This is a genomic window from Bartonella sp. F02 (genome assembly GCF_026929975.1).
Classification (GTDB): domain Bacteria; phylum Pseudomonadota; class Alphaproteobacteria; order Rhizobiales; family Rhizobiaceae; genus Bartonella.
Genome location: NZ_JANHOK010000001.1, coordinates 288,356 through 336,235, shown reverse-complemented (window position 1 = coordinate 336,235; position 47,880 = coordinate 288,356). Strand labels below are relative to the sequence as shown.

Below are 47,880 nucleotides of genomic sequence, written 5' to 3'. Positions count from 1 at the left end.
ATATCGGCATCATAAGAACGCGCATCTAATGCTTCAGCAATTTCTGAAGCCATCCTGATCGTTCGTATAATTAAAGGAACTGCAAGAGCAGTAATTTTTGTATCAAGCCCCCGTGCTTGCTGTGCTTCACGCACCTCATTAAACTTTTCACGAACCACAGGAATAAATCTAATCGTCATTGATAAAACTATACTCAATTGTGATGGATTTATACCAAAACGCCTAAAAGGACGCGCTCCCGCTTCTATTGAATGCACCATTTCTGAAATTTTTGTTGTTAGAGAAACAAGAGAGGCTAAAAGAATAAGGATAATAAGACGCAATACAACCCAAAGACCTGTCCAATAACCATCGAAAACAGCTTGAAAAACAAATATCAAAGCTAAAAATGGTCCCATCATCTTAAGCTGTTGCATCACATTTCTAAAAGGAATTTTAGCAATTGCGTACAACAAAGATACGCATAATAAAAATAAAAAAAGAACACATCCTGATGAAACCATAAAAATAATGGTGCCACAAACAGCGAGGAATAGTAGTTTGATACTGGGTTTTAATCGATGAATAAAAGTATCTTGGGGAACATATAAGCCAATCATGACATTTTTCTTATATATTCCTTAATTGCAACTTCAGGCACATCATCAATTACTATTTCCCCCTCATCGAAAACAAGTACCCTATCAAACTTTTTTAAAAAATCCAAATCATGCGATACGACAATCGCTGTTTGGGGTAATTCTTCAATAACTTGTGTGATACGACGTTTATTACGCAAATCGAGTAGTGTCGTTGGTTCATCAAAAATAATATAGTCTGGTTCCATTGCCACTACACCAGAAATAGCAATTAACTGTTTCTGTCCACCGCTTAATAGATGAACTGCATGATTTTTGAAATCTTGAAGATCATAACGCTGTAAAATTTCATCTACGCGTTTTTTAATTTCTTCTTTACTGAGTTTTAAATTTTTAAGACCAAAAGATAAATCTTCTTCCACCAGTGGTAACACAATTTGATTATCAGGATTTTGAAAAACAAACCCTACTTTTCGTTTTACTGCTCTTGCATCACGCTTTGTATCAAGCCCATCAACACTCACCTCTCCTTTTGAAGGAATCTGTAACCCATTGATAAGACGAACGAATGTACTTTTGCCAGAGCCATTAGCGCCAATAATAGCAATCCGTTTCTCAGCAAGCTGTATCGTAATATTTTTTAAAACACATAAATCACCAAAAACTTGTGTCACACTATCAAATTTTATTATCCCCACAACACTCCCAATCATTGTCAATAATTATTTCTTAGCCACACTATCGCTTAAATTTATAACCTACGCGCAAAAGAAAACACCATATAGGAATGATAATAATAGCTAAACTCATATCAGGCATCTGTATAGGAATATACGATTCAAGATAAGCTGTTCTTATTCCTATCACATTAAAAAGTTGAGTCATTAACCCATTTTTCTCAAAACCACTTACAAACATAATACAAAATAATAATGCAAAAAAACAAAGACACATGTAGTTAGCATAAGGATATAAATAAAATGTATAAATAAACGAATCTTTTTTATTTTGATGCGCTTTTCTAAATTTCAAATGCACAATAACAATAATCGTCCAAGTAATAAATGCTGTCGCAGTTGTAATAGCCATAATACGCATAAAACTATTTCCTGGAACGAGAACATTCATAACAATAATCATTGCCGTACAAGCTGAGGAAAAAAGAATAGCAATATAAGGGACACGAGCAGTGTTCAATTTACTAAAAATCTGCGGAGCATTCTTTTGTAAAGCTAAATTATACAGCATCCGACCATTGGAATACATACCACTATTATAGACTGAAATTGCAGCCATAATCACAATAAAATTCAAAATATGTCCAGCTGCAGGAATACCTATGCTCTCAAAAATGGTAACAAACGGACTGCCATTTTTTCCTATCATGTTCCATGGACTCAGCATCATAATAATGCTCATAGAACCAATATAAAAAACAACAGTTCGCCACATAACTTTACGAATAGCTGTCGGTATGGTTTGTTGCGGATTTGATGTTTCACCAGCTGCAATACTAATCAGCTCTGTTCCTCCAAAAGAAAACATCAAAACAGCAGTCGCCAGAATAACACCCATAGCACCATAAGGAAAAAAACCACCATGAGCCCAAAGATTGTGAATCCCTACTTGGTTATCATTGATTCCAGTTAAAATGAGAACAATACCAAAAACAATCATACCAATCACAGCAATCACTTTTATTAAAGATAAAACAAACTCCACTTCTCCAAAAAAACGAACATCAATCAGGTTAATCAATGTAATCAATAAAAGAATCGCAACAGATAATTTCCAATGATCAATCAAAATCCAATGATCAAAATAAAACCCAATAACTGTAAGCTCCGTCATACTAACAAGAATATAGAGAAACCAATAATTCCAACCTGTCACAAAACCTGCAAAATGCCCCCAATATTTATAAGCAAAAAAACTAAAAGCGCCAGAATTTGGTTCCTCTACGGACATTTCACCAAGCATTCGCATAATAAAATAAATAATCAAACCGCCAATAAAATAAGCTAAAATAGCTGAAGGACCAGCTAATTGAATAGCTTCCGTTGATCCATAAAAAAGACCTGTCCCAATCACACCCCCCAAAGCAATCATTTGAACATGACGATTTTGAAGGCTACGTTTTAATTCATTGTGCTTTTTATCAGACATTGCAGTTCATTACTTTTCTATACCCAAGCTAAATTTTTAAAAACAAATTAAGACATTTCTGCTTTTTTCAACAAAGCATAAAGAACGCTAATTATTTTTTTGATTGTGCAACAACTTACTTTTTTGTGCGTTGCATAAATATCAAAAAAAACGCATAGGAAAAAACATGCTTCGCCCCTTATTTAAATTAATGACATTTATTTTTATTACCTTAACACTTATATCATCAGTCATTGATGGCGCACACTCTGTCGCTGCATCACATCTTGTCATAACATCTTTAAATAAAATAGTAGCGCAGCTCTTTCAAACAGATATCTATAGTTTTCATCAAGCTTTATACAATCTTATGCCTTCTCTTCTTGCTTCCATTTGCATCGCTTTAACTTATTTACCGGCATGGCTTTTCTTTGGTGCTTTGGCCATAGTATTTTATATTTTAAGTTATGAAAAACCAAAACCTTTTCATAACTTTCATACACAGAGAAGAATAACACACACAACGCGCTGAGACTGTTTTAAAACGCATTGTATTGGTGTATAAACAAGATCTTCAAAAAAATTTATCTTAATTAAAAATAACTAAAAAACCTTTTCATGATCCAGCATCAATTAAAACGCCTTTATTCAAAAAAACACTGCATCACCCTGCAGCCATACATTCCCTTGAGACAATTCCAACAGACTAACAAACTCAACTCCACCAAATTTCTATTTCTATCTCTATAAAACTCGATACGAAAATAATAGAATATGTTAAGTAACAAAACTGTGTGAAACGATATCCTAAGAGAATAAGATTATAATTTTATACAAATATTAGCTTCTCTATTTCCCGTATTAGTCAAATGAACGAGAAACAGTCTCAGAACAACTGTGTTCTTCTAGATCTGAAAATCGCTTCATGAGAACATCAAATTTTTTAGATATAGCATCCAGACTCTTCCACTGATCTGTCACCACACAGGAAAGCTCTTCGACAAGCTTTTCTTGATGCGCTATCTTGATCTCTAATTCCATCAGCCTATTTTCATCCGACATATCTTATCACTCCATCTTAAATAAATAATCAATTTCTCTTACCAAGCTCACCTTCTCTTCTTTCTGCATATAGATGACAAGATATTCTCTTCCTCAAACAAAGCCAGTGATGACTTGGACTCACCTTTCTACTGCAGAAAACGGCATTATTTTTTTCATTTCAAAAATAACTTGTCAAATAAATTCATCTTATCCATCTCATAAATTGTATACATTTTTATCCAAATAAAATCATATTAATATCATTACGTTATTAATTAAAACGTATTTCATGCCTAAATAATCAAAACAGAGCGAATTGAAATTGATGCAAGATTTTTTTCACTTTTACGCAACATACAGCTCAAAAAATGGTGTTTCCCTGCTAATTTTTACAATCTTCTAGTCTTTATAACTCAGAAAATTACTGTCATTGGTAAATTGAATTATTAAGAAAATTGCAGACTTGCTTTTATACATACTTTTAGTTATTACCCTCGAAACTAGTCTTGATCTAATTAGGGTAGAGTTTGTGCCGCATTAGCTCAGTTGGTAGAGCACATCATTCGTAATGATGGGGTCGCTGGTTCGAAACCGGCATGCGGCACCAATTTACTTTAAAAAATCGTAATAAATTGATGACTAATTTTGAAGATTTTTTAGTCTACCTACCAATTCACTCTTGTTAAAACAAAAGCAGATTAATTTTTAATGATTTGCGGAACATACGCATAACGTAAAAAGATAAAACCAATTTATCTTCTAAAGAGAAAATAATCTTGCATAAGCATATTCATTAAAAAATGTTTAAAAACATCGAAACTATAACAAGTGAACATATCTAAACAAAAAAATTGAATTTTTCTCGTATTCAACACAATAGATATTTTTCAAAAAGACTTACAATATGCTGCACTCTTTGATCAACTTTTAAAAAAATCTGCACCAACTAAACTTTCACGTGTGATTTCTTTAACTGTACGCACACCAGTTAATGTCATAGCGACTTGCATTTCTTTAGCAAACAAATCAAGGAGATGACTAACACCTTTTTCTCCTCTCGCCGCAAGCGCATAAACAAAAGCACGCCCAATCATAACAGCATCTGCACCTTGTGCTATCATTCGTACAACATCAAGACCAGAACGAATTCCAGAATCAACTAGCAGAGTTAAATCGCCTTTTACAGCATCAGCAATAACAGGTAAGGCTCGAGCCGTTGATAAGACTCCATCAAGCTGACGTCCGCCATGATTAGAAACAACAATACCATCTGCACCAAATTGAACGGCTTCACGTGCGTCTCTTGGATCCAGAATACCTTTTAGAATCATTTTTCCCTTCCAAAAATCTCGAATCCATTGAAGATCATTCCAACCGATTGATGGATCAAAATTTGCTCCAAGCCACCCAATATAATCTTCTAGTGCAACCTTCTTCTGAAGATAAGCAGAAACATTTCCTAGATCATGTGGATGTCCCATGATACCAACATCCCAAGCCCACCGCGGATGAACAAAAGCTTGTAAAATTCGACGCAATCCAGCATAAGGACCAGACATTCCAGAATGAGCATCACGATAACGCGCACCCGGAACCGGCATATCAACCGTAAAAACCAATGTACGAACACCAGCCGACCAAGATCGTTCCAACGCATCGCGCATAAAACCACGATCTTTGAGAACATAAAGTTGAAACCAAAAAGCACTACCAACCGCAGCCTGTATTTCCGCAATAGGACATACTGAAACTGAAGACAACGTAAAAGGAATACCTTTTGCAACTGCTGCACGCGCTGCTTGCACCTCACCACGACGCGCATACATACCCGTTAAACCAACAGGCGCAAGGATAACCGGCATCTTAAGAGTCTGATCAAATAATTTTGTTGAAAGATCAACTTCCCCAACTTGTTTAAGAATTCGTTGACATAGTGCAAGAGCATGAAGATCTGTACAATTACGCTTCATCGTTTCCTCAGCATAAGCTCCGCCATCAATATAATGAAATAAAAAAGGAGGTAATCGACGTTTTGCTGCTTTACGGTAGTCAAATGTTGAAGAAATAATCATAACAATACTTTTACTCCATAAAATAAAAAGCGAAAATACGCAAAAGTTCTTATTAAATATTCTAAAAAAGAACTATAAATGATAGTTTTAAATGCTATAACAACAACTCTATTACTTAATAATAAAAATAACGCTCTGATTTATATTTTCCAGACTAAGTATTTGATAATATTTTTAGTAATCAACATCGAAATTCATAGATTATCAATATCTAAAACCCATTATGTAATATATTTTAACATTTATATTCTTCTAAACAACACTAAATTAAAAAATGACATTCTCTATAAACTATAATTAATTATACAAAATATATAAAATACAAATAAATAATACACAATTAGTTGTTATCTATAAACCGAAATATTTTTGAAAAATATTAAAAAAACACTAATACACCTCAATAAATACGTTAGCTAAATTTACCAAGCATTTCATATCAATATCTCATCAATGATCTCATCATTGATTAACTTAAACACCAGAAAAATTGTATTCGTACAGAATATTTTAATCATTTAAAATACTAGAATACATTAATAATGAAATTTTTGTTTTACCGATTCATTTTTTGCTATTTATATCAATTGACTATTATAAAAAGTACCTAATTGGAATTGTTAATTATATATCAGTCAAAATAAAACACATTAAAGATTTAAATTGTAGCACAAAAATAAACATTTTAAATTTTATCAAGAAACTTTATTTTTAACTATAATTGAAAATATGTTTATTTTTGTACTTCGCATTCATCTTTTTACTCAATTTCATATGAAATTAATCACTCATATCTATAAGCATTAAATTTCTCATTTAAAAATGAGATACCTCTTATACAGATTATACAGACTGTATCAAAACTCTAACCCCAGCCCTATTTAAAATGCTTGGATAATTTTAATTTCTGCGCTTGATAATGCGACCCAACATTATGCCCATAAAGAGTCAACGGACGATCAAGCATATATTCATAAACCAAACGACCAACAATTTGACCATGTTCTAAAATAAATGGAACTTCATGACTGCGCACTTCCAAAACAGCTCGCGCTCCTTTTCCACCAGCTTCTGCATGCCCAAATCCTGGATCAAAAAAACCTGCGTAATGAACTCTAAACTCACCGACTAAAGGATCAAAAGGAGTCATCTCAGCAGCACATAATGGAGGAACATGGACAGACTCTCGCGAAACTAAAATATGAAACTCACCAGGATCAAGAACGAGTTCTCTTTTACCATGAGCATAAATTGGTTCCCAAAAATCTAAAATATTAGCAGCAGCACGTTTATCGATATCAATAACACCCGTATGACGTTTCCCACGGTATCCTACAAGTTCATTTTCATCACCGGCCAAATCAATAGAAATCCCGATACCGCCATCACCAATATTGGGAAAGTCATCCGATATAAGTGTTTCAGCTCTATGCAAAGCACGTAGCTCAAGTTCACTTAAATAACTTTTTCCTTTACGAAACCGAAGTTGAGATAAACGTGAACCTGTGCGAACTAAAATCGGAAATGTCCGTGGGCTAATTTCAAGATAAAGTGGACCATGATACCCTGTATAAATTTTATCAAATTCCTGAGCTTCATCTGTTATGACACGCGTAAAAACATCTAATCTTCCTGTAGAGCTTTTTGGATTAGCAACAGCAGATAAAACCTTTGGTAAAGCGAGACTTTCTAAAAGAGGGACAATATAAACACATCCCGTTTCTAAAACAGCTCCTTCACGCAAATCAATTTCGTGTAATTTTAACCGTTCTAATTTATCACAAACTTTTGTATGAGGTCCTGGCATAAAAGAAGCGCGTATACGATACGCTGTATCTCCTAAGCGAACATCAAGACTCGCAGGTTGTATTTGATCCGCATCAAATACACGAGTGGCTTTTAGAACATTATTATCAATTAAAGCCTTTATATCGCTATCTGCCAATATCCCTCTTGTGCGTATCATAACTCTTGCCTTTTATTTTGTCTTATCTTGTACATTCTACATCATTCATTGATGTAACTTTTAAAAAGATAAAAAACTTAATCCTCTTTATAACCAGTTACTGTTTAAAAACAAAAAATAAATAAAATAATAAACGAATACTTAGAAAAGCATTCTTTCATAAAAACAGTGCCTATCAAATTTACGCGCAAAATTTTATTCTTCTTCAAAATACTATTTTCAATATTCTTATCATTTTTTAATGTCGAACAAACATTGTTATCATTCCGCAAAATTTCTATACAGTTAAAATAAATCCTGCTAACATTTAGCGATGATTATACGCCATCTTAATGAAACTATTATTAACCAAATTGCCGCTGGAGAAGTGATTGAACGACCCGCTAATGTCGTCAAAGAACTGGTGGAAAATGCCATTGATGCAGGGGCAACACGCATTGAAATTGTAACTGCAAATGGTGGCAAAAACTTCATAAAAGTCAGTGATAATGGATGTGGCATCCCAGAAGATCAGTTAACTTTGGCAATCTCTCGTCATTGCACATCTAAAATTATCGACGACGTGCAGAATATTTGCTTTCTTGGATTTCGAGGAGAAGCATTACCTTCTATTGGCTCTGTTGCTAAATTGAAACTCACTTCACGAACACAAAATGCCGATAGCGCTGCCGAAATTACTGTGACAGCAGGAAAAATTTCAGGCCCCAAACCGGCCGCAGCCAATCCAGGAACGATTGTTGAAGTTTCTGATCTTTTTTTTGTAACTCCAGCACGACTTAAGTTTATGAAAACAGATCGTGCTGAAACAAGTGCTATTACAGAAATGGTCAAGCGAATTGCTATCGCATTTCCACATATTCGTTTTTCTCTTTCCGGCACTGATAGAATGCCCATAGAATTTCCGGCAACAGAAAATAATACCCAGGGTCAATTACAACGTATTACACAAATTATGGGAAAAGAATTTGCTTCTAACAGCATTGTACTTAATGCAAAACGTGAAGCAGTCCATTTAACGGGATTTACTGGTGTCCCTTCTTTTAATCGCAGCAATAGCCTTCATCAATTCGCTTATGTCAATGGACGTCCCGTGCGTGACAAACTTTTATGGGGAGCAATCCGTGGAGCTTATGCTGATGTCATTGCTCGCGACCGTCATGCTGTATCCATTCTTTTTATTGAGTTACCACCTGCCGATGTTGATGTAAATGTTCATCCAACCAAAGCTGATGTACGATTCCGTGATCCTGGATTAATTCGTGGTTTAATCATCGGAGCAATTCATGAAGCATTGCATCAAGCAGGGATTCGCCCTACTTCAACACGTTCTGAAGCAATGCTCTCTGCATTTAAAACACAATCGTTTGAAACCTTAAAGAATACTCACGGATCTTTTTCTTACAGGGCACCGTCATATCACCCTTCATCTGCTACGCTTTACAAACCGCTAGATACAAGCAATTCTTCTGGTTTTAAAGAAGATATCACGCCTATTATGGAGCACTTAAACCAACCGAGTGCTAATGCATGCACTGAAAACACAATATCCACACCCAAAGAATTAGATTATCCACTCGGAGCAGCAAAAGCACAAATTCACAAAAATTATATTGTCGCTCAAACTCAAGATAGTTTGATTATTGTCGATCAGCATGCTGCCCATGAAAGACTCGTCTATGAAGCACTTAAAAATGCGCTTTATTCTAAACCACTCCCTTCACAATTATTACTTATTCCTGAAATTGTAGAACTCTCTGAAGAAGACGCAACATGTCTTCTAAGTCACAAAGATACTTTACAAAAATTTGGCTTAAACATTGAACCATTTGGACCAGGCGCAATCGTCGTACGCGAAACACCTACCATGTTAGGAGAAGTTGATGCTAAAGCCCTCATCAAAGCTCTTGCCGATGAAGCAGCTGAATATGACACAACAAACAATTTAAAAGCAATGCTTGATTATATTGCTGCAACAATGGCTTGTCATAGTTCAATACGTTCAGGACGTCTTTTACGGCCTGAAGAAATGAATGCACTTTTACGACAAATAGAAGAAACACCTCATTCAGGAACGTGCAATCACGGTCGCCCTACTTATATTGAACTTAAACTCGCAGATATAGAGCGTCTTTTTGGTAGAAAATAAAGATTCATTGATCATTTTAACTGGAAAGAAATATTTTTAAACTTTATAAAGTGTTTTTATAGCATTTTATCTGTATATTTTTTCATAAAAACAGAAAGGTTCCATACAAAATGTTTTCTGATAACGAACGCGAAGCCGTAGTTCACTATACGAGTAATGGATATAAAATTGTAAAATATGGAACCTATACCCTTTGTGCTGTCAGTGGACAAAAAATTCCCATAGATGAATTAAAATATTGGAATCATCACCGTCAAGAAGCATATGCCAATTGCGAATTTTCTTATCATCGTGAGCTTGAATGTAATCCACACCTCAGCCAATTATTAAAAACGAAAAAAGAGAAATAACCCAGAATCTACACAAGATAAATTTTATCTTTTTATTGAATCCATTATAAAGAATGCTTTCGTTTCTTAAAGCGCTCAATAACCTCTTCAAGAAGGGTGCGACAAAAATCTTTTTGAGCAAAGTTAACTTCAACATCAAAAATAATGAGATTTTTTAATTTTTTTTGCAAATCATCGGCCTGCATCCGTATATAATCCTTAGCGGTTGTAGCAAGCCACAAATTCTGCATTTTAGCTCTTTTTGCAAGATTCTGTATATCCGTATTCGTGAAAACATAATGGTCAGGATAAGAGCAAGTTTGCACAACATTACCTGACATTTCTTTAATAGATTGAAAAAATTTATCTGGATTCCCAATCCCTGCAAATGCTAAAAACGATTTTCCAGAAACATCATCAGATACCAATGATTGGAGACGAGCATAATGTAAAGATTTTCCACTATGTGCAATAAAATCAACGACACCATTTTTTTGATCTGAATCACCAATTAATAAAATACTATCCGTCAAAGAGAATTGCGTTTTTAATGGTGCACGCAAAGGGCCTGCTGGAAAAATAGCATTGTTCCCCAAACCACGCATTGCATCAACAACAAGCAATGCGTAATCTGCATAAAGACGACGACTTTGAAATCCATCATCCATTAAAATAAGATCACATCCTTGCTCTTTAAGATAGTGCGCCGCTGCATAACGATCAGGCGATATAACAACATGAGCATGGCGCGCAAGTAAAAGAGCTTCATCTCCAACATCATGCGCATTATCACGTTTTTCATCAACAAGATGCTCTCTTTTAATCATTCCACCATAACCGCGAGATACAATCCCTGGCATAAAACCAAGCTCTTTAGCGACTTTAGCAAAAGCAATAACAACAGGTGTTTTACCCGCCCCACCTAATGTAAAATTTCCAATACATAACACGGGTAAATCAATAACAAGAGGTTGTTTGAGCATCTGACGATGAGCAAAATAGCCATAAAGCCAAGAAATTGGAGCAAATAAAAAACGAAAAATGCTTCTTTTTTTCCACCAAAAATGAGGAGCTCTAATATACATACCGACTCTGACACTGACTTAAATTGGTCTGTATTACCAATGGTTGCAAAAACGGCTCAAGTTCTTTTAACGTACGCTCCAATGCTCCTGTCATCCCATTTGCTACTGCATAAGCCCTTTCAACCATTTTTTGACGTAATTCTTCATTAGTCAAAAACTTATATACTTGATCAGCAAGCTGCTGAGAATTTGTAACAACACGAGCTGCATCACGAGATAAAAATTGCTCAAACATATCTTGAAAATTTGAGACATGAGGTCCTGTTAAAATAGCCGTACCCAACACAGCCAACTCCAATGGATTATGTCCACCATATTCACACAAGGATTTACCAATAAAAGCAACCTGAGCTAAGCGGAGAAAAAGCCCCATTTCTCCAATCGTATCACCAAACAAAATATCCGTATTCGCATTTGGAATAGTATTGCTACTTCTGCGAACAAAATGCAAACTTCCATCACTATATTCCTTGAGAATATCTTCTGATCGCTCAGGATGACGAGGAACAATAATTGTCAATAAATTTGGCAAATATTTTTTAAGAATCTTATGAACTTCAAAAGCTATCTTCTCTTCTCCTTCATGCGTTGAAACAGCAGCCCAAACCGGGCGATTTTTTACTGCATTACGATAACGTGTAAACAATGCTTGATCTACAACTGGAAAAACATCCGCTTTGAGATTCCCAGAAAGCGCAACAGACTTAACCCCAAGTGCACGATAATGAGCTATATCTCTTTCATTCTGACCAATAACCATATCAATATGCTTAAAGATATGCTTGGCAAATGTGAACTGTTTTTGCCAAGCTTTAAAAGAGCGCTCAGACATATGGGCATTCACTATAATCTGTGGAATACGCCTTTTTGCAAGTTCTTGAATCCGGAAAGGCCAAATCTCAGATTCACAAACAACAACTAAATCAGGCTTCCAATGCTGAATAAAACGACGCATTGTTAATTCTAAATCTAATGGAGCATATTGGTGTATGAGGCGATTGCCAAAATATTGTTTTGCAAGAGTGGAAGATGTCATTGTCCCAGTTGTTAATAAGACATTGATTTTTAAAGATAAAATGTAATTAATCAATGAGAAAAGGGCAAATGTCTCTCCAATACTCGCAGCATGAAACCAAATAAGTGGACTTTGAGGACGCAGTTTACAACTTTTACCTAAGCGTTCTTTTTGGCGTTTTCGTTCTTCCTTCCTGCAAACAGAACACAAAAGAAAGTAAAAAGACACTAGGGGTTGTAAGCAAAAACTAATCATCCGATAAATGAAAAAAGCCACACGTACTTTTAATTCCATAATTTCAAATCGCCTCATGCAGTTATTTTAAATGGCTATCAATTCTATCTATTAAACCTTCATTATATTTATTAAAAGTATGTATTTGTTCTCACAAAACACTATTGCCATCTTGATAAAGAAAACACTCTTCGTTCACAAAAAATAAATGAAACGTTCAAAAAAAAGAGAGCTGTCATTTTATCTCATGTTGTTTAGAGAATTTCCTCTCATAAAAATGCAGGTGTGTAAGACCATAACAGAGTCACCAGACAATTTAGCCAATCAAATAACCTTTTTGCGAGCTTCAAATGCTTTGCTACGCGAAACATCCACAATAATGACAACTGTCTTGCAATATTGATGTCTTGCAATATTGCAAAGAATTTTTAAGATCTAAAAACTCTAATATTATCTTTATTCACATGATAAATACTATTTATTTCTTACTGAACACCTATAAATTTAAAAACTTAACTTCTGTGCTCATTATATCTTTATTTCTGTATCAGAAAAATGAAAAAACATATAAATCACAACGCATGAAGACACAGCGATTTCTTTAATTCAACCGCTTTAAAATACATATTTTTCTTTTTTTGAATAAGTTTGATACACTTTAATCTTAAATTTTATCACAGCTTTATAAAGACAACCATAAAACAGTAATTAAAGCGCTAAACTTTAGATATATCACTCGCTTCAGCGTCAAGAAGCCGATATAAATGCACAATATAATACCGCTGTAACGCATTATCGACACTACTTTGCGCTTTCGCCCGCCATGCAGCTTGAGCGGATTGATAATCTGGAAAGATACCTACCACATCCAAGTCATTAATATTCTTGAACTGATTACTCTCAAGACTTTTTAATTCCCCTCCAAATACAAGATGCAATAATTGCTTCTTCTCACTAACTTCTGTCATCTTTGCCTCCATATCATTAAAAAAATTTAGCACATTGCTATTTGATTAAACTAACTTGGCTTGACGAACAATATTTATCATATTTTGACAACTTTTATTTTCACCAGCAATTAAAAATCCCCATTGGTAAGGTTCGGCTCCATAAGAAACAAATGAGGTATCAAGTGACACAATACATCCTCCACATTCTTGCAAAATCAGATCCGCTGCAGCAATATCCCAATCATGGCAATTTGGCCGAACCAATACAATGTCAATTTCATTTTGAGCAACAAGAGCAATACGATACGCTAAAGAAGGAATATAACGACAAAAAACAACCTGATCACGAAAATCAGGCGGAAGTTTTTGAGCCATCGATTGATCAAGTGAAACTTTATATTTTCGATTCATTTTAGGAATCAAAAGAGGCATTTTTATACCGTTTAATGTTGCTCCCTCACCAGAGATAGCTGTATAGACCATACCTTTAGCAGGACACTGTAAAATACCCACAACAGGACGCCCATTTTCAATGATAGCAACTGAGATACACCAATCAATACTGCCAGAAAGAAAACCACGAGTTCCATCAATAGGGTCAACAACAAAAGAGTATTCATAAGCACGCCGCTCTCGATCATCTTTTGTCTCTTCCGAAATCCAGCCATAATTGGGCCGTTCTCTTAAAAGTTTTTCTTTTAAAAAATGATCAACAGCTATATCTGCCTCACTGACAGGTGAATTACCCTCTTTAATCCAAACCTTCGGTTTCCTTCCAAAATACTTCATTGCTAAATCTCCAGCTTCACGACAAGCATCAAGCAAAAGATTTAAGTCAGAGCGATAATACGCATTATTTTCCTGCAAGTGTCATTCCTTCAATTAACAATGTTGGTGCAGCTATACTATAACGCCGATCAATATCATTAGCAGGAGTTAAATGCGCTAACATATGAAGTAAATCAGAACCCAATGTCACTTCACTCACTGGATAAGTAATTGTTCCATTTTCAATCCAAAAACCAGAAGCACCACGACTATACTGACCCGTTACAAAATCAACACCGTGCCCAAATAATTCTGTTACATAAAAACCGTTTTGTATATCTTTTATCATATCCTGAGGCGCTATTAAACCCGGCTCAATAGCAAAATTAGTGCTCGTTGGCTGAACCAACGATGCCGAACGTGTACCACGACCATTTGTTTTAAGCCCTAATTCACGTGCTGAAGATGAAGAAAGAAGCCAATTTTTTAAAACACCATTTTCAATAATATTTAATGATTGGCCTTCTACTCCTTCTCCATCAAAAGGACGAGAAGCACTTCCTCTTAGCCTCAAAGGATCATCCGTCACATTAACGTTAGGTTTCATTATTGTGGTACCCATTAAATTTTGTAAAAGACTCGTTTTACGAGCAACCGATGCTCCATTCACCATACCTGCAATATGCCCAGCGATTCCACGAGCCACGCGCGGATCAAAAACAACATCAACAATGCCAGTTTCAGCACGAATTGCTCCTAATCGTCGAACAGCACCTAACCCTGCATTTTTCCCTATAATTTCAGCTGCTTCCAAATCAGAAAAATGTAAAGCAGCTGTATAATCATAATCCCGTTCCATCGCGATACCTTCACCAGCAAGCGCACTACATGAACGTGAAAAAAAACTCGAACGATAAGATCCACAAAAACCATCGCTGGTTACAAGAACAAGACCACTAGTACCATAAGCTGTTGCTGCACCACCAGAGTTGCTCACTCCCTTTACATCAAGAGCTGCTGCTTCCATTTTTAAAGCGTCTTGTGTTAAAAAATGACTTTGCGGAACAAAATCATCAAAAAGATCAAGATCTTTAGGATGCATGGCTAAATACTCTTTATCTGCCAAACCTTCAAATAAACTATCCGGAGAAACTTTAGCCATTGCAACAGCACGTTCTGCTAATTCCTGAGGATACATATTTAAATTAGCAGAAACACTCGCTACTTTATTTCCAACAAAAACTCTCAATGTAAAATCATTATTTTCTGCAGATTCTGTCGATTCAACTTTACCAAGACGAACAGAAACACTAACTGAATGAGAGCGAATAATAACAGCATCGGCAGCATCTGCTCCAGAACGTTTTGCTGCCTCCACCAACGAAGCAGCTTTATCAATCTGGTCTTTGTCAGTCATCACAGACTCCTTAAAATATTGAATTCACACTGATAAAAAAGCAAGAAAAGTTATAAACAACACCTCACGACCATAACTCAAAATTATGAGCTATTCATACATTGTTTTTGTATTACCAATCGATCCTTATTGTCTTTTAATTGTTTATACAAAATAACACACATCACTCAATTTCTGTAGAATTAAGAAAAAGAGTTTATATCTCATCAACAAAAAGACGCAACCAAAGATATTATCTTAAATGTCATACGAATTTTATCCTACAATAATTTGAAAAAATAAGTTTCTGTTCATCAAAAACAAAACCTATTTTCTTGATTAGCAAAAATCTCGCAAATTCAACAGCCCACAAAAGATGAGCTCATTTAATCAAATAATTTAAAAACATTATAATTCCGCAAAATATCATAAAACAAAAATGTATAAAAAATAATGTTCAAGTTTAAAATTATGTCTGCAGTGTATAAATACGGATTACTGTATCACCATAAAAGCGTTTATCATCTAAATAAAATATATCAGGTAAATCAATAACCGCCTCTTTTTTTTCCTCAAGAATAAAAAGTGACGTCGTTTTTGCCCACCCTCCTTTGACAGCTTCAACAAAAGCTTGTTCACCTAAACAATGACCATAAGGAGGATCTGCATAAATGACATCAAAGGGAAGCATCGTCCCAATAGTACCGAGTTTCGTTGCATCACGGCGTAAAATACGCCCAACACCTTGCAATCCAAAAGACTCTATATTTTTTTGAATTAAACTGCGTCCTTCAATCGAATTTTCCACAAAAACAGCTGCTTTCGCACCACGCGAGAGCGCTTCAATACCTAGGGCACCAGTCCCAGCAAAAAGATCGAGAATACGTTTATCTGTCCAAAAATTTTCTTCTCGATGAGAAAGAATATTAAAAAGACTTTCACGCGTACGGTCGCTCGTTGGACGAATAGCTTTGCCGATAGGTTCTGACAAAATACGTCCTGCAAATTTACCGCCGACGATCCGCACGTGACTCTCCCAATAACTTCGATGTTTTTGCACGACCACTATACAGTTTGGATTTCTTTACACGATGATCTGAAAATTTATCTTTTCTTTTGCTTTTTAAAAAACGCTCATCACTGTCATTTTTGATATTTTTCCCTTTTTTTTGAGAAAATTGATCTCTTTTGCCCAAAAAATATGTTTCACCAGCGTATGTTTTACTGTGTTGTTTATCAAAACCAATATCTTTCTCTTTATTTAAGAAATTTTTTGGTCGTTTTTTCTTAATCTTATCAGATGACGTTCTCTCGTGAAAACCATCTCGACGATCATGATATTTATTTCCATCATCACCAAACTTCCCACGCGCAGCCTGCGGACGCGCGCCGGATGCCATCCAAACATTAGAACGACGTGAACGTACAGCAGAAGATGCTTTTTTCTCATCTTCATTGGGATTTTTACGCATAAGCTTTTCATCAGATTTCGCACTTAATCGCGACTGACTCTTCTCAGAAAAACTGTTTTTCTTTTTACTTATGTTGTTTTTCTCACTCGAAAAAATCCAACCTTCATTTTCTAAAGATAATTTTTTGCTTCTTTGTTTTTCAGGCACAACAACAGAATTTGAAAAAGGCTTAAGAATAGGAGAATCAAAATCGGCATTAGCCTGCTCAATTAAGCGCTCACCCAACTGGTCACGCAATGTTCGACCTCTCAATTCACGCACTGCTCCCACAGCTAAATCAGAAAGTTGAAAGGGACCATAAGAAATACGAATTAAACGATTAACAGATAATCCTAAAGCTCCAAAAACATTCTTGACTTCACGATTTTTTCCCTCGCGTAACGAGACAGAAAGCCATATATTTGATCCTTGCTCACGTTCAATTGAAGCATCAATTGAACCGTAAAAAATACCATCAATCGCAATACCGTTTTTCAAATTATCAAGCGCATTTTGTTTAACTTTTCCATGTGCACGAACCCGATATTTACGAACCCACCCTGTTAAAGGCAACTCTAATACGCGTGCCAAACCGCCATCATTTGTTAATAATAAAAGTCCTTCTGTATTAATATCAAGTCTACCGACTGAAAGAACACGAGGCATCCCTGTCGGCAAATTATCAAATACCGTCGGTCTTCCTTCAGGATCACGGTTTGTGGTAACAAATCCTGCCGGTTTGTGATAAAGCCATAATCGTGTTCGCTCTGCTGGAGGCAAAGGATTTCCATCAACTGTAATGATATCAGAGCGTGTTACATTAAAAGCAGGCGTTGTCACAACCTTACCATTGACAACAATACGGCCTGCTATAATCATCATTTCCGCATCGCGACGCGACGCTATTCCTGCACGCGCTAACCTTTTAGCAATCCGCTCGCTCTCATTATTTTCATTCATCTTCTCTTCACCTCGGCCTTCTCCAGACCATCCAGAAAATTCATTACGCACATCATATTACCTATTGTTAAAAGAGAACAGCGCAATCATTCATCATTTTATATTTTCTAACAGAAAGAACATATTTTTTAAAAAACTTTATTTTTTTTAACAAATGATAAATTTTCTTTTATCAAAAAATCAATCATAATAAATTTGTTCATTTCACAACAAACCTCTAAAGAGTTTTTTTAGTATCTATTCCTAAAATGATAATATAAACATGACATTTACTCCCATGGAAATTGCTCTTTTAGAAGCGCAAAAATCTGCAAAACAAGATGAAGTCCCTGTAGGCGCCGTTATTATGCGTGGAAAAACAATCATCGCACGCGCTGGTAATCTCATAAAACACGCGCATGATCCAACAGGACACGCAGAGATACGCGCTCTTCGTATCGCTTGTCAAATATTGCAAAGTGAACGACTTCCCGAATGCGATCTTTATGTAACACTTGAACCGTGTGCTATGTGTGCTGCAGCTATTTCATTCGCACGAATACGACGTCTTTACTATGCAACTAGTGATCCAAAAGGTGGCGCTATCGAACACGGACCACATCTTTATAAACAACCAACTTGTCATCATAGCCCTGAAGTTTATTCTGGTTTTAAAGAAAGAGAAGCAGCACAATTACTGAAAGATTTTTTTATCCAAAAGCGATACCAAAAGTAAATCTTTTTCTCAGCTACTCTATAATAAACTCAAATAGCGCAAAAAATATTAACTATGATTTACCTTTCTTCTGCTGACTTTTTCAGTAGCAGCGTAAAGATTGTTTACGCTGCTCTTTAATGTGCCAAAAATAGTTTTAATTCTATTTTTATTACTCTGGTTTTTTATCAAAATTAACCTGTACCATTATATCAAAAAAGATTGAAAACAAGCTAACTCCTAGAAACATAAAACGTTCACTGCATATCGCTTGTTCAAATGATTTTCATTTAAAATTGCTTAAATTTTTCCAAGTGTCTTTAACTCTCGCAAAGCGGCTGCATCACGCGCAGACACATCAGGATAAGCAGGATCACTTCCAACATCTTGTGTATAACGCCAAGATCGAGCACATTTTTCTCCTACAGCCTTCTCTGAACACACGCCAACACCTTCAACATCACTTAATACAAATGCATCTGAAGGTGACTTATCATTGACAATCGTTAAAGCACTAGAGATACAAATTTCCGCCATATCAACACCTTCTAATGCCTCTAGGAGTAGTGGATCAGAAATAAAAACTTTAGGCGCTGCTTCCAAAGATGATCCAATACGTTTATCTGCTCTCTCAAGCTCTAAAGCTCCCGTTACAACTTTACGAACTTGCCGAATTCTTTTCCAACGCTCCGCCAACGATTCATTTTTCCATTCTGCTAACGCAGGACGAAACTGCTCTAAATGAACAGAATCATTTTTTGGATAACGCTCTAACCACGCTTCTTCCATTGTAAAAGGTAACATTGGAGCAAGCCATGTGACCATTCGATCAAAAATTTCACGAATAATTTGTAAAGATGCTTTCCGCTTTTTCGATGAAGGTGCATCACAATAAAGAGAATCTTTGCGAATATCAAAATAAAATGCCGACAACTCAGTGATTGAAAAATCCAATAATGCACGCATAACTTTCTTAAAATCGAACTCATTATAAGATTGATTAATCAACTGATCGAGCTCATAAAGCCGATGTAATATAAATTTTTCAAGATCTGGAAGTTCGCAATAAGGTATTTTTTCTTCTTCATCATAGACTAAAATGCCCAGCATCCAACGAATTGCATTTCGTAACTTACGATATGAATCTACATTTGTTTGCAGAATCTTTTTCCCTAAACGCTGATCTTCCCAATAATCAGTCATAACAACCCAAAGGCGAAAAATATCAGCGCCAAATGTTTGAATAACATCTTGTGGTGCAACAGTATTCCCTAAAGATTTAGACATTTTTTTGCCATTTTCATCCAAAGTAAAACCGTGCGTAACCACTGCCTTATAAGGTGAACAAGCACGCGTACCACAACTTTCTAGAAGAGAAGATTGAAACCAACCGCGATGCTGATCAGAGCCTTCAAAATAAACATCAGCAGGCCATTGTAAATCAGCACGATCTTCTAACACAAAACTATGACTTGCTCCAGAATCAAACCAAACATCAAGAATATCACGAACCTGATACCAAGATTCATGGGCACGATTGCCTAAAAAACGCTCACGAGCTCCTTCTGCAAACCAAGTATCTGCTCCTTCTTCTTCAAAAGCTTGCAAAATACGCTTATTCACTTGATCGTCTTTAAGAATTTCACCATCCTCATTTGCAAAGATACAAATCGGAACACCCCAAGCACGTTGACGAGACAGAACCCAATCAGGACGATTTTCTATCATAGAAGACAACCGATTTTGACCAGAAGAAGGAACGAAACGAGTTTCCATAATCGCTTTCAAAGCTCGACTGCGCAAAGTTGAGTTATCACCCAAATCTTTATCCATTGAAACAAACCATTGAGGTGTATTACGAAAAATAATAGGCTTTTTAGAACGCCAACTATGAGGATATGAGTGTTTTAAACGGCCACGCGCAAACAATCGGTTTGCCATAATCAAAGCCTTGATAACCTCTTTATTGGCATCACCCATTTTACCATTATCATGAATAACGCGAATGGCTCCCTCTTTACGATCCGGTCCAAAACCAGGAACATCTTTTGTATAAAAACCAGCATCATCAACAGGAAAAGGTATCGCTGTATCAATCCCTGCCTGTTCTAATGCAGATTTATTATTATTCCAAATTTCAAAATCCTCGCGCCCATGACTAGGAGCAGTATGAACAAAACCAGTACCAGCACTATCCGTTACATGTGAACCATCAAGCATTGCAATTTTATAGTTGTACCCTCCAGCTAAACCTTGCAATGGATGAGAAAGAACAATATTTTTAAGTTCATCTGCAGGAACAGCACGTAATCGCTTTAAAACAAGTTTTGCTTTTTTTGCACAACTCTCTGCCAAAACATCTGCAAAAAGCAATTTTTCTCCAACTTGAGGACCAAAATCATTTTCCGCACTTGTAACTTCATAAACACCATAAGAAATTTGCGAAGAATAACTGACTGCACGATTTGCAGGAAGCGTCCATGGTGTTGTCGTCCAAATCACAACAAAAGCATCACGCAAATCTTCAGCATCCGACTCCAAAACAGAAAACTTAACCCAGACAACATCTGATTCATGTTCATGATATTCAATCTCTGCTTCAGCTAAAGCAGTGCGCTCAACAACAGACCACATTACAGGTTTTGAACCACGATATACTTGATCAGACATCGCAAATTTTATTAATTCGCTTGCAATGCGTGCTTCCGCATGAAAAGCCATTGTCGTATAAGGATTTTTAAAATCTCCAATAATACCAAGGCGTTTAAATTCTTCACTCTGAACATTGATCCAATGTTGAGCGAAATCACGACATTCTTGACGAAACTCGTTAATAGGAATCTCATCCTTATTTTTTCCTTGAGAACGATATTTCTCTTCAATTTTCCACTCAATTGGAAGTCCATGACAATCCCACCCAGGAACATAATTCGCATTAAAGCCGCGCATTTGAAATGAACGAACGATAACATCTTTTAAAACTTTATTTAATGCATGCCCGATATGAATATTTCCATTCGCATAAGGAGGGCCATCATGAAGAACGTAAAGTGGACGATCTTTTGCTTGTTGACGTAATTGAGCATAAAGATCCATACTCTCCCAACGGTTCATCAATTCAAGCTCTTTTTGAGGTAGACCCGCACGCATAGGAAAACTGGTTTGAGGTAAATAAAGAGTTTCTGAGTAATCTATTGTTTTGTTTTTCACAGTCATTGTGAAATCGTCCTATCTACTTTTATAATTTAATCCTCACACCATTACCCTGTCCCTTTATTTCAATCAAGATAGAAGAGAAATCAATCATTAGTTTAAACTGCAATTAAGAAGATATATTACTCACATATATATCTTAAAACACGACCATGAAACTATTCAGAACAATAAACATCTAAAAAAAAGAAGCTCCGCCTTTTTTATTGACAGAGCATTCTAAAAAATCTTCACTATTAAAGTATATTAAAATTTATAAGCGACACCAACGCGGAAATCGTTCGTTTTATAACTTAGTTGAACTTTATCATCTATAAATTTCTTTTTACCAAAATCGGAGTAGCGATATTCTGCACGCAACATAATATTATCATTTACCGCAAAATCTAAACCGCCTCCTAGAGTATAACCAACGAGCGTTTTTGTTTCATCAGAAATATCAACACCCTCTTCTGTTCTCAAAGGATCAACTGAAACGGTATCTTGAAGTTGCGTATAAGCAACACCACCAGCAACATAAGGCATAAAACGATCAGCTGTAAAACCAAACCGGATTCTCGTAGCACCAGACCATTTTTCCTTTAAAGTATGTTTAACGGCACCCAATACATTTTCACCCCCTCTACCGATATCTCTGGACATCATACTGAATCGTATTGCGTTACACCCATCGGGTCCATTATTATCAACAGCGCACCCATCCAAAGCCAAATCAGGATAAGGTCTTTCCGAACTGCCTCCTGCAGGAGCAGGATGTGCTCCAACTGATCCATTCCTTGCAGCATCTGAACGTCCGACAGCTCTTCCTGCACCAGCTTCAGCAACACGTTCAGCAATGATGGTTTTGGTATCTTTACGACCAGACCAATTGACATCTGCATCAACACTTACAATAAAACTATCGCCAAGATCGATATTGGAACCTGCATAAAGCCCACCAACAAAACCAGAAGGCTTAGGGAATAATTCTTTATCTAATGGAAACCACGGCGTCCCACTAGGAATACTGAAGTCTGTTTTACTCGAAAATCCCCCAGCTTGACCTCCTATATAAAAACCAGACCAAGAAAAATTAGGAATATTAACGACTGGCGAAATACCTGATGCCGGTTGGTAATGGGTCATAACATCTGCAGCCTGAGCAACCGGAGCTGTAATCAAAGCGAAAACAGAAACCGTCATTAAATATTTTATATTCATAAATTTTATCTCCAAATATCCAATACGCAATACGAATATATATAAAACGTTTTTTAAGAATCCTAAATGTGGTTTTTTATAAAACATAATGCATTAAATATCTGTAGCAAAAAAAACACAGTTTTAAAAAAAATCGATATTTTGCCAAAAATAAACCTTTTAGGTACCTTAATATGGCAATTAGCTGCTTAAAAATTTAGAATAAAATCTTAAATAAAATTCAATAAAATAAAATATGTTATAATATATTATTAATATTTGTGTTTTAATAAATGCTAAATGAAATAAAAAAGCTCCGCCAAAGACGGAGCCAATTACAAATATTTAAGTGTAAATCAAAATTTATAAGCGACACCAACGCGGAAATCGTTTGTTGTATAACTTAGTTGAACTTTATCATTCATAAATTTCTTTTTGCCAAAATCGGAGTAGCGATATTCTGCACGCAGTATAACATTATCATTTACCGCAAAATCTAAACCACCTCCTAAGGTATAACCAACAAGCGTTTTTGTTTCATCAGAAATATCAACACTCTCTTTTGTTCCTAAAGGATCAACTGAAATGGTATCTTGAAGTTGCGTATAAGCAACACCACCAGCAATGTAAGGCATAATGCGATCAGCTGTAAAACCAAACCGGACTCTCGTAGCACCAGACCATTTTTGCTTTAAAGTGTGTTTAACAGAACCAATGGCATCCATGCTTGATTTTCCAAAATCGTTCAACATCAAACGAACTCGCATTGTATCACATTCCCCTGAAGAATTATCAACTGCACATCCTTCCAAAGTCACTGCGGGATAAGTATGCTCTCCATTTGCAGAACGAGACTCATCTGAACCTCGAGATCCCTGCGTCCTACCTCTAACTCCAACTGGAGAAACCGGAGGGATAGGCTGACCACCGACTATTGTTTTTGTATCCTTACTTCCAGACAAAATTACACCCGTATCAATCCCTATGATAAAACTATCACCAAAATCAATGTTGGAACCCGCATACAAACCCCCAATCAAACCTGAAAGCTTAGGAAATTTATCTTTCTTCAAGGGAAACCACACAGTCTCTTTAGGAGCACTAAAATCAACTTTACTCAAAAAACCACCTAGTTGAGCTCCCATATAAAAACCCGACCAAGAAACCGTAGAAACACTCATAACTTGTGGCATAACTGATGCCGGCTTGTGATGGGTTGTGACATCTGCAGCCTGAGCAACCGAAACCGAAATCAAAGCAAAAACAGATGCCGTTATTAAACATTTAATATTCATAAATTCATCTCCAAATATCCAAAACGAGATATCAATACAACTAAAATGCAACTTATTAAAAGTCTTAAACGTGGCCTTTATAAGGTATGAAACATGAAATAATTGTAGTAAAAACGATAAAAATCAATATTTTGCTAAAAATAGGCCTTGTGAATACCTTAATGTTGCAATATCTCGTTTTACATTTAGGTATAACACTTCAATTAAAATTCAATAAAGAACTCATATTGCACAATATGAATATATTAATAATAACCCAAATAAAATAAAAGCTCCAACAATAACATGGAGCTAATTATGAGAAAGAATGTAACTTAAAATTTGTAAGCGATACCCACGCGAAAATCATTTGTTTTATAATTAATTTCCAGTGTATCTTTTACGAATTTCTTTTTACCAAAATCTGAATAACGATATTCTGTACGCAAAATAACATTATCTGTCATTGCAAAATCAAGACCAGCACCAAGGGTATAACCAACCATTATTTTAGTTTCATCAAACAAATTAGTAGGATTTTCTTTCGTGTTTTTCTTTTCTAATGAAATAATATCTTGAAGCTGTGTATATGCAATTCCTCCAGTAATATAAGGCATAAGACGATCAGCAGAAAAACCAATACGCGCTCGTGTAGCACCAGACCATTTTTGTTTCAAAGTATGGTTAACAACATCTTCTCCATTAAGTTGTCTCTCACCAAAAATCGTCGACGAAGTATCATATTGCCTTAAATTGCCATTTCCTCTTTCTGTATTTTGCCCTACAGTTGGAACTAAAATACCCATACGTTCTTCATTAACAGCTAATGGAGAAATAACTTGCCCTCCAATGAGCGTTTTCATATCTTTTTTATCAACCCAAATTACACCCGTATCAACACCTACAATCAAACTATCGCTGATCTCAACATTAGAACCCGCATAAACACCTCCCATAAAACCTGAAATCTTAGGGAGCATATCGTTATTAACAGCTTTCCACGTAGAGGCTTCAAGAATGCTTAAAGCCGTTTTACTTGAAAAACCACTAACCTGACCACCAAAGTAAAAACCAGACCAAGAAAAAGTAGAGGGATTCATCATTGGCAGAACAATAGATTCTGGTTGATAATGACTGACAACATCTGCCGCTTGCACTGCTGAAGCTGATATCAAAGCAAAAACAGAAACCGTTATTAAACATTTCATATTCATAAATTATTCTCCAAATACCTGAAACGTATTATTTAACGCCCTAATATATAATACAAAATGTTTTTTATAAGATGCTCCTGTTTAAATATTTTAATAAAAAATATTATAAAAAATACAAATTTATAAAAAATATAGCTATAACAGTAACTTAATTTAGAATAAAGTGACTAATTATAAACTGTATAAATGTGCAAATTAAATTTATTCAAGACACATTTTAAATTTATTAATGAGAAATAAACATCTAAATAAAAAAGCCCTATCTTGATAGAGCTTTTTAAACAATTTGATCTGATAATAAATTAAAATTTATAAGCCACACCAATATTGACTCCATTAGTCTTGTAATGAAGCTTAACTTTATCTTCTACAAATTTCTTTTTACCAAAATCGGAATAGCGATATTCCACGCGTAAAATAACACTATCTGTCACTGCAAAATCAACACCGGCACCAAGAGTATAACCAACCATTATGTTCTTCATACTCGGCAGATTATTAAATTGACTCCGTACCTGCGCATAAGAAATACCACCAGCAATATAAGACATAATACGATCAGTCGCGATATAACCAAGACGAACTCGTGTCGCCCCAAACCAATTTGCTTTCAAAAAAACACGATTAATGGACTGATTATCCGATGAATCTTCAGTTTCTGGGGGAGAACTAGTTTCTGGGGGAGAACTAATTTCTGGGGGATAAACAGTTTCTGGGGGATAAACAGTTTCTGGGAAATAACCAGCTTCTGGGAAATAACCAGTTTCTGGGGGATAAGCAGTTTCTGGGGGATAAGCAGTTTCTGGGAAATAACCAGCTTCTGGGGGATAAGCAGCTTCTGGGGGATAAGCAGTTTCTGGGAAATAACCAGCTTCTGGGGAATAACCAGCTTTTGCAGAATTTTCAGATTTTTTATTTACTTCACTATATCCTACAACAATCTTATTTTTTTTAATATTTTGAGAATTTTGTTTTATATCTTTTCCATTGGAAAAAGCTATGTCTGTCTCAATACCGAGAATCAAATTGTTCCTCAATGGAATATTTAAACCTGTATAAAGACCTCCTCCAAAACTAGAAAAACGAGGAGATAACTCCTTACTCATATTATTCCATTTTTGACCAAGATCACCATTATTATATTGACTTAGAGTAGTCTTACTTGAAATATGACCAATTTGACCCCCAAGATAAAACCCTCCCCAAGAATGAGAAGAAAAAACACTAACTGGTGCTTTTTGTTTAGACATTGTGATGCTTTCTGCTTGTGTCTCAGAGACTGCAATTAATGCAAAAACAGAAACCATCACACAACATTTCATATTCATAAAGTACTCCACAGCTAATTAAATGTATATTTGTACACATCTGTGCGTAAAAATATGTAACAAATATGATATAGTTATAAAAAACTAACAACAATAGAAGTTTTAAACCATCAAATATAGTTAATTAAAAAATTAAAACTTATAAGCTATACCAATACGCAAATCACTAATTTTATTATCAAGTATATAGTGGTTCTTTGCAAATTTCTTTTGACCAAAATCGGAATAACGATATTCTGCACGCAATATAACATTGTCTATTATTGCATAATCAAAACCACCCCCAATGGTAAAACCAACCATTGTTTTGACTTCATTCGACAAATCACCAAAAGCAGCTATTTTACCTGTATTCTGTTTTTCTATTGATATTGATGTAATAGCTTGAAACTGTGTATAGCTAATACCACCAGCGATATATGGCATAACACGACCATACGAGAAACCAATACGTGCTCGCGTAGCTCCCATCCACTTTTCTTTTAAAATAACGTGACCAATATTCTCATCACCAATACGAGGCGCTAAACTGTCTTCATATGTAACGCCATACTTTTCAAAAATATCATTAAGGTAATTTAACTCATTTGTAGTTGTAATCTCATATCCGCTACGTTGTATAGTTTTCGAGTTTGATACAATTATATCCGTTTCAATACCCAAAACAAAACCATTATTGAAAGCAAGATTAGAACCTGCATATAATCCTCCCATAAAACCTACCGGTTCAGATAAAAAATCCCCACTAAATTGAACACTGCTTTTCTTCTTATATTGTGTATTTATATCCATTTGACTCAAAAAATCTTTCATAATCTGACCACTCAAATAAAAACCAACCCAAGAAAAAACAGTAACTGGTGTCTTTTGTTTTAACACTATGGCGCTTGCTGCTTGAGTCGCAGAGATTGAAGCTAATGCAAAAACAGAAACCATCACACAACATTTCATATTCATATAATTTGCCTCATAGCTAACATGTGAATACAAAATATTGTGACATATATGCCTGAAAAGATACACAACCAAAACAAATCAACCACAGACAAAAAAAAACCTGTCAAAAGACAGGATTTTTAATAACTCAACACTTTGTAAAAAATTAAAATTTATAAGCAACACCAATACGGAAATCGTTTGTTTTGTAAGAAAGTTCATACTTGTTTTTTGCAAATTTCTTCTTACCAAAATCGGAATAACGATATTCTACGCGCATAATCATATTTGTATCCGCTACAAAATCAATACCTCCACCAAGAGTATAACCAACCATTGTTTTGGTTGTCTCAACCACGCTCTCAGGAAGAATTTTATTTTTCATCGATATTGAAACAACATCATTTAACTGCGTATAAGCAATACCACCAGCAACATAAGGCATCAAATTATTAGCGGAAAAACCAAGACGCACCCGTGTTGCACCTGACCATTTATGTTTTAAAAGGTGATTCCGAAAAGCAATTTCATTTTTCGGGATATCACCGTATTCATCTGTTTTTATAATAATTGATTTTTGATCTTTTTTTCCAGACCAAGCTATATCTGTATCAATACCCAAAACCAGATTATTACTAAAATCAATATTAAAGCCTCCGTATAACCCTATCATACCACCCGATGGTTTAAGCAAAGAATCTTTGTCAATGGAGGCCCATGTAGTTCCTGCAAGAACGCTAGAAGAAGGTTTACTTAAAAAATCACCCAATTGACCACCAAGATAAAAACCTGTCCAAGAAAAAGCAGAAGGTGCAACAATTAATGGAGAAGTTTTTATTGGTTGATGAGACATTACAATATCAGCCGCTTGTGCCGATGACATTGAGACTAAAGTCAACAAAGAAGATGCCATTAAAGCTTTCATAAACATAAATTTGCTCCATAGATTCACAACTATTCAACACACTTATCTGTATCGCTCTTTAGTGTTAAATAGTTAAATATATGTGATCAAAATCGCATAATTAATTATAAAAAGAAGAACTTCGCTAAAACGAAGTTCTCTAACAACTTAATTTTTTGTAATACCTTAAAACTTGTAAGCTACACCAACGCGAAAATTATTGGTTTTGTAATTAATATTGTATTTATCATTTGCAAATTTCTTCTTACCAAAATCAGCATAACGATATTCTGCACGCAAAATAACACTATCTGTCATTGCAAAATCAACACCGGCACCAAGAGTATAGCCAACCAGTGTTTTAGTTTCATCTGATAACTTACCAGAAGCAATAACCTGATTGGTATCTTTTTTGCTTGCTTTCACAGGAGCCACATCCTGAAATCTTGCATAAGCAACACCACCAGCAACATAAGGCATAATACGATCAGCAGCAAAACCAAAACGCACCCGTGTTGCACCAGACCACTCTTCTTTAAAGCCAGTATCAATAGCTACTACATCTCCGTCAGCAAGTGCATCTTGCGCTAATTTAACACCAGAATTAGTCAATAATTGAGTAATTCCACCTTTATTTTCATTAGTAATTACAATTTTATTGCTGGGTTTTATTTTGCTTTGGCCAGACCAAACCATATCCGTATCAACACCTAAAATAAAGTTATTGCCTAGATCAACATTGGATCCTGCATATAAACCACCGACAAAACCTGATAATTTAGGTAATGCATCTTGACTCAAAGGAATAGTTCTATCACTTAAAATAATATCCATTGCTGTTTTACTTGAAAAACTACCAATCTGTCCTCCAAGATAAAAACCTGTCCAAGAAAAAGTAGGGGCAACAACAACAGGCGGTGCAATTTCTGTTGGTTGACGTGGAATCATGATATCTGCAGCTTGTGCTACTGATGCTGTAGCCAAAGCAAAAACAGAAGCCGTCATAAAAGTTTTTATATTCATAAATTTTTCTCCATAGCTAGTATCGAAACATACACGCTCATATAGTTCTCTTCTTTCAAACATCTGTAGTAAAAAGAACACAGTCATAAAAAAAATAGAAGCTTCGTCAAAAACGAAGCCTTTTAATGATTTTCTATTTTGTAAAAAATTAGAATTTGTAAGCTACACCAATGCGAAAATTATTCGTTTTATATTCAATATTACGTCTATCTTTTGCAAATTTCTTTTTACCAAAATCCGAATAACGATATTCTGCACGCAAAAGAACATTGTCAGTCATTGCGAAATCAAGCCCAGCACCAAGGGTATAACCAATCATTGTCTTAGTTTCGTCTGATAATTTCCCAGAAACAACAACTTTTCCTGGATCACTTTCTTTCAGTGTAACCGGCACAATATCTTGAAAACGCGCATAAGCAATACCTCCAGCAACATAAGGCATAATTCGATCAGTAGCAAAACCAAAACGGACTCGTGTTGCACCTGACCATTTCTCTTTAAAACTAGACTCGAGAACTAATATATCATTAGCTGCAATATCATTAGAATTAATTTGTATGTTTGCGTTCTTCAATATTTGCTCAAAATGGTTAATATTATCCACAGTAACTTTAGTCTTCTGGACTATTGTTGTATTCTTTTTTCCAGCCCAAACGACATCTGTATCAACGCCTAAAACAACAGTGTTGCCAAGACCAACATTGTATCCCGCATATAAACCACCGACAAAACCCGACAATTTAGGTAAATCGTTTTTTCTAATCTGATTTATTTTGCCGTTATGAGAAATACTCATTCCAGTTTTACTTGAAAAACCACCCGTCTGAGCACCAAAATAAAATCCTGTCCAAGAAAAAGTAGGAGCAACAACAACAGGTGGTACAAGTTCTGTTGATTGACGAGAAATCATGATATCTGCAGCTTGCGCTACTGATGCTGTAGCCAAAGCAAAAACAGAAGCCGTCATAAAAGTTTTTATATTCATAAATTTTTCTCCATAGCTAGTATCGAAACATACACGCTCATATAGTTCTCTTCCTTCAAACATCTGTAGTAAAAAGAACACAGTGACAAAAATAAAGGCTCCGTCTTTGACGAAGCCTTCTAATGATTTTCTATTTTGTAAAAAATTAGAATTTGTAAGCTACACCAAAACGAAAATTATTCGTTTTATATTCAATGTCACGCATATCTTTTGCAAATTTCTTTTTACCAAAATCCGAATAACGATATTCTGCACGCAAAAGAACATTGTTAGTCATTGCAAAATCAACACCGGCACCAAGGGTATAACCAACCATTGTTTTGGTTTCATCTGACAATTGTCCAGAAATGATTACGTTCGCTTTATTTTTATCTCTTAATGTTACTGGCACCACATCTTGCAACTGTGCATAAGCAACACCACCAACGACATAAGGCATAATGCGATCAGCAGCAAAACCAAGACGAACCCGTGTCGCACCAGACCATTTTTCTTTTAACTTAGTGTCAAGAATGACTAGATCACCTTCCTCAACAGCGTTGTCAGCAATCTTTATATTAGCATTCTGAAATATTTTCTGGAAATGTTCTTTATTATCTTTAGTGACATCAAATTTCTGGCTTATTTTTGTATCCTTTTGATTTGACCAAACTATATCTGTATCAATACCTAGAACAAAATTATTGCCAAGATCAATATTCGAACCCGCATATACACCACCGACAAAACCTGATAATTTAGGTAATGCATCTTTATTCAATTGTTTATCTATTCCATTATGAAGAATGTTTATTCCAGACTTACTTGAAAAACTACCTATCTGACCTCCAAGATAAAAACCCGTCCAAGAAAAAGAAGGTGCCACAACAACCGATGGTGCAATCTCCGATGTCGGATGTGACATTATAATATCCGCAGCCTGTGTTCCTGATACTGAAATCAAAGAAAAAATAGAAACTGTTATTAAACTTTTCACATTCATAAGATTTTTCTCTCCATAACTAATGTCTGAATACACACGCCCATATAGTTCTCTCTCTTCAAACATCTGTAGTAAAAAAAACACAGTTACAAAAATAAAGGCTTCGTCTTTGACGAAGCCTTCTAATAATTTTATATTTCATAAAAAATTAGAATTTGTAAGCTACACCAAAACGAAAATTATTCGTTTTATATTCAATATTACGTGTATCTCTTCCAAATTTCTTTTTACCAAAATCGGAATAACGGTATTCCGCACGTAAAATAACACTATCTGTCATTGCAAAATCAACACCGGCACCAAAGGTATAACCAACCATTGTTTTAGTTTCATCTAATACATTCCCAGAAACAATTACAGTATTTTTAGCTTTTTCTCTTAATGTTATCGGAACCACGTCTTGAAACTGCGCATAAGCAATACCCCCTGCAATATAAGGCATCATCCGATCAACAGCAAAACCAAGACGAACTCTCGTTGCACCAGACCATTTTTCTTTAAACAAAGTATTGATAATAACTGCATCCCCCTTTTGAACAGTATTGTCATCAATCTTTATGTTAGCACCACTCAATATTTTTTCGACATCCCCTTTATTCGCATCAGTAACATCGAATTTCTGACTCACTTTTATATCTTTTTTATCAGACCAAATCATATCTGTATCAATACCTAGAACAAAATTATTGCCAAGATCAATATTGGATCCCGCATACACACCACCGACAAAACCTGATAATTTAGGTAAGTCACTTTTCTTAATCTGATTTATTTTTCCATTCTGAATAATACTCATATCTGTTTTGCTTGAAAAACTACCAATCTGACCCCCAAGATAAAAACCTGTCCAAGAAAAAGAAGGTGCAACAACAACAGGTGGCGCAATTTCTGTTGATTGACGAGTAATCATAATATCCGCAGCGTGTGTTCCTGATACTGAAATCAAAGAAAAAATAGAAACTGTTATTAAATTTTTCATATTCATAAGATGTTCTCTCCATAACTAATGTCTGAATACACACGCTTCATATAGTTCTCTTCCTTCAAACATCTGTAGTAAAAAGATCACGGTTACAAAAAAATAAGGGCTTCGTCAAAGACTAAGCCCTCTAATAATTTTATACTTTGTAAAAAATTAGAATTTGTAAGCTACACCAACACGGAAGTCATTGGTTTTGTAAGTAAGCTGTGTACTATCTTTTACAAATTCTTTTTTACCAAAATCGGAATAACGGTATTCTGCACGTAAGATAACACTATCTGTCATTGCGTAGTCAACACCACCACCAATGGTGAAACCAACCATTGTCTTAGATACTTTTTTGTTATCACTTGATTTTTTAGCTACACTATTAGCAGAATCTTCAAAAGGACTTTTTACTTGCGCATAAGCAACACCACCAGCGACATAAGGCATCACGCGATCAAAAGCGTAACCAACACGTGCCCGTGTAGCACCAGACCATTTTGTTTTCCAAACTTGTCCACTGTTGTTTCCATTTGCAGCTCTTTCTGAAACATCCGCATCTTGACTAGGAGTACTAGAATTTACTGTTTTATCTTTGCTCTTTGCGTTAGCAAACACAACATCCGTGTCAACACCAACAACAAAATTTTGGCCTAAACCAACATTGTAGCCCGCATAAAGACCGAACATAGCGCTAGACATTTTAGGAAAGAGTTCTTTAGCTGTTTTTTCCCATTCAGAACCTGCCACAGATTTGGTTTTCAAAGTATTGTCAGTTTTAAAACCACCAACTTGACCACCAAGATAAAAACCTGTCCAAGAGAATTCAGGCGCAATTACAACATCCGAAACAACTTCTCTAGGAACCATAACATCCGCTGCTTGTGATGCAGAGACTGAAACTAAGGCGACAACAGAAGCCGTCATTAAACTTTTTATTTTCATCAATTTGCTCCATAACTAATGTTTTAATGTACAAACCGTACATGCGTTCAGTGTTATACATCTATTTAAAAAAAAATCTGTAGTAAAAATACAACACCAGCAATAAAAGTTTTAACCTATTAAATGTAAAGTTCCCAAAAGCGATTTCAAGCTCATTTAAAATTTATCAATTATCTTACCTATGAACTCATTATTTTGTCATTAAAATATTTAAATGAAATAATATTCATGAAAAGTGAAAGCACAACATATTACAATTCAAATGATATTATTCTATTATTACACATATTATACACTCGAAAATAATAACTTTGCACGTTTACGCACAAAATTCTATAAAACAGCGGTTTTAAGAACTATTTCAATTCTCTATACTATTTCTAAATGATCCATGCTCACTGTCTAGTCAACTATTCAAATACGATCGATATCATTCATTGAGTATAAACTATAATATCAATTCTAATATTTGTATCTGCATAAACTGCTTATTTATTTAACTGACTCAAAACATTGATTAGTCTAAATTGGAAAAAGCTATATAACTATATAAGAAGAAACTTAAAAATAACAAAAACTGTTATTTAACGCTTCATGTCAACAGAATTTTAAAACATCCCTCATCTGATTTTAATACGAAAGCTTTTTAATTAAAATAAAGTATATTGGATTTATTGTAAAAATATGGCACTAAAAGTGACATTTATCTGACCGACAAATTAGCTATTTTCTTGAAAGAAAACTTTCTAATTGCTCGTTTCAATCGACCAACAATTCATAGATCTGATTGTTATGAAATGTAATAATATTAATGCATTTCTAATCCACACTTTTGTTAACTTTTATATAAAAATATGGATACCCTTATCACAATTTGAGTATCCATATTTATGCAAACAATAAAACTGCTCTCATATATAATCAAAGCAATCGCTCTCACACACTCATTAAAGACCATCTTCCTTTTCAATTTGCTAAATTATCAAGAACGCATCGCAACACTTAAACTTTAATGAAAAAAATTAAATAATTATTCTGACACTCTCGTATCATTAAAAACTCAGAGGACCTCGAAAAAGACGAGGCCTTCCCTCTTGTCCACGACCCCATACAGTAGGCTTCGCATCTTTCCACCACCAAGACCAGAGCCACGACCAAGACGAGGATGAAAACAAATCTATCGGGTTGTAAAAATTCATAAACCAAGAAACAGGCTGTATTTCGTGAGACTCTCTGTCTGCATTTTGATCAATACAAAAAAGCTTCCCTAAGCAAACATCATCCTCTCCTTTTCTATTAAAAAGAGCATCTATAGCAAAACTTAAGGGAGAATTTTCAGTTATAACACCTTCTTCCATTTCTTTAATGACCACAACACCTGCCCCTTGAGCTGCAGAAACTGAAAGAAAAGTGAACATAGAAATTACAAAAAAAGTTTTTGTACACATAAATTTATCTCCAAATATCCAAAATGTATTTTATACTTATAGGCCACTTCCCCTTTATTTGCAAGCATTAATGGTAAAATTATATCATTACTACCAAAAAAATCTGTCTTTATATACACAAAATGTATTTATCTTTGGAACCCATGGTTCTCAGCAAATATTCATCGTCACATAATAGTCACAAAAAAAGACCCACGAAAAATGGATCTTCTTAACAACCTTATCTTTGAACGCATCAATTTTATGAAAAAAATACCAGTACAGAATTTATTTGGGGCATTATACTGTCAATTTTATGCCCTCATTTATAAAATAGTGTTTTGTTTCTAACTTTAGAATAAAATCCTGAATACCCACATTTTCATTCAAATCTGGGTATCCACAACTTAAAATTCAAAATGTATTTATTGAATCAGAAAAACAACTTAAATATATTAAAAAATTGGCTTTTTCTTTTACAATGCGAGATGATCCGAAACACGTTCATCATTTATTTGACACACTGTTAAATTAACATGATGACTTTGAAATTATTTGATTATTTAAAAACTCATTGGACCTCGTGATAATCTTGGCCTTGAAGATCTACTTCCACCACCACCCCATAAAGTTGGTCTTTTTCTCCCAGGGAAAGCTACTGTCTCTATCTTTGGAGAATTGACACTTGCACTTTTATCAGGACAAGAAAACTCTTTTTGACAAACATGACCTTCATCGCGCCTATTCAAACGAGAATCTACAGAAGACACATTTTGTGTAACTTCTTTAATCGGTACAAAAGCAGCACCTTGAGCTGCAGAAACTGAAAGAAGAGTAACAACATAAACTGTAAAGATATTTTTTATATTCATAGACTTAACCTCCATTGTTATATCCAAAACGTGTTTTATGGGATATATTGCACTTCGGTCCTCTTTCAAGTCCACATCTATGATAAAATCATACAATTATTGCCAAAATAAAAATGGCATCAATAACAGATAACAGGGATTTTACGAGTTAAGCTTACAATGCATCAAACTTTATAAAGTATATCATTACGAGTTTTAGAATATATATCTTTCAAAAGGGAAATAATCTGTAGACCGTACAAATATCTGCATAACTTATAAAAAATATTACTAAACAGAAAAATCTTCACGCTACCATCAAATTATCAACCCTAACTAAATAATACTCCCTTAAAACAGCATATGACTGATAACATGCACAGAAAGTACGACATAATCTTTAAAATAAGAGAAAAACAAAACTATACATAAATGCTTATCTATTCACTCTATTAAAGGTAAATTATCTCATAACCATATCGACAAACACAATTTCACTAAGACGACAACACACTTAATTTTCAATGAAGCCGTCCATTATCTACAGTGCTGTTAGAGATCAAATTATAAAACTTGTTTTATAATTTTGTTTTTGGGATTTAAAATATGTAAATCGATTGTCATTATCCAATACACTAATAAAAGCGCTTATCACACAGATATCGCGCTTTAAAAGTCGTTGTTGTCAATTAAAAATCGAGAAAACAGAAAAATTGATGACACCAAAAAATTCATTCTATGCTGTCAACAATTTCTCCTATTGCCAATTAACAACACATTTTCTAACTCAACTATGTGCAAAAATATCAACTTCTGGCCATCCTAAAAGATCAAGTCTTGCTCTCATAGGTAAAAATTGAAAACATGCCTTTGCAACATTTTCTCGTTCTTCACGCTTCAAACGTTCTTCAAATACACTTTTTAAACGATGCAAATATAAAACATCAGATGCAGCATATTCAATTTGTGCACGGGATAAAATATCTGCTGCCCAATCTGACGATTGTTGCTGCTTAGAAATATTAATATTGAGCAATTCACTACAAATTTCTTTTAATCCGTGACGATCTGTATATGTACGCGTCAATTTCGATGCAATTTTCGTACAAAAAACAACATCTGGCATAACACCAAAAGTATGCGCTAAAACAGCAAGGTCAAAACGCCCAAAATGGAAGATTTTAGTAATTGCTTTATCTGCAAGCAATTTAACCAAATTAGGAGCGCTATTTTGACCTTTAGCAATCTGTATAACGTCAGCAGTTCCATCTCCAGAAGAAAGCTGCACAACACATAAACGATCACGATAAGGTTGCAACCCTAACGTTTCAGTATCAACTGCAATAGCATCAACGCAATAATTATCCAAATTCGGTAAATCACCTTGGTGAACACGAATTTCTGCCATCTAGCCTCCTATTTGCTAAGGTTGTGAGGATGCGCGCCCAAGACCGCTGCCCTTTATGAAATGATTTTAGATTATATTTTTCATTAGGCGAATGAATACGATCATCAGCTAATGCAAATCCAACTAAAACAGTTTCCATACCAAGAATTGACTGAAAATCGCCAACAACAGGAATAGAACCACCCATTGCAATCAATAAAGCAGAAGTATTCCATTCCTCTGATAAAGCATCCTTTGCAGCTTCAACAAAAGGCGAATCATAAGGAGTTTGAATAGCTGGAGAAGCACCATGTTCTTTAAATTCAACTGAACAATCAGCAGGAATAAAACTACGCACATAATCGCGAAAAGATTGTCGTATCTTTTCTGGATTTTGTTGATGCACGAGACGAAAAGAAACCTTTGCACTTGCCTGAGAAGCAATAACTGTCTTGAATCCTTCACCTTGATAACCACCACTAATCCCATTAATTTCTGCTGTAGGACGAGCCCATATTTGTTCTAAAATACTCCGTCCTTTTTCACCTGCAGAAATAGAAAGACCAACAGGATTAAGAAATGTCTCAGCATTACAATTAAGTTCATTCCATGATTGCAAAATCTGCGGTGGTGTTTCTTCCACACCATCATAAAATCCGTGAAGAGTTACCCGCCCATCTTTATCATGAAGACCCGATAAAACTTCGGTTAAAATATGAATCGGATTAGCTGCTGCTCCTCCAAAAAGACCAGAATGCAAATCACAATGCGCAGCTTTAATCGTTATTTCTTCCCCCAACATCCCTCGGAGACCAACAGCGATCGACGGTGTATTCGCATCCCACATAGCTGTATCACAAATCAATGCACAATCCGCTTTAAGTTCATCAATATTTTCTTGCAAAAAAGGAACCAGTGAAGAAGAGCCACTTTCTTCTTCTCCTTCACATAAAATAGTAACTCTAACTGGAAGACCCCCTGTTTCTTTCTTAAATGCCCGACATGCTTCAATAAAAGTCATGAGCTGACCTTTATCATCTGAAGCCCCACGAGCACAAATAACAGTTTCACCATCTTTCTCTTTTAAAGAAGGATCAAACGGTTCATTTTCCCATAAATGTAGTGGATCGACGGGTTGAACATCATAATGCCCATAAAAGAGAACATGCAAACAATCATCTGAAGGACCTGGATGATGTCCAACAACCATTGGATGACCGAGCGTATCACGACGTGAAGCATCAAAGCCAATACTTTTTAAATCCTCTACCAGCCAATCAGCTGTTTGACGGCATGCATCCTTATAAGCTGGATCTGTAGAAATTGATTGAAAACGTAAAAAAGAAAAAAGACGATCAAGACTTTCTTCTACATTCTCATCAATATGAGTAAGCACTTTATCCAGCATATAAACCTCTCAATTTTAATACCATAGCAAACATGACTTTAAGCTCCTTATAAAATTTTGCAAGATACCTTATTCATTTTTGGCACTGTGGACAGTAAAAGCTTGAACGTCCAGACTGCAAAATACGCACAATAGGAACACCACACTGCAAACATTTCTTGCCTTCTCGTCCATAAACAGAAAAATAATGTTGAAAATAACCAAGAGAGCCATCCGTATGTACATAATCTCGTAAAGAAGATCCTCCCGCGCTAATGGCTTCCGTAATTACTTCCCGTATATTTTTTGCTAAACAATGAGCAAGTTCGCATGCATGTATATTTTTAAAAGCCAAGGTAAAAGCACTCCGTTCCGGAGATAAATGACTACGCCAAAGGACTTCACAAACATAAATATTCCCAAGTCCCGCGACAATAGATTGGTTTAATAAAGCTGTTTTAAGAGATGTTTTTTTATTCACAAAAGCCTTTTGTAAATAAGCCCCAGAAAGCCTATTATCTGTAGGCTCTAGTCCTAATTTTCTTAATAATATATGCTCATCAAGCTTCATCGTATCAGCTAAAAGCATAAAACCAAAACGGCGAACATCATTATAAATAAGGCGATAAACTTTACCGTTCTGCGCTTGAACATCCATTAAAAAATGATCGTGAGCAACCAATTTTTTCGTAGAAAAATGTTTTTCTCGTAAAAGATTATTCTCGACGCGCCACGATCCAGACATTCCCAAATGACTCAAAAGTGTTTCATTCTGCGAAAGATAAAATAATAAATATTTTGCACGCCGACCAATCTCCATGATCGTCCGCCCTATAAGTCGTTCAGAAAAAGCATGAGGAAAAGGAAACCGCAAATCCTTACGATTAAGTGTCACAGATACGATCTTTGCACCCGTTAATACTGGCTTCAGTCCACGACGAACAGTTTCTACTTCAGGAAGTTCAGGCATTCAATTTTCTAATCATTATGCATTACTCAATAAAATGCCATTTAAAAATTGCTTATTAAACACACTCAACAAAAACTCTTGTTTCAATGAACTCAATACATTTATACTCGCCTTTTCACCTGTCTCAATTGCCCAGTCAATCGAATCACACATTTAGCTAAAATTATACAGCTTTACACAGCATAAAACATTTTAGATAAACTTATCTTCTAAGATAAAATACGTAACTAATACCTTCTATAGCAAAAAATTACCGATTTTTATATCGCTCTTCTAACATTGCAACAATGGCATTAAGCTTTTTTGGTGAAGGTTTGTCATACACCTCAACAGATCGAGTGTTTTGTGCCATATTTATCCGACGTGGCGCACGCGTTGGAACAGGAATTCTGTCAATTTGTGCAACAACATAGGATGCCGTATTGACTGTTTTCATACGCTCTTCTCTTATCGAAAGTGATGCATTTTGTGCTTTTGCCTCTTTTGTTTTTCTTCCCTTTAAATCTGAATTCATGAAATTTGATGCAGAATTTCTTTGAACAGAAGCAACAATAAATTCAGATTCTTGTGTCACATCTATACGACTAGGTGCACGCGTTGGAATAGGAATCTTATCAAGTTTTGCAAAATTCATAATAGCATTTGTCTCACGTATCTGCGCGACTTGTACCAATGGTTCTTTATGTATTTCCTCTGATGTTGTTACGCTAGATCCTAAAGATAAATCTGCAAAATCTGGCGCATGACCAGCACGTTCTTGAGCAAAAGCATACGCAACATCATAAGGACGGTCATTTACAGGAACTTGGAGAGATCCATCACGTGAACGCTTTTCATAAAAAGCATTGCCTCCTGCAATACGAACATAATGCATATTCCTATAAGGAAAAGATAAACCTGCTGTGTGAAAAAACATAGCGTTTTTACTTTTCTTATCTCGTGCTCCACGTAAAACAGCATCAGCAGCTTCTTTAACACGAGCAACAGATGCGCGCTCAGTCATAGGACGTGTTAAAACACCAGGAGCGAATTGATTACGCTGACCAACAACACCACAAATCGTCTTTGGATAAGCACTTGAGTTAACACGATTCATAACAACTGTACCTACCGCAATCATTCCTTCACGACTTGAACGATTTGATTCAAAATACATTGCGCGCATAAGACATTGGCGCTCTGTTAATGGATAAGTTACCGTTTTTGCTTTTTGCTTATTATTCGTCTTTTGAGAATTTAAATGATTTGAAGCGCAGCCCATAATAACCAACGGAATGACGCAAAAATTAACAAAAACTATCCACTTATTTTTTTTCATTTTATGCAATACGTTCCTATGTTCTTAAAGTATTAAAAATTAAAATAAACTCCTAAGACACTTCCATAAAAAAACAGAACTCACCATTATCACTTTATAAATTTTTAATACTTATAATAATCAAAGGATATTTATGCAGAAAAAACAATAAAAAAGTCTTAATAAAAACCCAGATAAAAATTAATTTCTCTTATCATTATGACTTTTGAAATATCAGTGCTAGAAATCAATATTTATTGCTATAATCAACTCTCAAAGAGCACAATGGAAACATCATAAACTGCCATATATACGCGCATATAAAACCCTGAAAAAGCAGAAAACTCTACCAAATTAAATGAAAGATGTTCTCAATCACCAATTAAGATACTTATAAGATCTTTTTATAACAAATATCCTATAATTTGCTCCAAATTATATGGCAAAAATACACGGATAAATTCTTCATTTGCAAGAATGTAACATTTTATATACCATCAACTCGAATTTTAATTTATTTTCTTTTCATGCACTCCAACTTCATATGTAAGATCATCACGAGGACGCTCAGAGGACATATGGTGACCCGTTATAATATAATGCAGCGTTTCAGCGATATTGGTAATATGGTCACCAACCCGTTCGATATTTTTCGCGCAAAAAAGTAAATGTGTACACACTGTAATATTACGCATATCTTCCATCATATACGTCAAAAGCTCACGAAAAAGAGAAGTATACAAAGCATCTATTTCGTCATCACGATCGCGCACTGCATCAATACGATCAAGCGAACGATTAGCATAAGCATCAAGAACTTCCTTTAACTGATTGAGCGCTAAAACCGTGATTCTTTCAAGTCCACGATAAAAAGTTGCAGGTTGATGTGCTTCTGAAATAGCAACAGCTCGTTTAGCAATGTTCTTTGCCATATCACCAATTCGTTCAAGATCAGAAGAAATCCGAATAGAACCAACAATTTCACGAAGGTCAACAGCCATTGGTTGACGTTTACAAATAATGGTAATCGCTTTTTCATTAATATCGCGTTCTGCTTCATCTAAAAACAAATCATCCGCAATAACCGTAGCAGCAAGCTCAAGATTATCAGAAACAATCGAAGCTACAGAGCGCTCTATCATTTTCTCCGCGTAACGACCCATCTCTGTAATCTTTGCTGCCAAATATTTTAGTTCTGCATCATAAGAACGAACCGTATGGTTCATAGACATCTCCTATCCTCCCAGATTTATTTATCCAAAACGCCCTGTAATATAATCTTGTGTCCGCTGTTCTTGTGGTGAAGTAAACATCATTTCAGTTTCACCAACTTCTACCAAATGCCCCAAATGAAACATAGCTGTATACTGAGAAACACGTGCAGCTTGTTGCATTGAGTGCGTAACAATAACAATTGTATAATCTTGTCGTAACGCATCAATAAGTTCTTCAATACGTGCTGTCGCAATCGGATCAAGAGCTGAACAAGGCTCATCCATCAAAATAACTTCAGGGCTAACCGCAATTGCACGTGCAATACACAAACGTTGTTGCTGCCCTCCTGATAAACTTGTTCCAGATTCGTGAAGACGATCCTTTACTTCTTCAAATAACCCTGCCTGCTGTAAACTTCTTTCCACCATATCGTGCAATTCTGCACGCGACTTAGCCAAACCGTGAATACGTGGCCCATATGCAACATTCTCAAAAATAGATTTCGGAAAGGGATTTGGTTTTTGGAAAACCATACCAACACGCGCGCGCAACTCTACAACATCAACACGCGGATCATAAATATTTTCCTCATCTAAAGTGATAAAACCTGTTACTTTAGCTCCTTCAATTGTGTCATTCATACGATTAAAGCAGCGTAAAAAAGTTGACTTCCCACAACCCGAAGGACCAATCAATGCTGTGACTTTATGTTCAGCAATATCAAGCGTAATACCATGAAGTGCTTCTTTGTTTCCATAAAAAACTTTAACATCTTGCCCACGCATTTTAATCTTCATTATCATATTCACCTTACTGCTTAGTCAGTACATTTTACCGAAACTACCAGCGTCGTTCAAATCGTCGACGTAAAAAAACAGCTGAAATATTCATAACAGCAAGAAAAACCATTAAGACAATAATAGCGCCCGATGTTTTCTCTACAAAAGCACGTTCTGCTTCACCTGCCCACATAAAAATTTGAACAGGCAAAGCGGTTGCTGGATCCATTGGTGTTGTAGGAATATTTGCAACAAATGCAACCATTCCTATTAGAAGGAGCGGTGCTGTTTCACCCAATGCTTGAGCTAAACCAATAATCGTTCCTGTTAAGATACCAGGTGCTGCTAAAGGAACAACGTGATGAAAAATCATTTGTGTTTTTGAAGCTCCTAACCCTAAAGCTGCTGCTCGAATAGACAATGGAACAGCTCGTAAGGCAGAACGTGTCGCAATGATAATTGTTGGTAACGTCATGAGTGTCAAAACAAGCCCACCCACAAAAGATGCTGAACGCGGCAATCCCAAATAATTAATAAAAACTGAAAGCCCTAAAAGACCAAAAACAATTGAAGGAACAGCAGAAAGATTATTGATGTTCACTTCTATAAAATCTGTAAACTTATTTTTACGGGCATATTCTTCAAGGTAAATAGCTGTTGCCATACCAATCGGCAGAGAAATCACCAAAACAATAACCATCATGTACAAAGAACCGATTATCGCAACACCTAATCCCGAAGTTTCAGGACGACTTGATGCGCCAAATGTAAAAAAACCAAAATTTATTGTTTTATAAAGTGTACCATCATCAATTAAACGATTCATCCATACGATCTGTTGATCAGAAACTTTGCGTTTTTTTTCTGCAACATGCAGATTGATATGCCCTTTATAAGCTGCATCAATATCTGCTCCTGCTAAAATTTTTACTTTTTGTATTGTACCAATAAGATTTGGATTCTTGATTACCATATCACGCAATTGCACACGGACACTTTTTGAAAACATGCGATTAACATCTCTCATCGATGCTCGATCATTCTGATCTACTCCAAGCTTTGCAGCCAAAGCATTACGGACAAGAAGTGGATAATTGGCAGTGATTAATACTTCTGGATCAATTGCACGTTGATTTCTTGGGTCAATTATTTGTTCATCCAAATAAACTGACAATGTCATTTCACTTTGAAAAAAAACTGTATACCCCTGACTGATAACAGAGCATAAAAGAACAGTCAAAAAAAACAAACCAATAAGAATTGCTCCCAAACCATAAAGACGAAAACGACGTTCTGCCCAATAGCGACGTTTCAGTCTAATATTATGAGAATTCAAAAGAGATGATTTTTTATTCATATTGTTCTCGATATTTACGGACTATATAAAGCGCAAAAACATTCATCAAAAACGTTAAAATAAAAAGTGTCATCCCTAAGGCAAATGCAACAAGAGTTTGTGGCGAATGAAACTCAAAATCACCTGTCAATTGATTAACAATTTTAACTGTCATAGTTGTCATTGCCTCAAAAGGATTAAAAGTTAAATGTGCTGCAACACCTGCTGCTAAAACCACGATCATTGTTTCTCCAATTGCACGTGATGCTGTCAACAAAAACGCTCCTACAATACCAGGAAGTGCTGCTGGTATAATCACCTTTTTAATTGTCTCAGACTGAGTAGCACCTAAAGCATAAGACCCTTCACGCAAAAAACGTGGAACAGCAATAATAATATCATCCGATAAAGATGACACAAAAGGAATCAACATAATTCCCATCACCAAACCCGCTGTTAAAACGCTTTGGGCCATAATAAAACCCACACCGCCAGAAAGAGAAATAGAAAGGTCATGCAAAAAAGGCCCCACAATTTTCAAAGCAAAAAAACCATAAACAATCGTTGGAATCCCAGCGAGGACCTCCAATAATGGTTTCACAATCGACCGTAATCGAGCAGAAGCATACTCAGCCATATAAACTGCAGAAAATAATCCTATAGGCACAGCAAAAAGCATTGCCACAAATGCAATATAAAACGTTCCAGCTAAAAGTGGAATTAAACCAAATTGTCCCACACCATCGCCCACATCATTCGCTGAAAAGCGAGGATCCCACACCGTTCCCAAAAAGAAATCTGAAAACGAGACAGATTGAAAAAAACTCATTGTTTGAAATAACAGTGAAATTGCAATGCCAACAGTTGTCAAAATCGCAATTGTAGAGGCACTAAATAATCCAAAAACAATCATACGTTCAACTTTATTGCGTGCACGTTGATCTGGAACACTGCGTATAATTCCAAATATAAAGCCACAACATGCAACTAAAAAAAATAAAATAGAACCAATAAATTTTAATTTCTCTGAAGAATCATACCATGATAATGCTATTCTGAATACCTTATCTGGCACATCTATAGGCAAAATAAATCCTTTAGCTAATAATTGTGTTTGCATATCCTTATAAGAAACAGCAGTCAAACTCCCTTCAAAATGATGCATAGATTCAACAAGCCTACGAATAATTTCTAAAATAAAATCATGATTAATAGATTCTGTAACCCCCAGCATATATTCGTCAACTTCTTGTGAAGCATTATATTCTAAGTAAATTGCACTCCCACTTTCCCAAAAAAGTAAAAAAATAAAAGCTGGAATAACAGTCATCAAGAATGTCCACCAGCCATAATAATGCACTCGCGAATGCATCTTATATCCTGCACGTTCAAAAAAAAGAGCGCGCGTATAAGAAAGACAAAAGCCAATAAAACTAAAAATTAACAATAAAAAAATAATAAGAGAAAAATGCATATGTATTTTTTCAATTTTAACAAAGTAATACAGACCAATTCTGCATTCGCTATTCAGAAAATTATTTCAAAGTCATGACTGCGCCGGAAGAAAACATAGCACGCTGTACTTTCCGTTCTTTTTCAGAAGCCGGAATCAAACCATATTCAGCTAACGGACCCTCTAAACCTATCACCTGATCAGAAAGAAATAAATTAATATATTCTTTCAAACCTGGAATAACCTCTAAATGAACTTTCTTAACATAAAAGAAAAGCGGACGTGAAATAGGATATTCACCACTAGAGATTGTTGCGATACTTGGTTCAACACCATTAATATGAACCGCCTTAAGCTTATCAGCATTATTTTCATAAAAAGATAAACCAAAAACAGCAATTCCTATTTTATTAGAAATCAAACGGGCAAATGTTTCAGAATAATCACCATCAATATCAATAACTTTACCATCCTTGCGCACAGAAACACAAGCCGTGTGAATTGCCTTATCACTCATCCCTAAAGCTTTCATCTCTTCAACAGCTCCGCTAGCTTTACAACCCGCAGCAAGCAATTGTTCTTCAAAAACTTCACGTGTACCATGTTTTTCACCAGGAATATATGCTGTTATTACCCAATCAGGAAAAGTAGAGTTAACCTCACTCCATTTAGAAACTGTATTGGACTGCAACTTTCCATTAACAACAACTTGAGCAGCAAGCGCCTTATAAATATCACCTAACTGGAGATTCCAATCAGGCTCATCAATATTCGTAGCAAATACAATACTATCATACCCGATAAGCATTTCCTCAACATCTGTTACACCGGCAGAAAAACAAGATTGCAATTCACTTGATTTTATTGGTCGTGATGCATTAACTATATCAATCGTTTTATCCCCAATCCCGCGACAAAACTCCTTAATCCCAGCGCCTGAACCTCCAGATTCAATAACTGGAATCTTAAAATGAGGGTACATTTCTCCAAATATATCAGCAACAATTTTTTCATAAGGTAAAACTGTAGATGAACCAGAAATTTGAATATAATTACGAGCGCTACTTCCATCAACCCAAAATATAGCAGAAAAAAACAACCATATTCTGATTGATAAATATTTTCTCATCCATCAGCTCCTTAAATTTCGTATCAAAGTTTATTATCAGTACCATTATGGTAAACTAAAGTTTACTTCATATCTGCAGCAGAACAAAAATAAAAAATGAGTTTATTACAAATCACACTGCCACTATCTATCCGAACAGATTTTATTTAAACGCTTTTTTTCAACAACATCCCAAAAAAGTGAAGCAATGTCCGTACCATCAAAGCGCTTAATTTCACGCAATCCTGTTGGAGATGTCACATTAATTTCTGTTATGTAATCTCCAATCACATCGATCCCTACAAGAATAAAACCACGTTCTTTCAAAGCTGGACCAATGCGCGCGCAGATTTCATAATCACGCTCTGTTAAGCCAATACTTTCTGCTCGCCCTCCAACATGCATATTAGAGCGAACATCTGTTTCCGCCGGAATACGATTAATCGCTCCCACCGGTGTACCATCGAGCAAAATAATTCGTTTATCTCCTTTTCGCACCATATCCAAGTAACGCTGAACAATAAAAGGTTCGCGATAATTTTGTGCAAATATCTCTAAAAGTGATGTCAAGTTACGATCATCCTGTTTCAAATAGAAAACACCAGCACCTCCATTCCCATAGAGTGGTTTAATGATAATATCACCAAATTTTGCTCTGAAATCTTTTATTTCTTCAATATCTTTTGTAATTAATGTTTCTGGCATTAAATCAGAAAATTCAGTAACAAAAATCTTTTCCGGACAATTGCGCACCCACACTGGATCATTCACAACAAGTGTCTTAGGATGAATGCGCTCTAAAAGATGCGTGGTGGTAATATAATTCATATCAAAAGGTGGATCTTGACGTAAAAGCACAACATCCATATCCGCGAGTTCTGTGCGAA

At 35.4% G+C, this 47,880-nt stretch carries 40 protein-coding genes, 1 tRNA gene and 1 pseudogene (1 of these 42 running past the window's edge); 5 read left to right on the top strand and 37 right to left on the bottom strand.

The window, feature by feature from the left end; all coding sequences use genetic code 11:
• From NPY00_RS01410 to NPY00_RS01400, 3 genes are all read right to left on the bottom strand, one after another.
• Positions 1–599, bottom strand: a 599-nt coding sequence (locus NPY00_RS01410) for an energy-coupling factor transporter transmembrane component T family protein (RefSeq protein ID WP_269020238.1), incomplete at its 3' end; no start/stop codon positions are given.
• Positions 596–1,276 (bottom strand): energy-coupling factor ABC transporter ATP-binding protein, encoded by a 681-nt coding sequence (locus tag NPY00_RS01405; protein WP_269020255.1) that lies wholly within the window; start codon positions 1,274–1,276, stop codon positions 596–598. The genes NPY00_RS01405 and NPY00_RS01410, both read right to left, overlap by 4 nt.
• Positions 1,277–1,316: 40 nt before the next feature.
• Positions 1,317–2,744 carry an amino acid permease gene (locus NPY00_RS01400; RefSeq protein WP_269020237.1) on the bottom strand — a complete coding sequence of 476 codons (1,428 nt, stop codon included), beginning with the start codon at positions 2,742–2,744 and terminating at the stop codon, positions 1,317–1,319.
• Positions 2,745–2,910: 166 nt separating this feature from the next.
• On the opposite strand from NPY00_RS01400, the gene NPY00_RS01395 reads away from it, so the two are divergent.
• A complete protein-coding gene (locus NPY00_RS01395; RefSeq protein WP_269020236.1) occupies positions 2,911–3,255 on the top strand; it encodes a hypothetical protein in 345 nt (114 codons plus the stop codon).
• A 329-nt stretch (positions 3,256–3,584) separates the two neighbouring features.
• Here NPY00_RS01395 and NPY00_RS01390 read toward each other — a convergent pair whose 3' ends face one another.
• Positions 3,585–3,785 carry a SlyX family protein gene (locus NPY00_RS01390; protein ID WP_269020235.1) on the bottom strand — a complete coding sequence of 67 codons (201 nt, stop codon included), beginning with the start codon at positions 3,783–3,785 and terminating at the stop codon, positions 3,585–3,587.
• A gap of 513 nt (positions 3,786–4,298) precedes the next feature.
• Between NPY00_RS01390 and NPY00_RS01385 the strand changes: the two genes are divergently transcribed.
• Positions 4,299–4,374 (top strand) — tRNA-Thr (locus tag NPY00_RS01385).
• A gap of 313 nt (positions 4,375–4,687) precedes the next feature.
• Here the strand turns inward: NPY00_RS01385 and lldD are convergent.
• Positions 4,688–5,839, bottom strand: coding sequence for an FMN-dependent L-lactate dehydrogenase LldD (gene lldD / locus NPY00_RS01380; protein ID WP_269020234.1), 1,152 nt, complete (start codon positions 5,837–5,839; stop codon positions 4,688–4,690).
• Between the two features lie 877 nt (positions 5,840–6,716).
• The gene (locus NPY00_RS01375; RefSeq protein WP_269020233.1) at positions 6,717–7,805 is read right to left on the bottom strand and encodes a 2'-deoxycytidine 5'-triphosphate deaminase; all 1,089 of its coding nucleotides are present in this window, start codon (positions 7,803–7,805) and stop codon (positions 6,717–6,719) included.
• A 313-nt stretch (positions 7,806–8,118) separates the two neighbouring features.
• Between NPY00_RS01375 and mutL the strand changes: the two genes are divergently transcribed.
• Both mutL and NPY00_RS01365 read left to right on the top strand, forming a co-directional pair.
• A complete protein-coding gene (gene mutL, locus NPY00_RS01370; protein WP_269020232.1) occupies positions 8,119–9,951 on the top strand; it encodes a DNA mismatch repair endonuclease MutL in 1,833 nt (610 codons plus the stop codon).
• A gap of 110 nt (positions 9,952–10,061) precedes the next feature.
• The gene (locus NPY00_RS01365; RefSeq protein WP_269020231.1) at positions 10,062–10,301 is read left to right on the top strand and encodes a DUF2093 domain-containing protein; all 240 of its coding nucleotides are present in this window, start codon (positions 10,062–10,064) and stop codon (positions 10,299–10,301) included.
• 44 nt (positions 10,302–10,345) lie between these two features.
• Here NPY00_RS01365 and lpxK read toward each other — a convergent pair whose 3' ends face one another.
• The 7 genes from lpxK to NPY00_RS01330 all read right to left on the bottom strand — a co-directional run bounded on the left by lpxK (position 10,346) and on the right by NPY00_RS01330 (position 18,139).
• Positions 10,346–11,365, bottom strand: coding sequence for a tetraacyldisaccharide 4'-kinase (lpxK, locus tag NPY00_RS01360; protein ID WP_269020230.1), 1,020 nt, complete (start codon positions 11,363–11,365; stop codon positions 10,346–10,348).
• Positions 11,355–12,677 (bottom strand): lipid IV(A) 3-deoxy-D-manno-octulosonic acid transferase, encoded by a 1,323-nt coding sequence (waaA, locus tag NPY00_RS01355; RefSeq protein WP_269020254.1) that lies wholly within the window; start codon positions 12,675–12,677, stop codon positions 11,355–11,357. Before waaA ends, lpxK begins: the two co-directional genes overlap by 11 nt.
• A 653-nt stretch (positions 12,678–13,330) precedes the next feature.
• Positions 13,331–13,582: a DUF4170 domain-containing protein gene (locus NPY00_RS01350; protein ID WP_269020229.1), complete on the bottom strand. Its 252-nt coding sequence runs from the start codon at positions 13,580–13,582 to the stop codon at positions 13,331–13,333.
• Positions 13,583–13,627: 45 nt separating this feature from the next.
• The gene (locus tag NPY00_RS01345; protein WP_269020228.1) at positions 13,628–14,431 is read right to left on the bottom strand and encodes a 3'(2'),5'-bisphosphate nucleotidase CysQ; all 804 of its coding nucleotides are present in this window, start codon (positions 14,429–14,431) and stop codon (positions 13,628–13,630) included.
• A complete protein-coding gene (locus NPY00_RS01340; RefSeq protein WP_269020227.1) occupies positions 14,418–15,749 on the bottom strand; it encodes a TldD/PmbA family protein in 1,332 nt (443 codons plus the stop codon). Before NPY00_RS01340 ends, NPY00_RS01345 begins: the two co-directional genes overlap by 14 nt.
• A gap of 448 nt (positions 15,750–16,197) precedes the next feature.
• A complete protein-coding gene (gene rsmD / locus NPY00_RS01335; RefSeq protein ID WP_269020226.1) occupies positions 16,198–16,755 on the bottom strand; it encodes a 16S rRNA (guanine(966)-N(2))-methyltransferase RsmD in 558 nt (185 codons plus the stop codon).
• Complete coding sequence (locus NPY00_RS01330) at positions 16,736–18,139, bottom strand: pseudouridine synthase (RefSeq protein WP_269020253.1); 1,404 nt, start codon at positions 18,137–18,139, stop codon at positions 16,736–16,738. The genes rsmD and NPY00_RS01330 overlap by 20 nt, the downstream gene beginning before the upstream one ends.
• A gap of 262 nt (positions 18,140–18,401) precedes the next feature.
• Between NPY00_RS01330 and NPY00_RS01325 the strand changes: the two genes are divergently transcribed.
• On the top strand, positions 18,402–18,854 hold the full coding sequence (locus tag NPY00_RS01325; protein ID WP_269020225.1) for a nucleoside deaminase: 453 nt from the start codon (positions 18,402–18,404) through the stop codon (positions 18,852–18,854).
• A gap of 279 nt (positions 18,855–19,133) precedes the next feature.
• Here the strand turns inward: NPY00_RS01325 and ileS are convergent, their stop codons facing one another.
• The 24 genes and pseudogenes from ileS to gshB all read right to left on the bottom strand — a co-directional run.
• A complete protein-coding gene (gene ileS, locus NPY00_RS01320; protein WP_269020224.1) occupies positions 19,134–22,049 on the bottom strand; it encodes an isoleucine--tRNA ligase in 2,916 nt (971 codons plus the stop codon).
• 243 nt (positions 22,050–22,292) lie between these two features.
• Complete coding sequence (locus NPY00_RS01315) at positions 22,293–23,246, bottom strand: outer membrane protein (protein ID WP_269020223.1); 954 nt, start codon at positions 23,244–23,246, stop codon at positions 22,293–22,295.
• Positions 23,247–23,581: 335 nt separating this feature from the next.
• Positions 23,582–24,520, bottom strand: coding sequence for an outer membrane protein (locus NPY00_RS01310; RefSeq protein ID WP_269020222.1), 939 nt, complete (start codon positions 24,518–24,520; stop codon positions 23,582–23,584).
• A 314-nt stretch (positions 24,521–24,834) separates the two neighbouring features.
• On the bottom strand, positions 24,835–25,713 hold the full coding sequence (locus NPY00_RS01305) for an outer membrane protein (protein WP_269020221.1): 879 nt from the start codon (positions 25,711–25,713) through the stop codon (positions 24,835–24,837).
• Between the two features lie 302 nt (positions 25,714–26,015).
• Entirely contained in the window at positions 26,016–27,041 is a 1,026-nt protein-coding gene (locus NPY00_RS01300) for an outer membrane protein (protein ID WP_269020220.1), read from the bottom strand.
• Between the two features lie 132 nt (positions 27,042–27,173).
• A complete protein-coding gene (locus NPY00_RS01295; RefSeq protein ID WP_269020219.1) occupies positions 27,174–27,998 on the bottom strand; it encodes an outer membrane protein in 825 nt (274 codons plus the stop codon).
• Positions 27,999–28,143: 145 nt separating this feature from the next.
• On the bottom strand, positions 28,144–28,908 hold the full coding sequence (locus NPY00_RS01290; RefSeq protein ID WP_269020218.1) for an outer membrane protein: 765 nt from the start codon (positions 28,906–28,908) through the stop codon (positions 28,144–28,146).
• Positions 28,909–29,067: 159 nt separating this feature from the next.
• Positions 29,068–29,904: an outer membrane protein gene (locus NPY00_RS01285; RefSeq protein ID WP_269020217.1), complete on the bottom strand. Its 837-nt coding sequence runs from the start codon at positions 29,902–29,904 to the stop codon at positions 29,068–29,070.
• A gap of 148 nt (positions 29,905–30,052) precedes the next feature.
• On the bottom strand, positions 30,053–30,889 hold the full coding sequence (locus tag NPY00_RS01280) for an outer membrane protein (RefSeq protein WP_269020216.1): 837 nt from the start codon (positions 30,887–30,889) through the stop codon (positions 30,053–30,055).
• A 145-nt stretch (positions 30,890–31,034) separates the two neighbouring features.
• Entirely contained in the window at positions 31,035–31,871 is an 837-nt protein-coding gene (locus NPY00_RS01275; protein WP_269020215.1) for an outer membrane protein, read from the bottom strand.
• Between the two features lie 148 nt (positions 31,872–32,019).
• Positions 32,020–32,856: an outer membrane protein gene (locus tag NPY00_RS01270; protein ID WP_269020214.1), complete on the bottom strand. Its 837-nt coding sequence runs from the start codon at positions 32,854–32,856 to the stop codon at positions 32,020–32,022.
• Between the two features lie 150 nt (positions 32,857–33,006).
• Positions 33,007–33,783, bottom strand: a complete 777-nt coding sequence (locus NPY00_RS01265) for an outer membrane protein (protein WP_269020213.1) — start codon at positions 33,781–33,783, stop codon at positions 33,007–33,009.
• Positions 33,784–34,835: 1,052 nt separating this feature from the next.
• Positions 34,836–35,231: a hypothetical protein gene (locus tag NPY00_RS01260; RefSeq protein WP_269020212.1), complete on the bottom strand. Its 396-nt coding sequence runs from the start codon at positions 35,229–35,231 to the stop codon at positions 34,836–34,838.
• Between the two features lie 542 nt (positions 35,232–35,773).
• Complete coding sequence (locus NPY00_RS01255; RefSeq protein ID WP_269020211.1) at positions 35,774–36,082, bottom strand: hypothetical protein; 309 nt, start codon at positions 36,080–36,082, stop codon at positions 35,774–35,776.
• Positions 36,083–36,848: 766 nt separating this feature from the next.
• Positions 36,849–37,469 (bottom strand): ribonuclease D, encoded by a 621-nt coding sequence (locus NPY00_RS01250; protein WP_269020210.1) that lies wholly within the window; start codon positions 37,467–37,469, stop codon positions 36,849–36,851.
• Positions 37,441–38,856, bottom strand: coding sequence for a dipeptidase (locus tag NPY00_RS01245; protein ID WP_269020209.1), 1,416 nt, complete (start codon positions 38,854–38,856; stop codon positions 37,441–37,443). The genes NPY00_RS01250 and NPY00_RS01245 overlap by 29 nt, the downstream gene beginning before the upstream one ends.
• Positions 38,857–38,929: 73 nt before the next feature.
• A complete protein-coding gene (mutM, locus tag NPY00_RS01240; RefSeq protein WP_269020208.1) occupies positions 38,930–39,805 on the bottom strand; it encodes a bifunctional DNA-formamidopyrimidine glycosylase/DNA-(apurinic or apyrimidinic site) lyase in 876 nt (291 codons plus the stop codon).
• A 714-nt stretch (positions 39,806–40,519) separates the two neighbouring features.
• Positions 40,520–41,123 (bottom strand): annotated as a pseudogene (locus NPY00_RS01235) (cell wall hydrolase); the annotation flags it as partial.
• A gap of 488 nt (positions 41,124–41,611) precedes the next feature.
• The gene (gene phoU, locus NPY00_RS01230) at positions 41,612–42,334 is read right to left on the bottom strand and encodes a phosphate signaling complex protein PhoU (RefSeq protein WP_269020207.1); all 723 of its coding nucleotides are present in this window, start codon (positions 42,332–42,334) and stop codon (positions 41,612–41,614) included.
• Between the two features lie 21 nt (positions 42,335–42,355).
• Complete coding sequence (gene pstB, locus NPY00_RS01225; RefSeq protein ID WP_269020206.1) at positions 42,356–43,114, bottom strand: phosphate ABC transporter ATP-binding protein PstB; 759 nt, start codon at positions 43,112–43,114, stop codon at positions 42,356–42,358.
• A 43-nt stretch (positions 43,115–43,157) separates the two neighbouring features.
• Positions 43,158–44,453, bottom strand: a complete 1,296-nt coding sequence (gene pstA / locus NPY00_RS01220; protein ID WP_269020205.1) for a phosphate ABC transporter permease PstA — start codon at positions 44,451–44,453, stop codon at positions 43,158–43,160.
• Complete coding sequence (gene pstC, locus NPY00_RS01215) at positions 44,446–45,906, bottom strand: phosphate ABC transporter permease subunit PstC (protein WP_269020204.1); 1,461 nt, start codon at positions 45,904–45,906, stop codon at positions 44,446–44,448. The genes pstA and pstC overlap by 8 nt, the downstream gene beginning before the upstream one ends.
• A 61-nt stretch (positions 45,907–45,967) precedes the next feature.
• Positions 45,968–47,014, bottom strand: a complete 1,047-nt coding sequence (locus tag NPY00_RS01210; RefSeq protein WP_269020203.1) for a PstS family phosphate ABC transporter substrate-binding protein — start codon at positions 47,012–47,014, stop codon at positions 45,968–45,970.
• A 123-nt stretch (positions 47,015–47,137) separates the two neighbouring features.
• Positions 47,138–47,880 carry the 3' portion of a glutathione synthase gene (gene gshB, locus NPY00_RS01205; protein ID WP_269020202.1) on the bottom strand. It continues 214 nt past the right edge of the window, so the window shows 743 of its 957 coding nt (coding positions 215–957); the start codon falls outside the window, past its right edge — the gene reads right to left on this strand; it ends in the stop codon at positions 47,138–47,140.

Excerpts from the sequence above, each read along its gene's own strand:
- lpxK (WP_269020230.1), bottom strand. The coding sequence starts at position 11,365 with ATGTATATTAGAGCTCCTCATTTTTGGTGGAAAAAAAGAAGCATTTTT.
- NPY00_RS01340 (WP_269020227.1), bottom strand. The coding sequence starts at position 15,749 with ATGACTGACAAAGACCAGATTGATAAAGCTGCTTCGTTGGTGGAGGCA.
- mutL (WP_269020232.1), top strand. The coding sequence starts at position 8,119 with ATGATTATACGCCATCTTAATGAAACTATTATTAACCAAATTGCCGCT.
- NPY00_RS01395 (WP_269020236.1), top strand. The coding sequence starts at position 2,911 with ATGCTTCGCCCCTTATTTAAATTAATGACATTTATTTTTATTACCTTA.
- NPY00_RS01250 (WP_269020210.1), bottom strand. The coding sequence starts at position 37,469 with ATGGCAGAAATTCGTGTTCACCAAGGTGATTTACCGAATTTGGATAAT.
- NPY00_RS01365 (WP_269020231.1), top strand. The coding sequence starts at position 10,062 with ATGTTTTCTGATAACGAACGCGAAGCCGTAGTTCACTATACGAGTAAT.
- NPY00_RS01295 (WP_269020219.1), bottom strand. The coding sequence starts at position 27,998 with ATGAATATGAAATGTTGTGTGATGGTTTCTGTTTTTGCATTAGCTTCA.
- phoU (WP_269020207.1), bottom strand. The coding sequence starts at position 42,334 with ATGTCTATGAACCATACGGTTCGTTCTTATGATGCAGAACTAAAATAT.
- pstB (WP_269020206.1), bottom strand. The coding sequence starts at position 43,114 with ATGAAGATTAAAATGCGTGGGCAAGATGTTAAAGTTTTTTATGGAAAC.
- NPY00_RS01375 (WP_269020233.1), bottom strand. The coding sequence starts at position 7,805 with ATGATACGCACAAGAGGGATATTGGCAGATAGCGATATAAAGGCTTTA.
- NPY00_RS01210 (WP_269020203.1), bottom strand. The coding sequence starts at position 47,014 with ATGAGAAAATATTTATCAATCAGAATATGGTTGTTTTTTTCTGCTATA.
- NPY00_RS01290 (WP_269020218.1), bottom strand. The coding sequence starts at position 28,908 with ATGTTTATGAAAGCTTTAATGGCATCTTCTTTGTTGACTTTAGTCTCA.
- NPY00_RS01400 (WP_269020237.1), bottom strand. The coding sequence starts at position 2,744 with ATGTCTGATAAAAAGCACAATGAATTAAAACGTAGCCTTCAAAATCGT.
- NPY00_RS01285 (WP_269020217.1), bottom strand. The coding sequence starts at position 29,904 with ATGAATATAAAAACTTTTATGACGGCTTCTGTTTTTGCTTTGGCTACA.
- NPY00_RS01270 (WP_269020214.1), bottom strand. The coding sequence starts at position 32,856 with ATGAATATGAAAAATTTAATAACAGTTTCTATTTTTTCTTTGATTTCA.
- NPY00_RS01325 (WP_269020225.1), top strand. The coding sequence starts at position 18,402 with ATGACATTTACTCCCATGGAAATTGCTCTTTTAGAAGCGCAAAAATCT.
- NPY00_RS01310 (WP_269020222.1), bottom strand. The coding sequence starts at position 24,520 with ATGAATATTAAATGTTTAATAACGGCATCTGTTTTTGCTTTGATTTCG.
- NPY00_RS01265 (WP_269020213.1), bottom strand. The coding sequence starts at position 33,783 with ATGAAAATAAAAAGTTTAATGACGGCTTCTGTTGTCGCCTTAGTTTCA.
- NPY00_RS01390 (WP_269020235.1), bottom strand. The coding sequence starts at position 3,785 with ATGTCGGATGAAAATAGGCTGATGGAATTAGAGATCAAGATAGCGCAT.
- NPY00_RS01305 (WP_269020221.1), bottom strand. The coding sequence starts at position 25,713 with ATGAATATGAAATGTTTAATAACGGTTTCTGTTTTTGCTTTGATATCA.
- ileS (WP_269020224.1), bottom strand. The coding sequence starts at position 22,049 with ATGACTGTGAAAAACAAAACAATAGATTACTCAGAAACTCTTTATTTA.
- mutM (WP_269020208.1), bottom strand. The coding sequence starts at position 39,805 with ATGCCTGAACTTCCTGAAGTAGAAACTGTTCGTCGTGGACTGAAGCCA.
- NPY00_RS01350 (WP_269020229.1), bottom strand. The coding sequence starts at position 13,582 with ATGACAGAAGTTAGTGAGAAGAAGCAATTATTGCATCTTGTATTTGGA.
- pstC (WP_269020204.1), bottom strand. The coding sequence starts at position 45,906 with ATGCATTTTTCTCTTATTATTTTTTTATTGTTAATTTTTAGTTTTATT.
- NPY00_RS01275 (WP_269020215.1), bottom strand. The coding sequence starts at position 31,871 with ATGAATGTGAAAAGTTTAATAACAGTTTCTATTTTTTCTTTGATTTCA.
- NPY00_RS01245 (WP_269020209.1), bottom strand. The coding sequence starts at position 38,856 with ATGCTGGATAAAGTGCTTACTCATATTGATGAGAATGTAGAAGAAAGT.
- NPY00_RS01255 (WP_269020211.1), bottom strand. The coding sequence starts at position 36,082 with ATGAATATAAAAAATATCTTTACAGTTTATGTTGTTACTCTTCTTTCA.
- NPY00_RS01260 (WP_269020212.1), bottom strand. The coding sequence starts at position 35,231 with ATGTGTACAAAAACTTTTTTTGTAATTTCTATGTTCACTTTTCTTTCA.
- NPY00_RS01300 (WP_269020220.1), bottom strand. The coding sequence starts at position 27,041 with ATGAATATGAAATGTTGTGTGATGGTTTCTGTTTTTGCATTAATTGCA.
- NPY00_RS01330 (WP_269020253.1), bottom strand. The coding sequence starts at position 18,139 with ATGAATGAAAATAATGAGAGCGAGCGGATTGCTAAAAGGTTAGCGCGT.
- NPY00_RS01280 (WP_269020216.1), bottom strand. The coding sequence starts at position 30,889 with ATGAATATAAAAACTTTTATGACGGCTTCTGTTTTTGCTTTGGCTACA.
- pstA (WP_269020205.1), bottom strand. The coding sequence starts at position 44,453 with ATGAATAAAAAATCATCTCTTTTGAATTCTCATAATATTAGACTGAAA.
- NPY00_RS01315 (WP_269020223.1), bottom strand. The coding sequence starts at position 23,246 with ATGAATATAAAATATTTAATGACGGTTTCTGTTTTCGCTTTGATTACA.
- lldD (WP_269020234.1), bottom strand. The coding sequence starts at position 5,839 with ATGATTATTTCTTCAACATTTGACTACCGTAAAGCAGCAAAACGTCGA.